The organism is Providencia sp. Me31A (assembly GCF_050487165.1).
Lineage (GTDB): Bacteria > Pseudomonadota > Gammaproteobacteria > Enterobacterales > Enterobacteriaceae > Providencia.
Genome location: NZ_JBKQGZ010000004.1, coordinates 57,672 through 115,342, shown reverse-complemented (window position 1 = coordinate 115,342; position 57,671 = coordinate 57,672). Strand labels below are relative to the sequence as shown.

General features: G+C 37.8%; 51 protein-coding genes, 4 tRNA genes and 1 pseudogene (2 of these 56 cut by a window edge). 40 read left to right on the top strand and 16 right to left on the bottom strand.

All coding sequences use genetic code 11. The features are described 5' to 3' along the window. The 3 genes from ACLPIE_RS04495 to ACLPIE_RS04485 form a co-directional block, all read left to right on the top strand. Positions 1–1,203, top strand: the final stretch of a protein-coding gene (locus tag ACLPIE_RS04495; protein WP_181488324.1) for a coiled-coil domain-containing protein. The gene continues 2,133 nt to the left of window position 1, outside the view; the window shows 1,203 of its 3,336 coding nt (coding positions 2,134–3,336); the start codon falls outside the window, past its left edge; the stop codon is at positions 1,201–1,203. A gap of 48 nt (positions 1,204–1,251) precedes the next feature. Then, entirely contained in the window at positions 1,252–1,617 is a 366-nt protein-coding gene (locus tag ACLPIE_RS04490; RefSeq protein ID WP_166185453.1) for an HK97 gp10 family phage protein, read from the top strand. Positions 1,618–1,928: 311 nt separating this feature from the next. Next, positions 1,929–2,501 carry a hypothetical protein gene (locus ACLPIE_RS04485; protein WP_181488322.1) on the top strand — a complete coding sequence of 191 codons (573 nt, stop codon included), beginning with the start codon at positions 1,929–1,931 and terminating at the stop codon, positions 2,499–2,501. Between the two features lie 513 nt (positions 2,502–3,014). On the opposite strand, the gene ACLPIE_RS04480 is transcribed toward ACLPIE_RS04485, so the two are convergent. After that, positions 3,015–3,434 carry a hypothetical protein gene (locus ACLPIE_RS04480; protein ID WP_181488320.1) on the bottom strand — a complete coding sequence of 140 codons (420 nt, stop codon included), beginning with the start codon at positions 3,432–3,434 and terminating at the stop codon, positions 3,015–3,017. A 1,061-nt stretch (positions 3,435–4,495) separates the two neighbouring features. On the opposite strand from ACLPIE_RS04480, the gene ACLPIE_RS04475 reads away from it, so the two are divergent. From ACLPIE_RS04475 to dpiA, 4 genes are all read left to right on the top strand, one after another. After that, positions 4,496–4,684, top strand: a complete 189-nt coding sequence (locus tag ACLPIE_RS04475) for a hypothetical protein (protein WP_036960459.1) — start codon at positions 4,496–4,498, stop codon at positions 4,682–4,684. Between the two features lie 409 nt (positions 4,685–5,093). Further along, positions 5,094–5,666, top strand: coding sequence for a cytochrome b/b6 domain-containing protein (locus ACLPIE_RS04470; protein ID WP_181488318.1), 573 nt, complete (start codon positions 5,094–5,096; stop codon positions 5,664–5,666). Between the two features lie 687 nt (positions 5,667–6,353). After that, a complete protein-coding gene (locus ACLPIE_RS04465) occupies positions 6,354–6,641 on the top strand; it encodes a hypothetical protein (RefSeq protein WP_430260052.1) in 288 nt (95 codons plus the stop codon). 486 nt (positions 6,642–7,127) lie between these two features. Then, entirely contained in the window at positions 7,128–7,808 is a 681-nt protein-coding gene (gene dpiA, locus ACLPIE_RS04460) for a two-component response regulator DpiA (RefSeq protein WP_430260050.1), read from the top strand. 200 nt (positions 7,809–8,008) lie between these two features. Here the strand turns inward: dpiA and ACLPIE_RS04455 are convergent, their stop codons facing one another. Next, positions 8,009–9,019: an SEL1-like repeat protein gene (locus tag ACLPIE_RS04455; protein WP_430260254.1), complete on the bottom strand. Its 1,011-nt coding sequence runs from the start codon at positions 9,017–9,019 to the stop codon at positions 8,009–8,011. A gap of 1,044 nt (positions 9,020–10,063) precedes the next feature. Between ACLPIE_RS04455 and dtpA the strand changes: the two genes are divergently transcribed. After that, complete coding sequence (gene dtpA / locus ACLPIE_RS04450) at positions 10,064–11,530, top strand: dipeptide/tripeptide permease DtpA (RefSeq protein WP_430260048.1); 1,467 nt, start codon at positions 10,064–10,066, stop codon at positions 11,528–11,530. A 77-nt stretch (positions 11,531–11,607) separates the two neighbouring features. Here the strand turns inward: dtpA and glpX are convergent, their stop codons facing one another. Together glpX and ACLPIE_RS04440 are read right to left on the bottom strand one after the other, a co-directional pair. Then, entirely contained in the window at positions 11,608–12,585 is a 978-nt protein-coding gene (gene glpX / locus ACLPIE_RS04445; protein WP_430260252.1) for a class II fructose-bisphosphatase, read from the bottom strand. A 165-nt stretch (positions 12,586–12,750) separates the two neighbouring features. After that, positions 12,751–13,674 carry an AEC family transporter gene (locus tag ACLPIE_RS04440; RefSeq protein WP_430260046.1) on the bottom strand — a complete coding sequence of 308 codons (924 nt, stop codon included), beginning with the start codon at positions 13,672–13,674 and terminating at the stop codon, positions 12,751–12,753. A gap of 652 nt (positions 13,675–14,326) precedes the next feature. Here ACLPIE_RS04440 and ACLPIE_RS04435 point away from each other — a divergent pair. The 20 genes and pseudogenes from ACLPIE_RS04435 (at position 14,327) to ACLPIE_RS04340 (ending at position 32,818) form a co-directional block, all read left to right on the top strand. Beyond that, on the top strand, positions 14,327–17,221 hold the full coding sequence (locus tag ACLPIE_RS04435) for a DUF2339 domain-containing protein (protein WP_430260044.1): 2,895 nt from the start codon (positions 14,327–14,329) through the stop codon (positions 17,219–17,221). Next, complete coding sequence (locus ACLPIE_RS04430) at positions 17,218–18,705, top strand: DUF3999 family protein (protein WP_430260042.1); 1,488 nt, start codon at positions 17,218–17,220, stop codon at positions 18,703–18,705. The genes ACLPIE_RS04435 and ACLPIE_RS04430 overlap by 4 nt, the downstream gene beginning before the upstream one ends. Positions 18,706–18,872: 167 nt before the next feature. After that, entirely contained in the window at positions 18,873–19,142 is a 270-nt protein-coding gene (locus tag ACLPIE_RS04425) for a hypothetical protein (RefSeq protein WP_430260041.1), read from the top strand. Positions 19,143–19,218: 76 nt separating this feature from the next. Then, a complete protein-coding gene (locus tag ACLPIE_RS04420) occupies positions 19,219–19,518 on the top strand; it encodes a GFA family protein (RefSeq protein ID WP_430260039.1) in 300 nt (99 codons plus the stop codon). Between the two features lie 349 nt (positions 19,519–19,867). Beyond that, positions 19,868–20,275 carry a phosphate-starvation-inducible protein PsiE gene (gene psiE / locus ACLPIE_RS04415; RefSeq protein WP_430260250.1) on the top strand — a complete coding sequence of 136 codons (408 nt, stop codon included), beginning with the start codon at positions 19,868–19,870 and terminating at the stop codon, positions 20,273–20,275. 280 nt (positions 20,276–20,555) lie between these two features. Then, positions 20,556–22,109: an AbgT family transporter gene (locus tag ACLPIE_RS04410; protein WP_430260038.1), complete on the top strand. Its 1,554-nt coding sequence runs from the start codon at positions 20,556–20,558 to the stop codon at positions 22,107–22,109. A 66-nt stretch (positions 22,110–22,175) separates the two neighbouring features. Continuing rightward, positions 22,176–23,408 (top strand): peptidase T, encoded by a 1,233-nt coding sequence (gene pepT, locus ACLPIE_RS04405; RefSeq protein WP_430260036.1) that lies wholly within the window; start codon positions 22,176–22,178, stop codon positions 23,406–23,408. A gap of 257 nt (positions 23,409–23,665) precedes the next feature. After that, entirely contained in the window at positions 23,666–24,355 is a 690-nt protein-coding gene (locus tag ACLPIE_RS04400; protein ID WP_430260034.1) for a LuxR C-terminal-related transcriptional regulator, read from the top strand. Continuing rightward, positions 24,322–26,154 (top strand): excinuclease ABC subunit UvrC, encoded by a 1,833-nt coding sequence (gene uvrC, locus ACLPIE_RS04395; protein ID WP_430260032.1) that lies wholly within the window; start codon positions 24,322–24,324, stop codon positions 26,152–26,154. Before ACLPIE_RS04400 ends, uvrC begins: the two co-directional genes overlap by 34 nt. Before the next feature lie 57 nt (positions 26,155–26,211). Further along, the gene (gene pgsA / locus ACLPIE_RS04390) at positions 26,212–26,760 is read left to right on the top strand and encodes a CDP-diacylglycerol--glycerol-3-phosphate 3-phosphatidyltransferase (RefSeq protein ID WP_430260030.1); all 549 of its coding nucleotides are present in this window, start codon (positions 26,212–26,214) and stop codon (positions 26,758–26,760) included. Positions 26,761–26,925: 165 nt separating this feature from the next. Then, positions 26,926–27,001: transfer RNA gene (locus tag ACLPIE_RS04385), tRNA-Gly, on the top strand. Positions 27,002–27,024: 23 nt separating this feature from the next. Further along, positions 27,025–27,098: transfer RNA gene (locus tag ACLPIE_RS04380), tRNA-Cys, on the top strand. 6 nt (positions 27,099–27,104) lie between these two features. Further along, positions 27,105–27,191, top strand: a tRNA-Leu gene (locus tag ACLPIE_RS04375). A gap of 133 nt (positions 27,192–27,324) precedes the next feature. Further along, positions 27,325–27,411: transfer RNA gene (locus tag ACLPIE_RS04370), tRNA-Leu, on the top strand. A gap of 252 nt (positions 27,412–27,663) precedes the next feature. Continuing rightward, positions 27,664–27,816: an MbeCy gene (locus ACLPIE_RS04365; protein WP_430260028.1), complete on the top strand. Its 153-nt coding sequence runs from the start codon at positions 27,664–27,666 to the stop codon at positions 27,814–27,816. Positions 27,817–27,934: 118 nt separating this feature from the next. Beyond that, a complete protein-coding gene (locus tag ACLPIE_RS04360) occupies positions 27,935–28,495 on the top strand; it encodes a hypothetical protein (protein WP_430260026.1) in 561 nt (186 codons plus the stop codon). A 666-nt stretch (positions 28,496–29,161) separates the two neighbouring features. Further along, entirely contained in the window at positions 29,162–30,361 is a 1,200-nt protein-coding gene (gene fabV, locus ACLPIE_RS04355; RefSeq protein WP_430260024.1) for an enoyl-ACP reductase FabV, read from the top strand. 473 nt (positions 30,362–30,834) lie between these two features. Then, complete coding sequence (locus ACLPIE_RS04350) at positions 30,835–32,040, top strand: nicotinamide mononucleotide deamidase-related protein YfaY (RefSeq protein WP_430260022.1); 1,206 nt, start codon at positions 30,835–30,837, stop codon at positions 32,038–32,040. A gap of 4 nt (positions 32,041–32,044) precedes the next feature. Beyond that, positions 32,045–32,251, top strand: a pseudogene (locus ACLPIE_RS04345) (nucleotidyltransferase domain-containing protein); the annotation flags it as partial. Between the two features lie 12 nt (positions 32,252–32,263). After that, positions 32,264–32,818, top strand: a complete 555-nt coding sequence (locus tag ACLPIE_RS04340) for a nucleotidyltransferase domain-containing protein (RefSeq protein ID WP_430260262.1) — start codon at positions 32,264–32,266, stop codon at positions 32,816–32,818. 2 nt (positions 32,819–32,820) lie between these two features. On the opposite strand, the gene ACLPIE_RS04335 is transcribed toward ACLPIE_RS04340, so the two are convergent. Next, positions 32,821–33,252, bottom strand: coding sequence for a hypothetical protein (locus tag ACLPIE_RS04335; RefSeq protein WP_430260020.1), 432 nt, complete (start codon positions 33,250–33,252; stop codon positions 32,821–32,823). A 139-nt stretch (positions 33,253–33,391) separates the two neighbouring features. After that, positions 33,392–33,817 (bottom strand): universal stress protein, encoded by a 426-nt coding sequence (locus tag ACLPIE_RS04330; protein ID WP_430260018.1) that lies wholly within the window; start codon positions 33,815–33,817, stop codon positions 33,392–33,394. A 300-nt stretch (positions 33,818–34,117) separates the two neighbouring features. Here ACLPIE_RS04330 and ACLPIE_RS04325 point away from each other — a divergent pair, with 300 nt between their 5' ends. Then, entirely contained in the window at positions 34,118–34,324 is a 207-nt protein-coding gene (locus tag ACLPIE_RS04325; RefSeq protein ID WP_430260016.1) for a ParD-like family protein, read from the top strand. Beyond that, positions 34,317–35,087, top strand: a complete 771-nt coding sequence (gene map, locus ACLPIE_RS04320) for a type I methionyl aminopeptidase (RefSeq protein WP_430260014.1) — start codon at positions 34,317–34,319, stop codon at positions 35,085–35,087. The genes ACLPIE_RS04325 and map overlap by 8 nt, the downstream gene beginning before the upstream one ends. A 300-nt stretch (positions 35,088–35,387) precedes the next feature. Here map and ACLPIE_RS04315 read toward each other — a convergent pair whose 3' ends face one another. The 3 genes from ACLPIE_RS04315 to ACLPIE_RS04305 are packed head-to-tail and all read right to left on the bottom strand — an operon-like array spanning position 35,388 to position 37,403. Continuing rightward, positions 35,388–36,644, bottom strand: coding sequence for a PTS ascorbate transporter subunit IIC (locus tag ACLPIE_RS04315; RefSeq protein ID WP_430260012.1), 1,257 nt, complete (start codon positions 36,642–36,644; stop codon positions 35,388–35,390). Between the two features lie 11 nt (positions 36,645–36,655). Next, positions 36,656–36,943, bottom strand: a complete 288-nt coding sequence (locus ACLPIE_RS04310) for a PTS sugar transporter subunit IIB (RefSeq protein WP_430260010.1) — start codon at positions 36,941–36,943, stop codon at positions 36,656–36,658. A 13-nt stretch (positions 36,944–36,956) separates the two neighbouring features. Further along, entirely contained in the window at positions 36,957–37,403 is a 447-nt protein-coding gene (locus tag ACLPIE_RS04305; RefSeq protein WP_430260009.1) for a PTS sugar transporter subunit IIA, read from the bottom strand. A 234-nt stretch (positions 37,404–37,637) separates the two neighbouring features. Here ACLPIE_RS04305 and ACLPIE_RS04300 point away from each other — a divergent pair, with 234 nt between their 5' ends. The 7 genes from ACLPIE_RS04300 (at position 37,638) to ACLPIE_RS04270 (ending at position 46,124) form a co-directional block, all read left to right on the top strand. Next, positions 37,638–38,672, top strand: a complete 1,035-nt coding sequence (locus ACLPIE_RS04300; RefSeq protein ID WP_430260007.1) for a LacI family DNA-binding transcriptional regulator — start codon at positions 37,638–37,640, stop codon at positions 38,670–38,672. Positions 38,673–38,930: 258 nt separating this feature from the next. Then, positions 38,931–39,824, top strand: a complete 894-nt coding sequence (locus tag ACLPIE_RS04295) for an endonuclease/exonuclease/phosphatase family protein (RefSeq protein ID WP_430260005.1) — start codon at positions 38,931–38,933, stop codon at positions 39,822–39,824. Positions 39,825–40,840: 1,016 nt separating this feature from the next. Further along, entirely contained in the window at positions 40,841–42,061 is a 1,221-nt protein-coding gene (gene arcA / locus ACLPIE_RS04290) for an arginine deiminase (protein ID WP_430260003.1), read from the top strand. 9 nt (positions 42,062–42,070) lie between these two features. After that, positions 42,071–42,982 (top strand): carbamate kinase, encoded by a 912-nt coding sequence (arcC, locus tag ACLPIE_RS04285; protein WP_430260001.1) that lies wholly within the window; start codon positions 42,071–42,073, stop codon positions 42,980–42,982. Between the two features lie 59 nt (positions 42,983–43,041). Next, positions 43,042–44,046 carry an ornithine carbamoyltransferase gene (argF, locus tag ACLPIE_RS04280; RefSeq protein ID WP_430259999.1) on the top strand — a complete coding sequence of 335 codons (1,005 nt, stop codon included), beginning with the start codon at positions 43,042–43,044 and terminating at the stop codon, positions 44,044–44,046. Between the two features lie 67 nt (positions 44,047–44,113). Next, on the top strand, positions 44,114–45,583 hold the full coding sequence (locus ACLPIE_RS04275; protein WP_430259997.1) for a basic amino acid/polyamine antiporter: 1,470 nt from the start codon (positions 44,114–44,116) through the stop codon (positions 45,581–45,583). A gap of 49 nt (positions 45,584–45,632) precedes the next feature. Further along, a complete protein-coding gene (locus ACLPIE_RS04270) occupies positions 45,633–46,124 on the top strand; it encodes an arginine repressor (RefSeq protein ID WP_430259996.1) in 492 nt (163 codons plus the stop codon). A gap of 681 nt (positions 46,125–46,805) precedes the next feature. Here the strand turns inward: ACLPIE_RS04270 and ACLPIE_RS04265 are convergent. Further along, positions 46,806–47,096, bottom strand: coding sequence for a hypothetical protein (locus ACLPIE_RS04265; RefSeq protein WP_430259994.1), 291 nt, complete (start codon positions 47,094–47,096; stop codon positions 46,806–46,808). Positions 47,097–48,225: 1,129 nt separating this feature from the next. Here ACLPIE_RS04265 and ACLPIE_RS04260 point away from each other — a divergent pair. Then, positions 48,226–48,549 carry a hypothetical protein gene (locus tag ACLPIE_RS04260; RefSeq protein ID WP_430259993.1) on the top strand — a complete coding sequence of 108 codons (324 nt, stop codon included), beginning with the start codon at positions 48,226–48,228 and terminating at the stop codon, positions 48,547–48,549. 115 nt (positions 48,550–48,664) lie between these two features. Here ACLPIE_RS04260 and ACLPIE_RS04255 read toward each other — a convergent pair whose 3' ends face one another. Next, the gene (locus tag ACLPIE_RS04255; protein ID WP_430259991.1) at positions 48,665–50,293 is read right to left on the bottom strand and encodes an FGGY-family carbohydrate kinase; all 1,629 of its coding nucleotides are present in this window, start codon (positions 50,291–50,293) and stop codon (positions 48,665–48,667) included. Between the two features lie 44 nt (positions 50,294–50,337). After that, complete coding sequence (locus tag ACLPIE_RS04250; RefSeq protein WP_430259989.1) at positions 50,338–51,066, bottom strand: SDR family oxidoreductase; 729 nt, start codon at positions 51,064–51,066, stop codon at positions 50,338–50,340. Between the two features lie 235 nt (positions 51,067–51,301). Between ACLPIE_RS04250 and ACLPIE_RS04245 the strand changes: the two genes are divergently transcribed. Continuing rightward, complete coding sequence (locus tag ACLPIE_RS04245; protein ID WP_430259987.1) at positions 51,302–52,330, top strand: LacI family DNA-binding transcriptional regulator; 1,029 nt, start codon at positions 51,302–51,304, stop codon at positions 52,328–52,330. A gap of 66 nt (positions 52,331–52,396) precedes the next feature. Here ACLPIE_RS04245 and fetB read toward each other — a convergent pair whose 3' ends face one another. Beyond that, positions 52,397–53,176 carry an iron efflux ABC transporter permease subunit FetB gene (gene fetB, locus ACLPIE_RS04240; protein ID WP_430259985.1) on the bottom strand — a complete coding sequence of 260 codons (780 nt, stop codon included), beginning with the start codon at positions 53,174–53,176 and terminating at the stop codon, positions 52,397–52,399. Positions 53,177–53,188: 12 nt separating this feature from the next. After that, a complete protein-coding gene (fetA, locus tag ACLPIE_RS04235; protein ID WP_430259983.1) occupies positions 53,189–53,839 on the bottom strand; it encodes an iron efflux ABC transporter ATP-binding subunit FetA in 651 nt (216 codons plus the stop codon). Positions 53,840–54,336: 497 nt separating this feature from the next. On the opposite strand from fetA, the gene ACLPIE_RS04230 reads away from it, so the two are divergent. Next, the gene (locus tag ACLPIE_RS04230; RefSeq protein WP_430260248.1) at positions 54,337–55,101 is read left to right on the top strand and encodes an SDR family oxidoreductase; all 765 of its coding nucleotides are present in this window, start codon (positions 54,337–54,339) and stop codon (positions 55,099–55,101) included. A gap of 175 nt (positions 55,102–55,276) precedes the next feature. Here the strand turns inward: ACLPIE_RS04230 and tkt are convergent, their stop codons facing one another. After that, positions 55,277–57,292, bottom strand: coding sequence for a transketolase (gene tkt, locus ACLPIE_RS04225; RefSeq protein WP_430259981.1), 2,016 nt, complete (start codon positions 57,290–57,292; stop codon positions 55,277–55,279). 32 nt (positions 57,293–57,324) lie between these two features. Continuing rightward, positions 57,325–57,671, bottom strand: the 3' portion of a protein-coding gene (rpiB, locus tag ACLPIE_RS04220; protein WP_430259979.1) for a ribose 5-phosphate isomerase B. It continues 106 nt past the right edge of the window; only the last 347 of its 453 coding nucleotides appear in the window; the start codon falls outside the window, past its right edge; the stop codon is at positions 57,325–57,327.

Sequence of the window (57,671 nt, the reverse complement as noted above, 5' to 3'; positions counted from 1 at the left end):
CGCGTGAATGATTTTATTGCGGCTCAAGAAGTCACCCCAGAATTAAAACTGGCGCATACCTTTGGTGAGGAAGTTAAAACCCTTAAGCGTTTGTTAGATGAGGGATTCATCAACAAGGAGGATTTTGAGCGCATGGGGCGTGAGGCGATGGTGTCATTTAATCAGGGAATGACCGATATCAAAATCAATGCCTCAGTGAATTACATTGAGGAAAACCGCGCTAAATTTGACCCAATTCAGGCATTGGCTAATGAGCATACTCAGAAGTTGGCCATGATGAAAGAATACAAGGCGCAAGAGTTACAAATACTCAATGAAGCCTATGCAAAACAACAAATTAGCCATGACCAGTTCACCGCATCGAAAGCGGCAACCGATGCGCAATATCAGCTACTCAGAACCGCAGCAGAGAAAGAGTATCAACAGCAGCAGTTAGCGGCACAATGGGAACTAATGAGGCAGCAGAACCTAGGCTATGAAATGTTAGCTTCAGCGGTTGATTCTCTGGCGGGTAATGTTTCAAACGTCATGACAGGGTTAATCACTGGCTCAATGGATGCGTCCGAGGCGTTGCGTTCGTTAGGTAATACGATGCTAAACAGTGTTGTAAACTCCATTGCTCAGGTTGGTGTGGAGATGCTTAAAAACTTCATACTTACTCAAACGATTGGTAAATCTGCGCAAGTAGCAAATGTACTAGCGGCTAAGGTGGGAGGTGCGGCAGCGTTGGCAGCTTGGACACCTGCGGCAATAGCGGCATCTATCGCAACGGGCGGAGCCGCATCAGGGACAGGATTATCAGCCTATCAAGGGGCGCAAGCATCAGGAATGGCTATGTCTGCGCTTAGTTTTGGTGGTGGGCGTGAGCATGGTGGGGTAGTTGATGCGAGTAAATACTATCGTGTCGGTGAAAATGGTAAGCCTGAGATATTCCAAGCGAGTACGGGCAAGCAATACATGATCCCTGGTGACAATGGGCGAGTTATATCAAACAAAGATTTACAGGGCGGCAGTCGATTACCTCCGATCATCAACGTGTACCAGCAAGCCTCAGGCGCAACAGTTGATGTAACCGCAGAACGAGGATTAAACGAGCGTGACGTGGTTAATATCGTTGTCCGTAACATTATCGATGGACGCGAGATAAGCGGAGCAATGGCAACTCACCATAATGCCCCAAGGAAGGCGACAGGCTCTTTGTAATTATGTATAGGGCAGCAATCTGCCCTTTGGTTTTATTGGAGTACAGCAATGATAAAAGTAAAAGTTGTCAGTAAAAAAGGAAACGGTAGCTTTGACCGCTATGTTAGCCATGTTCAGCAAAGAGTGTCTTTAGCTATGCAGCGGTTTCTTATCGACGCTGGAGCACAAGCCGCAGTCTATACGCCTATCGATACCTCGACATTGATTAATAGCCAGTTTCGAACAGTCACCGTTAACGGCACACGAGTAACGGGGCGTATTGGTTATTCCGCCAGCTATGCCGCGTATGTGCATGACCCGAAAGTTAAGCAGAAGTTTAAACGCCCAACGGCTAAAAAAGAGTTCCTGAAAAAAGGTGTTGAGGAAACATTACCCAATTTAGCTAAGTATATTCAGGAAGAATTGAAGCGTTAACTCGGTACTTTCGTGAACAGTACGCGCGCGAGGGGGAAATATGACTTTTCGGGCACGTTAGCAAAGGCAGTTAGATAGTTTTTACACATCGTAGAACAGGAGTTTTTACACACGTTAGACTGAATTATCGGACACGTTAGCGGTTGGTTTTCGGACATCGCAGGAAGAGTATTTTGAGGCCATAAAAAGAGAATATTAATCTTACGTTGAAATAGGCTTATATCTATTGGTATCACAGGGATTGACGAGATAATGAGAATGACAATTTATAAAAAACTCATATTATTTCGGATTAGAAATGGTGAGGCATTATGAGACCACAATCAAGGCACTATACGGACGCATTACCAACTATCGGGCATGGCACTATAGCTGCTATCAGAAAGTTTAAAAACGATGGTGAAGGGTTACAGTGGAATACTAGCGCAGGTAAATTAATCATTGGTAAAAATGGTGATAATTACTTGGTTGTTATAGGCGATAAGCGATTTTCTTTATCACTCGTTACCACTCAAGCGGGTTATGGCGTTCGCTATTGGTATTCATGCCCCTATTGCCGTAAACGTAGAGCCGAGCTTTATTTTAGTCGTAAAGATTTAGCCTGTAGAGCGTGTTGGAATTTCCACTATGCCAGCCAGAGCGAAAACAAGCTTGACCGATTAAGGCGCAAGGTGCGAGTAGGCCGCTTTGCTATTTGGGGCTATAGTTCAGATGTTAGCGATTTAACTAAATATGTTTATAACTTTAGAAAACCCAAAGGTATGAGGTGGGCTACATTCGATAAGTTAGTAGCAGAACAGGCAAGACTAGAGGATTATTACTGGCAGGCGTTTATACCATTTGTCGATAAATTAACGTCGGGTATTAAGATAAGGATAACCTAATATTTTCACGCAGTACCACCTCACGAAACCTCACGCCATTGATATTTTACTACTAGCCAAAACTAGCCTTGCTACTAGAGAAAACTAGAGGTTATTGCGCAAAACGAAACGCGCACTCTAAACAGTTAATTTGAGTTATTGGTAGATAACATACTGATAAGTGGATAATATTTAGTATTAAATGGAATTGCGCATTGATGCCAAAATTGCGCACTAAAACTGCGAACAAAAGTGCGAATTCGCAGTTGGCCATGAAGTGGGAATGTAGCATTAAAGCCGCTTTCTGTCTGGTTTTGTTCAATGATAACCTGTTATCAATTGTTATGGTTCATTGTTGAGAAATGTTAAGGTTGTTCGCATTTTACTACTACATAAAACTACACATTGAACTTAAAAAACTTAGTCATTGCGCGCAGTTTTATGTGTATCGGAATGTATCGGTAAATTGCGCACTAGATGCTAAGAAATGCTAAGGTTTAATGCGCAGTTGAATACCACGTTTTACAGGGGTAATTAGCTACTCAGTTTCCCTGCTATATCCTTGTGACGCTTCCACGCTGAATAAATATCCTTATCCCACGCTTTACCGCCTTTAGTTTGATATCCAGCCTCATTAATTCGTTCAGCGATAATGCGCCCGTTATCTATACCCTCTGATAGCACCAAATTAACCACAGAAACGACAGCAGACTCATTATAGGTATACGGTGGGATATCTGCCTTACCAGCAATTAAAGATGCCACAGAAGATTCTAGGCGTTCCACTAGCGATAACATACGAGCGTCAGGATTACTGTCTGGGCGGTTTAGCTTCTCTTTGATAGCTGAGACTATCCACGATGTTTTATCGCTACCAGAGTTCGATACAGCATCATTAAACAGGGCTTGTAGTTCAGCAGGTAAACGAAAGGCAATAAGATTAGATTTACTCATGATAATAGTCCGTTATTAACTCATTGAGTGCTTATTATATCAGCGTATAACGATGTTATACAGATTAGAAAATGTAAAATTGCTGGTGGATTTAACGAGTAATTGTATAACTTAATATAACAAAGTCAGGGTAACTTACTGTAAAACAAGCAAAGCGTATTATTGCGCCTTGTAACTAACTGAATGCATGACAAAGCTCAAATTTGAGCACAGTCTAATTTTACCAATAGAATCAATCGACTCATTTTTTGAGCCTGTATTTATCAATAGAAACAATGCCCTCAAAATTGAGGAGGGTTAACGATTGTGATTATGTCCACAGTCGGAAAGGGTGACAGTTGAAATGCTACCCTTGATACTGAGGACGGCTTGAAATGAAGCTCTCATATCAAAACCACAAATTAGTGCCTTTAGCCAAAGTAGCTAAGTATTAGCCAGTACAGCTAACCCATACGAAAAACACGGTGTAGTTATATTGATAACAAAAAGAATCACAATAATAACGTACCGAAATGGTACTTAAATAAACCACGGTGGTACTATGGTGTTGCTATAGTGATTGTAAGGTATTCGTTTTGGTATCCACCGAAAAGGCTATATTTTACTGGATACTCTATCCGCTGAATGTTGACAATTGTTGACATCAGAACCAGACAAAACCAGACATGGGAACCTGACAAAACCTGACATGAGAACAAAGTAAATGTTGTTAATTGTTGTGGTCGAAAACTTGTCAAAACTTGTCATCACGCCAAAGAAATTTATAAGCCCCGTCCAAAATCAAATAGGTACGCAGTAGGTACGCGCTTAATTCTAACGATTCGTTATAATTAAATAAAATCATGATGTTGCATAAAAGTACGCAGAATGGTACGCAGCAAAACAAGGGTAATAAGTTTGGACTAGTTTTGACGGATATAACTTGGTTGCTATCTTGACGGTTGCCACTCTGGTTGCCAGCAAAACAGCATGTTTTATGCTAGTGGATTGATGGGCTTTGATTGTTCCAATTCAGCACAATCAAGGTATAGCGATAATCACAACACCTTTGAGGTATAGCCATGTTACAACGTGAAGCAATAGAAGCCGTTATGATGGAGTTAGCCCACCAGCAAGGGCAATCACTCAACGGACGCGATAGGTTAGCGATTAGAACAGGTGTAGCCCAGACAATACAGGCTAAAGAACGTCACAGACGGAGAATGACAGCACCTACCTACCAATGGACGAAGCCAGCACCTAAACGATAATAGGTTGCCTTGAAATCAAGGGCACTTAAGGCGATTGAATAGGACTCCTTAATCTCAAGGAGTCATGAGGCTCTGAAACTGGAGGCTCGTCACTGGCTGGCAATATTCTAATCATGGCCATGAGATAAAAGTAACCACGTTGGTAACCACCAAAAGTAACCACAATGCAAATAAGCATTGCGATACCCACAGGACAATTTTGTCCTCTGAATATTAATTTCATACTGATAATAAAAACATCTCATAACGATAAATGTAATCATCTTAAAAGGATGGTCGTAATTAATTGGTAGATGTGAACTATATTTCATATAAAATATTCTACGCTTAGGACTTAAAGCCATAAACAAGAGTGTTATAAACTATTAAATTGTGTCTGTGAGAAATATTATAAAAAAGGTGAAGCATTGTGAGCATATTAAAATCGATTTGGGATTTTTTTGGGCTTTATCAGACTAAAAAAATAAGAATTTTACATGCGTTAATTCTACTTTTGGTAATATCACAAATCATTGTGAGTAATTGGATGACGGGAACTAAGTCAGTAGTTGTTCCGTTTTTTGACGAGACTTATTTATTCACTTGGATTCATATCGTTTCAGGTTTTGTGCTTTTTTTCTTAACGTTCTTTTTAGTCGTGTTATGTTTTAACCAGCGAGGGTTTAGATATTTTTATCCCTATCTCTGGGGGGACTTTAAGCAAATCAAAGAAGATATAAACTCTCTTTTAGCTAAAAAGCTACCAGACAGCTCACCTAAAGGGCTTGCCGCGACAGTTCAAGGGTTAGGGTTAGGTGCTTTATCAATTGTTATTTTGTCTGGTATTGCATGGTTTATTCTATGGTTACAGCAGTCACCACTTGCTTTAGAGGCTAGAAGTATTCATAAATCACTCACAATTTTAATTGAGATTTATATTTATGGTCACGGTGGTTTAGGGATCATTCATTTTATAATTTGGAATAAAAGTAAAAATAAATAGGTTTGCTTGATACCTGATTGGCAATATGGGTGATTAGTCGCCCATATTCATTAAATGATATTTTGTTGTAATCTGTAGATGCTAATAATTTACCGTGACGCAAATATGCGTTACTTAGTAAATCAATAGGTTATCTACTCTGAACATGAATGACTAAAGCTAAAATAACGGTCCTATTACGGTCCGTATAGCACGATTAAACGGCAAGATTACGGCAAGGTTAAACGGGGATGTTACGGGGAGGGTTAATCCGATAACGGTAAGGTTACGGTAAGGAATCAGGGCGAGATTACGGCGAGGTTTCCACAATGGTTTCCAGTGAAAACGGACTTTAGCAAATGGAAACTAACACTAAGGTTACGCTAAGGTTTCAGGCGGTCAATTTGACCGTTAGTAATGAAAACAATGTATTGCCACCTATTACCATTGGTCACTGAAACGATGACCAATGAGCGTTAATCTGGTTTTGTGACAGAATTAAACGTTATCAATTAGTTATATTTTGATTCCGTCGATTTACGGAATTAAGAATAATCAATAGCTTATAGATACATACGGGATTATCCCGTATCATCATGGATAAATTGACGTTTGGAACACCCCTAGAAATTGGAATTATTACCCAATCTTCCAGAGTCCCATCAGCATTTTATTTTAACCAATAGCTTATATTGTGATGGTATTAAGATGAATAAACTAAAAATGAGAAAAGCAAAATCAATCAGGATCACCACATCAGGAACGGTAATAAGAGCCCCTGAGCGAGTTAAAACAGCCACAGGTAAAGTTATGGCCACAATGACTATTCAGGCTGAGAGTGACAAGCGTAGCCCGTACCCATTAAAGATAGTGGCATTCGATATTAACGCACTTGAGCTTATGACCTGCCAGAAAGGAAACAAAGTAACTGCTACAGGTCGTTACGAATGGTTTAATGGTTATCAGCTAACAGGGGCGCAGATAGTTACTGGTTAGTAAAAGTTAGTATCAACAAGCTGATTTGAAATCGGGAAATCTAAACAGGCTATTTCTCCTCTTTAAACTAACCCACAATTAGTTGCCTACCTTTAACTAACCCGAAAATATCGGGGCAGTTCGAATACATCCACCAGCCTACCTATTCTATTTTGTACACCTCATATTGAGGTGCGCAAATAATCACTGCCGTCATTTAAATCGCACAAGTGTTAATTTTACAGTTCCGTTTGAAACGGAGTCGTGAAAAGACGAGCAGGGTTATTTCTGGTTGGTGTTTCATTATCTGCAATATTGAGTTGTATCATTTCAAATATAGCAATATACGACATGATGGGTTCGCTTTAGAATGACATTTAATGATTTGTATACCGTGTTTTGCTTGTACCTGAGCTTGTACCTAATTTACACCTTAGATTATTATGTGTAATAAAATCAAAGGGATTGATTGATAATCTACATTTATTCCGAAAGTGAAGATATAAAATGATTAAGATAAAAATCCTCATTGTGGAAGATGAGTTACTGCTTGCCGAAATGCATGGTGAGTATATCAAAGCCTATCCGGCATGTGACAAAGTGTGGCTTGCGGGGAATCTAGCAGAAGCTAGAAAAATGATTGAATATATGAAGCCGGATTTGATCTTACTTGATAACTATTTGCCTGACGGTAAAGGAATTGACTTAGTTCATGAATTAATTCAAGAAAGAAATAATGCAGATATTGTTTTTACTACCGCAGCAAGCGATATGGAAACCGTATCGGAAGCTATTCGTCTCGGCGTTTTTGACTATTTAGTCAAACCGATAGCCTATGAACGCCTAGGTCAAACTCTAGATAGGTATATTCAGCGCAAATCTGTTTTACAGACCACAAGCAAAACAAATCAAAGTCAAATTGATGATATGTTTAATACCTATGCACGTGGCGAATCTAAAGAAGAGCTGCCAACAGGGATTGATATCATCACTCTAGAGAAAATTTTGGCGCTATTTACAGATTTAAATACAGAATATACCGCTGAAAGTATCGCAGAAACGATTAAACTAAGCCGAACAACGGCAAGGCGTTACTTAGAGTATTGCTTGTCACAAAATAAAATCGAAGCGGAAATTGAATATGGCAAGGTAGGGCGGCCGCAACGAATATATCGCGGGCGAGCCTAAACCCCCGTCGTATTTGTAACTGTAGGTGTGTTGGCTACGTTCGGACACACTAGTCACATACTGGTATGTGCTCCTAGCGATAACCTTATTTGCCGTCTACCTACAACTCGAACTATTTAGAAGGGTTAGTTTGGATTGTAGGTCTGGTGATAATTTGAGCAAGCACATTAAAGCACTATTTAAAGCACTATATTGCTCAGTTATTTTTTATTTTTCAGGTTATGTTCTAAAATAAGCACTTTTTTCTGAGCGCGTTCATCGCCTTTTGCAGCGGCAAGCTTATACCATCGTAAGGCTTTTTTGTCATCCTGCTCAACCCCCATACCATATTGATAACAGGCACCGCTGGCATATTGAGCATCCGCGCTATTTTGTTGTGCGGCTTTAATAAACCAGTGACAGGCCTTTGATTGATCAGCTTTAATACCGTCACCGCGTGCATAAATGAGTGCCAAATTAAACTGTGCGGAAACCTCACCTTGTTCAGCTGCTTGTGTTAACCACTTTATGGCAGCTTGGGTGTCTTTCTTAGTGCCTTGGCCCGCAAGGTATAGCATGCCTAAACTATTTTGTGCAGGTGAAAAACCTTGCAGTGCAGCACGGGTAAAATAGTCAAAGGCGAGAGGATAGTTCACTTTGTCATACATACCTGTGGCTGATTGATAACCAAGTACATATAGCGCTTGTGGATGGTTCTGTTTCGCAAGTATAAGATAAATTTTTTGTGCCTTTTGCGGGTCTTTAGTGACGGCTTTGCCTTCTTCATACCAATATGCGAGGGTTAACATGGCTGCGGGAAATTGTTGCTCTGCGGCTGCTTTTAACCATTTTTCAGCGTCAGCGGGGTTTTTATCAAGAAGATTTTCAATACCATACAAAGTATATTCAGCCATATTCATCTGGCCGATAGGGTCGCCACTTTCTGCTGCCATTTTCATCCAATGTAGCATCTGTTTTTCGTCTTTTTTGACACCAGAGCCTTGTTGGTACATAAGTGCAAGATTAATCTGTGATTTGGTAAAACCTTGATTCGCAGATGAAAGGTACCATTTTAGTGCGTTATCAAGCTGGTTATTTGATTGATAAAACATGGCCAAGTTGAACTGTGCTTCCGCTTGGCCTTCGTTTGCTAAACTTAGCAATGCTGTTTCATCTAAAGGAGTCGATGGAGTATCTGCAAATGCAAAATTTACCAATAAACTGCTGATCATGAGTAGGGGAAGAAATTTTTGCTTCACTTGGCATCCTTTGCATGGTTTCTAACACATTCAGTATTTAACTTAACTTGAAGTTCTGATACCTGCAAGATTGTACATTACGAATAGCAAATCAAATGGTTAATTATTGCTATACTCGTCATATTTCAAGTTGCTGCGTCCATTTGCGCTAGACACCTATTGATACCGGTGATTAGGGTTCACTCTTTGCATCTTGGATTAATTTGCGTGTAACGTGTTGAGCACAAATGAAATGATAAAAAAATAAAAAAAAGATGAACTTTTTTTGATATCTAGATGTCTTAATTATATCTATATATTGTTTGCTTGCGTAAACATTCATATATTTACCCTCATCATTCATTTCTTTACACGAAGTAATGTAATAATGCAGCTACATAGTGATAGTTTTGATTTAGTAATGATCCTTGAGTAGAATGCATTATGCCCAGTTTGTCACTGGGCTTTTTTTTGCCTGTCATTTGCTGCTTTCCTATAGCCTTTTCAAATAGTTTTATCTCTATAATTGCCGAATGAGTGTCGAGTTTCTTGGCGACGGAACAAGTTCTATTTTTGATTAGTAAAAAAACGTAGCGTGATAATTTCCATTCAGAATAATATTCTTAACATAGCGTATACAACTGGTTAATTAGTGGTCGATAATAATTTTGGTTTTTTAAAAAAAATTGAAGTAAATCACGATAAGATTCAATTGATGCAGTAATTAATACTAGCTAATTCTGTAAATTTGGTGCATAAATAGCATATATTGCGTAGTTGATTATTTGATTATTACGGGGTATATCCTTATCAACGTTGAATAAATAATCAAATATGCTTTAACTCATTGAATTCTATGTTTGAGATCCATAAACAAGTTTACACACAGTCTTGCTTGTTTCGAGGTCAGGGAATGATTCTCCTCCTACCGAAAGTGAATCTTTTCAACGTTGAATTCTTGAGAACATAACAATGCGAGAGCGTACAGAGCGTTCCGTGGTTTTTTTGCATATGTACAGGTTGTACTAGAGGTAACTTGTGTCCACAACAAATAATAAAGAGGAAGTCAGTCTTAACGCGTTTAAGCAACCTCGTTCATTCTATCTCATCTTCTCTATCGAACTTTGGGAACGTTTTGGTTATTACGGCCTTCAGGGGATCTTACCCATTTACCTAAGCCAAGTGCTGGGTATGTCGGAAACCGAATCTATCACACTTTTTTCGGCATTTGCTGCGTTAGTTTATGGCTTTGTTGCTGTTGGTGGTTGGTTAGGGGATAAAATCTTAGGTACTAAGCGAGTTATTGTCCTAGGTACGATAACTTTAATAGCTGGTTATGCATTTGTTGCATTCTCAGGGCATGATGTTTCGATGGTCTATGTGGGTTTAGCGACTATTGCGGTAGGTAATGGCTTATTTAAAGCTAACCCATCATCATTATTATCAACCTGTTATGAGAAAGATGACCCGCGTTTGGACGGTGCATTCACGATGTACTATATGTCTGTTAATATCGGTTCATTCTTCTCTATGATTGCGACGCCATGGTTAGCAAAACACTATGGCTGGGATGTTGCCTTCTCTTTGAGTGTGGTTGGGCTTATCATTACACTGATTAACTTCTATATGTGTAAGAAATGGGTCTCAGCACACGGTTCTAAACCTGACTTTGCACCTGTAGTGCTCTCAAGATTAGTTGCAACAATTGCGGGTGTGGTGGCGTTAATTGCTATTTCAACTTGGTTACTGCATAACCTTGGTATTGCGCGTACTGCATTAGCAATTATTTCATTAGGTATTTTAGTTATCTTTATTAAAGAAACTTTAGCGCTGGAAGGTACAGCTCGCCGCCGAATGATTGTTGCTCTGATCTTGATGCTTGAAGCGATTGTTTTCTTCGTCTTGTATAGCCAAATGCCGACGTCATTAAACTTCTTTGCATTACATAACGTAGAACATGAAGTTTTTGGTTTTGCTATTGAGCCTGCACAATACCAAGCACTGAACCCATTATGGATTATGATTGGTAGTCCAATTTTAGCTGCAATATATAACAAAATGGGTGATAACCTGCCGATGCCGCATAAATTTGCGATTGGGATGTTGCTATGCTCTGCGGCCTTCTTAGTGTTGCCGTTAGGGGCTAAATTCGCGAATGAGGCGGGTATAGTTTCTGTTCAATGGTTGGTTATTTGTTATGGTTTCCAAAGTATTGGTGAGCTAATGATTTCAGGCCTTGGTCTGGCAATGGTCGCTCAATTAGTCCCGCAACGTTTAATGGGCTTTATTATGGGCGCATGGTTCTTAACTAACTCCGCAGCGGCATTTATTGCGGGCTATGTTGCCTCTATGGCGGCCGCACCAGAAGGTGAGTTGACCAGTAAAGTAGAGTCACTTGCAGTATATAGTGATGTATTCTTAAAAATTGGTTTAGTGACAGGGGCTATTGCAATTGTCATGGTATTAACGGCACCATTATTGAACCGTATGACTCTCGAACGCTAATTGCGGAATATGAATTAGCAGGAGTCACAGTAATAAAAAAGGGCTAAATAGCCCTTTTTTATTAGTTTTTCAGATAGTTAATTAAAATGACGATTATTGATGAGTTTTAGCGAGCGATCGCGGCCATTCACTAAAATAGTATTTGAAATACGGCTGTATGCATCCTTTGAAATACCTCCCATTAAAATACTCGGCGTAATAGCGGTAGCCGCAAAGATGACATCTGAGGTATTCACCATCTGATCTAAAGATAAAATATCACCAACATCTAGCCCCATTTTTTGACAGCGTAATGTTTCTTGGACTGCAAGTTGTTTATTTTCCTCACTGTCACCTTTCGCTTTATCTCGTGTAATTAATCGTGCTTGCATGTCACCACCAAGGGCTCGAGCAATTGCTGCACTGATAATACCCTCTGGGGCACCACCTGTTCCATACATCATATCAATAGGATGTTCTGGTAAAATTGTTAGTAGTGATGCAAGCACATCACCGTCAGGAATGGTAATAACATTAGCCCCAAAATTACGAATAGTTTTAATAATGTGCTGATGACGAGGTTTATCGAGTACAGCAATGGAAAGATTAGCTATAGGTTTATTCAGAGAAGAAGAAAGTAATTCTAAGTTCTTCTCTAAAGGGTTTGCTAAATGAACAGCACCTTTAGCAGTAGCACCAACAACTAGTTTTTCCATATACATATCAGGTGCTTGGAGTAGTGTTCCTGTTGGCGCTGCTGCTAATACTGCAATGGCATTGTGCTCATTACAAGCGACCATACGAGTGCCATCAATAGGGTCTACGGCAATATCGAGCCCGATTGAACCAATTTGTGTGCCAACTTGCTCACCGATATAAAGCATAGGCGCATCATCAATTTCGCCTTCACCAATAACGATTTTTCCGTGAAAATCAATTTCATTTAGCCTGTTTCTCATTGCCGTAACAGCGGCATTATCTGCGGCATTCTTATCTTGTTTACCAACCCAGTCAAATGCAGCAACAGCTGCAACTTCGGTGACGGAAGCGATAGCTGAAGCTAACTCATCACTAATTTTCATTTTTTTTTGATATCCCTGATGCATAGTAAGAAAAAATACTTGGTATCTATGATACGTTTTTTGTGATCTATCTTGCAAATAGTTGGTGATTAATTCGACGGGGATGGGGAGCTAGATGGGAAATGGCAGGCAATTAGCCGCCTGCCATTGAGATGAAGTTTAAAGCATTTCGACGATAGCGATCCCACCTATAATCGAAATTAATGCAGCAAGTGTACTTAGCAATACGGTACCCGCTGAGGTTTCAGTATAAGCTTTATTGCTGATAGCTAACGCAGGAACTGCTGTCGCTGTGGGTAAGACACCAATAATAAATGCGGCTTTTAGTAAATCATCTTGCAACCCGAGCGCAAGACCTGTGCCTAAGATCAGAGCCGCTTGGACAAAGTTTTTAATAAAGACATTAAAGATAATTTCTTTGCTAATTGTGAGCTTAATACCTGAAAGCAGTAAGCCAAGAAAGAATAGGGCAACACCACCCGCTGTTTTACCTAACTCGTTGACTGAGTTTTGCAAAATTTCTGGTAATTTAACACCAAAAATCGCTAACAATGCGCCTAAAATAGGTAAGAAAACTAAAGGTTGAGCTATAGCTTTACCTATTGATTTTAAAACACTATGACCTTGTTGTGTTCCGCTGATCATCAATAATGTGAATGGAATAATAATGACAGTATAAATCAGATTTCCTAACACCATCGAAATTAAGCCTGATGAGCCAACAGTGGCAAGTAAGACCGGTGGCCCACAGTATGCCATATCGGGAAAAGACACCGACAGTGCTTGCATTGCCGCATCTTTTTTATTGTGTTTAAAAATAAACTTACCGAAAATAAAGCCGATAATGTATGTAACAATTAAACCTACTGCTAATGCTAACAAATAATCGATATTCAGTAGCACTGATGGAGGCGCTTGTGCGGCTGCCAAAAATAATGCAAATGGTAATGCTATTTTGACAACGAAGTCGGCAAAAGCTTGAGAATATTCTCTTTTAATAAAACCATATTTGCCCGATAACCAACCAACAGCTAGCCCTAGAACAATGGGGCCAAGTGCTGCAAGGATAATGTGGAGTAGCATGAAAATTTCTCCTTGTATTATTCGTGAGATTTTGATTTACAAATAATTGTTATGGATACATCAACATCAAAACGGAATTTTGCTCGTTTTTTGTTTTCCTTAAGCTAGAGAATGAACTTGCTATTCATTTGTAGAGGAGTAAACACGTTATTTTTCCATAAATTAATTGAGAACATACTTTATTTGATGATAAGGCATTATATAAAACACCTATTATCTGTCATTTAACGATGGTGTATTTACGATATAAAAGTATTAAAAGAAATCGTATATATAAATATCACAACCAGATAAAATTACACTAATTATATTTGTTTTTTTTAATAATTATTATAATTATCGAAAATAGATATTCTAAAAAAACAAATAAATGAATATTTCGCTTAATTCATTTTAAAATTAGAGCGTCATTAAAAGATGGTTAGGTATTTTTTTGGTCACACTTAATATGTGAAAAGCGTATTGGTAAGTTGTGATAAAAAGAAGGGAGAGAGTGCGTTTTTATCCAAAATCTGGCCGTGAAAACTATTTTGTAACAGTTTGTTACAGCCTGTTGGCAAGGGGATCAATGCTATCTAAACTAGCATAAAATACAAAAATCTAATTTTTGCCATATACCAACTTGCGAATTTTATTATGAGGAAACCTATTTGTGGATACTTGGATACTAGTAGGGCTCGTATTAGTTTTTTTGTTGTTTTTGACGCCAATTTTAGCTATTATTGCGATTAACCGAACAGGTCGATTACAGTATCAAATTATTGAATTAAATCAAAAGATTACCTCACTTGAAGCTTGTCTTGCACAATACCAAAAAACGTCAATAGTACCTTCGCAGAGTATGACCTCTCAAAATAGTCTACAGAGCGCTCAGGATAAAACAGCTGAATTTGAGGAGAGGCCATTATCGCCAACATCAAAGCAATTTGAGCCAGAAGATTTGTATGAAGCGCCTAAATCTTCCGCAAATGAAAGTAATACTACTTATGGGCGAGCCGAGGATTTACAAAATTCAGAAAATCAAAAGCATCCTATACCAATCCATCTTGAAATACCTTCCGCTGTTTCTCCTGTTAGAAAGGGGATAAACCCTAATCGATTTGATAATAAGCAGACAACACAGGTTAAATCTGAGCAATTTAATTATCTTAATAATAACGGTAAAACTCAGCCAGCTTCTGTTAATAAAAATTCAAATGACAGCGATAAATCGATATTTGGACATTTCTTTAGCTGGCTGATTAAAGGGAATCCAGTTGCAAAAATTGGGGTGTTATTGTTATTCTTCGGAATTGCATATTTATTGAACTACAGTGTACAAAATGAAATTATTTCGCCCCAAATACGTTTAATGTTTAGCGCTGTGGGTTGTTTAGCTTTACTAGGTATCGGCTGGTGGTTACGTAATAAAAAAGAATTATTTAGTCTGATCCTACAGGGGGGGGGTATAGGCTGCTTATACATTACTATTTTTGCCGCTTTTAAATTATATACGATGTTACCTTATGGCATGGCTTTTGCTTTTATGCTTGTAATCTGTGCAGCAAGTATCGCTTTAGCATTATTACAGCGCACAATTAGTTTAGCTATCCTTGCCTCACTTGGCGGTTATTTAGCGCCAATATTGTTGTCTACAGGTGGTGGTAGCCATATTATTTTATTTTCCTATTACCTTATGTTATCCATTGCCATTTTAATTATCAGCATTTGGCAAACATGGCGGCCATTGAATTTAGTTGGCATGGTGATGACATATGGTGTTGCTATTTTATGGGGTTTAGATAATTACCAGCCAGACTATTATTTATCCTGCCAGCTATTTATTATAGTCAACTTAGTCGTATTTAATGTGCTAACACAATTATTTTCTATACGTTTTGAATATACAAAACAACTTGTTGTAGATAATACCTTACTGTTTGCACCGCCATTTATCAGTATTGCGCTTCAGTTTTTTATCTCCGAAGGTAAAGGCTTGTTACCTGCATTTATTTCACTTCTGATTGGTTTATTATACCTAATTGCAGGTTTACAAGTGCATAAGCGTTATAACGAAGCTGGTAAAAATATGGCACTAGCTAATATTATTATCGGTGCAGGCTTTATTACACTTGCGATTCCATTGGCATTGACATTTGATTGGACGTCAATTGTTTGGTCATTAGAGGGACTACTACTTCTTTGGTTTGGTTTACAGCAAAAACAGAAGAAAATGACGATAGTGGGCTCTATATTAATCCTAGTCAGTGCGGTTACGTTACTCAATGGCTACCCTTATTTATATTGGAGCCGTAGCAGCACTTATATGGTGCCTGTACTTTTAGCTGCTTGCTTTATTGCAGGCGGGTTATTTCATATACGACGTAAAGAAGATAGTAATTTCACGCTAATCAGTTACGGCTTTTTGATATTAGGTCTCGTGACTTGGTTCTGTTGGTTGCCTATTTTTACTAATCTTCTATCTTGGAGTCGAGACTCTGAATCATTTATTATCTTAGTCTTAGTGGTCATTTCTGTTTGGCTCTGGCGGCTATATGCTATTCGTATCAATTGGGTTCCATTATTATTTTGTCAATCTTTCCTATGGATTGTGGGGTATTATTATCTTGGTTTAGATTTATTAAATGATCAAAATCCGATGGGACGCGGTGAAGGTTCATTAATCTGGCCAGTTGTATTAGGTAGCTCAATTTTATTTGTTATTCATGCTTATAAGCTTAGAAAGGTATGGATGCAGCGCATTCTTCATAGTGCTAATTTATGGCTTATCTTGGCATTTATTGTAACTCAGGTGAATTGGTTTGTTTCTATTTTACCTTGGGGTATGAATGAACTCGGTTATTTCATGTATGTCATTACTATCGCATTAATGATTTTAGTTCTGTACTGGATACAGCAAAATCAGATGCCACCGATGAAGCGGAATGGGATCACCTATTGGTACGGTATGCTCCCCGTTGCGATTGGGTTAATTGTGCTATCTTGCTATGCAAACCTAGAGGATGGAAAGTTAGCGTTCTGGAATTATATTCCGCTGATCAATCCGTTGGATGAGGCAGGGCTATTCAGTATTGCGGCACTGACTTTATTACGTAAAGGCTTTGCCCAAAAAATACGTAAAATGACGGTGGTCAATTTCTGGATCATGCGTGGTTTACTGTTCGCCATTATTATATTATCCGCTTATTGGTTTAACGGTATTTTAATCCGAGCTACTGCGGATTTTGCGGGACTAACATGGAATTATAACATGTTATATGACTCCCGCTTAGTGCAAACTGTCCTGTCTATTAGTTGGGCATTGGCTGCGCTATGCTGCATTATTATTGCAGCGATTAAAAAAAGTCGGATCTGGTGGTTTATTGGAGCCGGTATTTTTGCCTGTGTTATTGTTAAGTTATTCTTAGTTGATATTTATGGACAAGGTGGTATTTCTCGCGCTATTTCTTTCATTGGTGTTGCATTATTAATACTTATTGTTGGATATTTCTCACCGTTGCCACCAAAAGAAGTAAAAGGAAAAATCGAACAGGAGACACAACCATGAGTCTAACTAAAAATAGAATTCTAGGGAGACTATTTGCTGTCTTCTCTTTAATATTATTATTTTCAAGTGGTATGAATGCAGAAACACCAATAGAAAATACGCCATATAACTTTTACCAAGGAAGTGAAATTAATATCCCTGATACATCAGAGCCGTTTTATTGGCTTGAGCTGCCAGCCTCTGCATATATTAATTCAGCGTATCCTAAAACACTGCAAGATGTTCGTGTATTTAATGGTACTGGTGGTGAAGTGCCATCAGTTCTATTTCATGATGCTGAAAAATCGATTTCCAGTACCAAAGTGTCGTTTACCCCTCAACGTTTGGTCACACAAATAGATAATGTGAGCTCTAATGAAGATGTTCGTAGAGAAAGAATACATTTACTTGTTGAGTCTATTCCAGGAAAAGTGAATCGTATTGAATTACCAAATATGCAGGTAAAAGAGAATAGGTCGTATCAGGCTTATTTATTAACTCGAGATAACAACCAAGCTAAAAATACACCAGTTCAAAAGTTGTCTTTAGATTGGGCCAAGAGTGAAAAGGAATGGCAAGCGAAAGTATCTGTTTTCGCAAGTGATGATAAAAAAAACTGGTTAAAAATAGCAGTAAATCAACCAATTATGAGTTTGAAGCTCGATTCCGAGACCCTCGCTAGTAATGGTATTGAACTGTTAGGTGGAAATTATAGTGCATTAAGTTCACCCTATTTAATGGTTGTTATTGTGAGTGCATCTGGTACGGTTATTCCAGACTTAATTAAAGTTAATGCGGCATCTAATGTATTAAATTCGACTCGGCGCCAAGAATTATTTAATTTCGAAATGACGAATGATGGGATATCAAAAGAACATGTAATATACCAGCTACCCACTATGCAGCCCTTAGGTGAGTTGCAAGTTCGTTTACAACAACCAAATCGAGTTATCCCGTTAAAAATTGAATTTTCATCGGGTAAAAGTGAAAACTGGGAACTGTTAACGAATATCGTTGCTTATAACCAAACAATAGATGGGAAGCAAGTGAGTAATTCCAATATTGCGATTCATGGGGAAATGGTTAGTAAAATAAGAATTTCTGCATTGAAAGGGAGTTGGGATGACCAACCTCCACGCCTTGTTGGCCTTAGGGATGCTTATAATATTATATTTAATGTGCAGGGTTCAACGCCATATATACTAGTATGGGGTAACAAACAGGCTAGTCTTGAAAACTTGACTTATAGCCAATTGGTCGGCGAATCCTACAGTATTGACCAGATTATGGAAAATTATCCAGAAATCTATCCAAATAGCACCGTCCTTGAACTTGGTGGCATAGAAAGGCTTACTGCAACAGTGCCTGTCAGTAATGAACTTAATTGGATGACGATTAGTTTATGGGTATTATTATTTGTTGGCATAATTATTCTATTGTACTTTTGTTGGTACCTTTTGAAAGAGGTAAATTCGTCAAATAAAGATAATTATGATGAGTTATAAAGCCATATATTATTAATATATTAGGGGAGCGTGGCTCCCTTTTTACATTTTTATTTAATTATACAAACCGTGACGTCTTTTTACTGAATTGTGAGAACAATTACTTAATCTTCGTATTCTTTGACAGGGGTTTGCGTTAAAACTGTTGTTATAGATAGGAGATTGTTATGAGAAAATTGTTTTTAACCCGTTTATTTATTGCAACTATTCTGTTTGTGGGATTTTCAATTCTTGCTCAAGCGGCAGATAATACCGTGTTAACAGAAATCGTATTGCACAAAACCGCATCTTATGAATATTCATTGCTAAATACGTCTCAAGATGAAGCTGATATTGAATCCGAGCGTGAAACAAAAGAATTCGATAGCTTGCAATTAAGCAGTATTACCAATGACAAGCGTTTTACAGGCCGACAATTTAGAATACCAACAAAGTAAATGACTTTTGTGATTTAATTATAAAATGGCTATTAATAATTGGATAATGTAGTAAAATAAAGGGTAAGAAAAAATTATGCATATAGGGCAATGTTTATGTGGCGCGGTCAAAGTCACAACATCTAAAGCCGTTGATCAGGTTAGCGTGTGCCATTGTGGAATGTGTCAAAAATGGAATGGCGGTCCAAGCTTCAGTATTGATTGCGATGCTGATTTACAGATTGAAGGCAAAGAGTCAATGACTACGTTTTCTTCATCACAATGGGGAGAACGCGCGTTTTGTAATCAATGTGGGACTCATCTTTATTATCACTTAATTTCACCCTCAAAATATTATGTATCAGCAACATTATTTGAAGGCAGTAAACAGGCATAAATGATCATGCAAATTTATGTCGATAGTAAACCTAAGTACTATAATTTTGTGGAAAAAACACCGATGTTAACCGAGAAGGACATCATGAAAATGATGGGAGTATCATCTGATTAACGGTTAATATTTTTTAAGTAATTTAGATTGTAAATTTAACCGTAAAGCCGATGTTTCCAGCTTTGCAGTTTGGTTCTATCTGTGAAATTAACTTTTCATTTGTCATGCTAACGCCTTAAATTTGATTTACAATTATGGCAATGTTCTCGATGAAATATTAAGGAATAATTAGCAATCATATGTTGTCATTATTGAATGAAACAGGTGTAGCTATGAGGGAAAACAAATGAATAGTATGAAAGGAATGCGTCATGCGAGTAACATTGCATGGGTATTACAGTGGATCTTAAATATTGGGTTACTCGCCTTAGCTGCGGTGCTAGTTTTCTTTCTAGCAAAAGAAACGGTCACTATGGCTTCGTTGATGTTTGGTAGTTCAAAAGGCGCAACAGCTTATGAACTATTGGAAGGTATTGTTATCTACTTCCTATATTTTGAGTTTATCGCATTGATAATTAAATATTTTATGTCAGGATACCACTTCCCGCTGAGGTATTTTATTTATATCGGAATAACTGCAATTATTCGTTTGATTATTGTTGATCATAGTGACCCAATGACCACTTTAGTACACGCAGGAGCGATCCTTGTCCTAGTTATTGCTCTTTATATTGCGAATACGGAAAAATTAAAACGTGAGTAGTACTTATTAAATAAATTTATCTATATATAAAAAAGGAGTATTAATTATTCCTTTTTTATATGCCAATATCATGGTTGGATACTTAAATAACATATTTAAATGTGATTTTATAAATTATGAAAATATTAAATATTTTATCTTTATAAACTTAAATGTTTTTAATGTAATAAGTTGCCTCCGGCTTATCTACGATAACTAATGATAAAAGTGTTTTACTTTTATAAATAGGTTATTTACTGTTATACCGTTTCCATTCTAATAACATAAGTAACTTGTAAATATGACAACTAATACACTTCCTAAGAAAAAAGGGTTTTTAAACCGCGTTGAGCGCATCGGTAATGTTATGCCTGATGTCACTATGTTGTTTGTTTATGCCTTAATAATCTGTTGGTTTTTATCTTATCTACTATCATTCGTGGATTTTAGTTATTACCACCCAATCTCAAAAGAAAAAATCGCTATAATTAATATGTTTCAGTATGAGGAAATAATAATCTTTATTACTGGGGCAGTTAAAAATTTCATTAATTTCCCTCCGCTTGGCATAACGATTGTTGCAACTTTAGGAATTGGTATTGCAGAAAGTAGCGGATTTATTAATACAGCATTGAAGAAAATGTTGTCGTTTATTTCGCCTAAAATGTTAACGCCAACCGTTGTCTTCGTGGGGATTGTCTCTCATATTGCATCTGACTCTGCCTATGTGATCTTGATGCCTGTCGCCGCTATGATGTTCTATGCGAGTGGTCGTCATCCATTGGCAGGGATAGCAGCTGCATTTGCAGGTTTAGCGGGGGGATTTACCGCAAGCTATACTCCTTCGATTATTGATCCCATTATGCAAAGCTTTACGCAGGATGCCGCACAGATGTTAGCGCCTGGATATAGCGTGAATGTTTTGTGTAACTATTTCTTTAGCCTAGGTGGGACATTTGGCGTTATTTTTACGTGTTGGTTTATTACCGAAAAAATCGTTGAACCTTGGTTAAATAAAAACTGCCCAATTATATCGAATGAAGTTGATACTGATTCTGAAAAAGAATTAGGGAAAATTACGACAGCTGAAAATCGTGCTTTTCGTATATCGGGTTTAGTATTAATTGCTTTAGGTATTGGGTTATTTATCTTGCTATGGCCAGAAAATTCGCCATTACGTGGGCCTGATGGCAGTTTGACAAGTCCGAAAGCTCCGATTATGCAAATTGTTGTTCCACTATTGTTTATTTTCTTTGCATTGCCAGGGATTGTGTATGGCTATTTGACGAAATCTTTTACTTCAACAAAAGATGTTGTTAAAGCAATGGAAAATATTACTAAATCATTAATTCCATTTATTGTTTTTGCATTCTTTGCGGCTCAGTTTTTATATTCATTCCAACATTCTAACCTTGGCACACTATTAGCGCTGTCGGGGGCTGAGTTATTACGTACACTGGATATGCCATCAGGAATGACAGTTTTTGGTGTTATTTTATTGACTGCGCTCTTAAATATTATGATCACATCGGCGACATCAAAGTGGGCGATAATGGCACCAGTATTAGTTCCAATGCTAATGGCTGTAGGAATTTCGCCAGAATTAACGCAAGCCGCATTTCGTGTTAGTGACTCAGCGATGAACGTAAGTACACCAATGTTCCCATTTTACCCATTAATTTTAATGTACTGCCAGAAGTACTATAAAAATGCAGGGATAGGCACACTTTGTTCAATGATGATCCCATTCACAGTTGGGTTATTAATTGTTCTAACAAGTACATTATATTTGTTCTGGGCCTTTGATATTCCAATTGGCTTTGACAGTGGTTATACATGGCATCCTGCGAAATAAGCAGGAACAATACCCCGCATGTTTATCATGTGGGGTAGTAATAAGAAGAAATGTAAGGAATGTAAAATGAATGAGTTAGGTAAACAATTAGAGCAGCGTTTTTATCGCTACCTCGCAATTGAAAGCCAAAGTGATGCAGAAAGTACTGTAGTACCAAGTACTGAAGGTCAACGTGAATTAGCAAAACTCTTAGCTAAAGAACTTGAAAGTTATGGGTTGCAAGATGTGTTCATTGACGATCATGCTATCTTGTATGCTATGCGCCCGGGCAATAAAGCAGACGCGCCTAAGATTGGGTTTGTGGCTCATTTAGATACAGTTGATGTTGGTTTGTCTCCTGTGATTAAACCGCAGACGTTGAAGTATGAAGGTAAAGATTTATGTTTGAATACGCAACAAGATATCTGGTTTAAGGCCGCTGAACATCCAGAGGCAGCAGCTTATATTGGTGAAGAAATTATTTTCAGTGATGGAACCAGTGTATTAGGTGCGGATGACAAAGCAGCGATTACGGTTGTAATGGAATTGATGGATAAACTGCAAAATATTGATTTTGATTGCGGTGATATCTATGTTGCTTTCGTTCCAGATGAAGAGATAGGTCTTCGTGGATCGAAAATTATGGATCTTTCTCGTTTTAAAGTTGACTTTGCTTATACCATAGACTGCTGTGCACTTGGGGAAGTGGTTTTTGAAACTTTTAATGCTGCATCTATCGAGGTGTCTATTAAGGGAGTCACGGCACATCCTATGTCAGCAAAAAATGTTCTGTTGAATCCTATTCGTGTTGCTCATGATTTTATTGGTTGTTTTGATCGGTTTGATACGCCTGAACATACTGAACATCGTGAAGGATATTTCTATTTTACTGATTTAGCAGCTAATCCCAATGAAGCTAAAATCAAAATGGCAATCCGCGATTTTGACCGGCCAAGTTTTGAGGCGCGTAAACGTTTTATCGCAGAAAGTGTTGAACTCATTCGAGCGCGCCATCCACGCGCAAATATTGAGTTCAAAATAGACGATGTATATAGCAATATCAGTGACTCAATTGGCGAAGACCGCACTGCGGTAGATATTATCCTTGAGGCATTAAAAATTCATAATATAGAACCAAATATCATCCCAATGCGAGGGGGAACGGATGGTTCAGCATTATCTGCTCGTGGGATTGTGACACCAAATTATTTTACGGGGGCGCATAACTTCCATTCGCGTTTTGAATTTTTACCAATCACTTCATTTGAAAAAAGTTATTTAGTTTCTGAAACAATTTGCCGTTTAGTAGGGCAAAAATAATTTAGTATTTATATTTTATTCTTCGAGCCACTTTCGTTAGTGGCTTTTTTTATTATAAAAATTAAAGTAGCTATAATATCGGATTTATACAAGCGATAGCGCTTGGGTTAGCTTTGAAGTTGCAACTTTATTTTATACCGTTTCAGTTTTATCAAACTTTATCCTAATTGCATAAGATGCCATTGTGCCTTTCGATATGTCGATGTATTGTTAATTCAAAATAATATCCTTGTTAAATATAAATTAATCAAATAGATATGAGCATAAATATAATCATCATTGATGATAATAATATTACCATCCGTGGTTTTGAAGCTGTATTCTCCCGTCATTCACGTTATAAGGTTGTTGCCTCATTTCCATACGTTGAACAAGCTGTTACATGGAATCGAAGCCAAAAAGCGAATATTGTTCTTATTAATAGTAGTAATTGCTATTACGATTCATTAAAAACGATACAAACACTCAGACGAACTCAGCCTGATGTCGGGATTATTATTTATAATGTCAAAGATAATTATTCATTTTTTCTCAAGGCACTGGATATTGGCATTTTTGGTCTATTAAGTGTACATGTCACCGAAGAGGAATTGATTGAGGCCATTCAGATAGTAAATGTAAAGCGCCGAATTATTTCTCCCGATATAGCCCAAGATATGGCTCTGCAACGTCTAAGCTATCATAATCAACTCGATTTATATGATTTATTGTCAGGACGTGAACTTGAAATCATGCTAATGATCACCCAAGGAGTCCCCATTAAACAGGTCGCAGAGAGATTATCCTTAAGCCCGAAAACAGTAAATACCTATCGATACCGAATGTTTGGTAAACTTAATATCTGTAGTGATGTAGAATTAACTCATATAGCTATTAGTTATGGCCTAATTACAGTAAAACAGGGTTTATCCGAGTGGCAGAACAGTTCGAATCAAAAGCCTTCTTAAAAACAGTGACTAACCAACCTGGTGTATACCGTATGTATGACGCTGGGGGAACTGTTATCTATGTAGGTAAAGCGAAAGATCTTAAAAAGCGCTTATCAAGCTATTTTAGAGAAAATGTCAGCAGCCGTAAAACAGAGCAGTTAGTTAAACATATTGCCTCCATTGATGTCACGGTAACTCATACGGAAACTGAAGCATTATTGCTTGAGCATAATTATATAAAATTATACCAGCCACGCTATAACGTATTGCTACGTGATGATAAATCCTATCCATACATCTTTTTAAGCAAAGAAGCTCATCCTCGGATCACTTCTCATCGAGGGGCAAAGCATGCAAAAGGGGAATATTTCGGACCTTTCCCAAGCTCTTATGCGGTCAGACAAACATTGGCGTTAATGCAAAAACTATTTCCCATTCGCCAATGTGAGGATAGTGTGTATAGAAATCGTTCAAGACCTTGCTTGCAGTATCAAATTGGTCGTTGTTTAGCGCCTTGTGTAAAAGGTTTAGTCTCTGATGCTGACTATAGCCAGCAAGTCGAATATGTGCGCCTGTTCTTAACAGGGAAAGACAAACAGGTATTGTCTGGTTTAATTGAACGCATGGAAAAAGCGAGTATAGAATTACGTTTTGAAGATGCGGCTCGTTTTCGAGACCAAATCCAAGCGGTACGTGCGGTAACAGAAGAACAATATGTTTCAGGAGACAGCGATGACCTTGATGTAATTGGTGTTTCGTTTGAGTCTGGTCTAGCTTGTGTCCATGTGTTGTTTATTCGTCAAGGTAAAGTGCTTGGCAGTCGAAGTTATTTTCCTAAAGTGCCATCAGATACACAGCTTGAAGAGGTTGTTCAAACTTTTTTAGGGCAATTTTATTTGCAAGGAAGCGAAAATCGCACGTTACCCGGTGAAATTTTGTTGGACTTTGCACTAACAGAAAAAGATTTATTAGCGCAATCACTATCTGAATTGGCTGGGCGTAAAATCAATATCCAAAGTCAGCCTCGTGGTGCTAGGGCTCGTTATTTGAAATTGGCACGGACTAATGCATCGATTGCACTTTCGACTAAGTTAGCTCAAAACTCGACAATACATCAACGTATGGCTTCGTTAGCCAAAGTGGTTAATTTAGATACGATTGGCCGAATGGAATGTTTTGATATTTCTCATACGATGGGGGAACAAACGGTCGCTTCATGTGTGGTGTTTGATAAATCAGGTCCTGTAAAATCAGAATATCGCCGTTATAACATTACAGGGATCACGCCAGGTGATGATTATGCCGCGATGCACCAAGTTTTAACGCGCCGATACGGTAAGCATATAGATGAAAGCAAAATACCTGACATCATTTTTATTGATGGTGGAAAAGGACAATTAGGGCAAGCGAAGGATGTTTTTGATTCACTAGAGGTTGATTGGGATAAAAATCATCCGCTGCTAATCGGCGTAGCTAAAGGTAGCGACCGTAAAGCGGGGCTTGAGACGTTGTTTTTAAAGCCAGAAGGTGAGGGGTTTTCATTACCACCAGATTCTCCAGCGTTGCATATGATCCAACATATTCGTGATGAATCGCATAATCATGCAATTACAGGGCATCGTCAACGGCGAGCGAAGGTAAAAAATACCAGCGCATTGGAATCAATTGAAGGTGTTGGTCCAAAACGTCGCCAGATGCTGCTAAAATATATGGGTGGATTGCAGTCTTTACGTAATGCAAGCATAGAAGAAATCGCAAAAGTGCCCTCGATCTCATACGCACTGGCAGAAAAGATTTATAATGCATTGAAACAGTGAGTATCTTAGGGCAACATATTAAGAATATCCAACTTGGCCAAAAAGTTAGTGAGCGTGATGAAATTAAATATACCAACATGGTTGACATTATTTCGCGTCATCCTAATACCGTTTTTTGTATTAGCTTTTTATCTCCCTGTCAGTTGGGGACCTTTCGCATGTGCACTGATTTTTGTTATTGCGGCTGTTACCGACTGGTTTGATGGTTTTTTAGCAAGGTTATGGAAACAAACCACGAAATTTGGCGCATTTTTAGATCCTGTCGCTGATAAGGTCATGGTTGCAACTGCACTAGTATTGGTCACTGAAAGTTATGATGTTTGGTATGTGACTTTACCTGCGGCAACGATGATTGCACGTGAAATTATTATTTCATCTTTGCGTGAGTGGATGGCTGAAATAGGTAAACGTAGTAGCGTGGCTGTTTCATGGATTGGCAAATTTAAAACAACTGCTCAAATGATGTCATTAGTTGGGCTATTGTGGCGCCCAACACCATTAATTGAAAACCTTTCAATTGCGTTAATGTATGTTGCTGCTATCTTAACATTTTGGTCAATGTTCCAATATTTAAAAGCTGCGTGGGGCGATTTGAGCGAAGCGTGATCGAAATGATTGAAAAAACAGCGAACGATCCAATTATTTCAATAATTGTATTGACTCGATAGGTGAAATCAGTAGAATGCAACGCATCGAACGGCAACGTGGTTTACAAAAATAAATAAGTAAATCAGCCAGTTTGAAAGCATAAGCTGAAAAGTGAAGCTTTATGCGGGAATAGCTCAGTTGGTAGAGCACGACCTTGCCAAGGTCGGGGTCGCGAGTTCGAGTCTCGTTTCCCGCTCCAAATTTCGAAAGAAAGGCGGATAAGGCGCGTTAGCAAAGCGGTTATGCACCGGATTGCAAATCCGTGTAGCTCGGTTCGACTCCGGGACGCGCCTCCAAATTTAGCCCAGGTGGTGAAATCGGTAGACACAAGGGATTTAAAATCCCTCGGCCTTTAGGCTGTGCGGGTTCAAGTCCCGCCCTGGGCACCATATTAAAATAAACAGATAAATATTTGTTTATTTTTAAGTGAAAGGTCAATATATGAGTGTCTACTTCTATATTGATTGATAGGGTAAATAGGGTAAGTAATATTATCCTTCTCGATAGAGAAAATACAATTTGGCCCAGGTGGTGAAATCGGTAGACACAAGGGATTTAAAATCCCTCGGCCTTTAGGCTGTGCGGGTTCAAGTCCCGCCCTGGGCACCACTTAAACTTAGGTCATCTAAGTTTAACAATAGACCACCATAAGGTGGTTTTTTTGTATCTAACATATTCATAGTATAATTATTGTTGTTTTTTCATTAGAACTTTTCTTATCTCCCCCTTTTAATTTTTTTTGAATAAAACCGTTTTAGGGTTATTATGTAAAATAACACATAATTAGTGTAAAAAACCGTAATTAAGACCGTTCTTTTAGTATTTTATGTCAGTATTCTATCTTTACAAGAGGATCTGACTATGTCTAACATGAAAACAGAAGTTATTGTCATTCGATTAACTAAAGATGAACGAGCACTGTTTGATGCAGTAAAAACAAAACCGCTTTTAGCTGATTGGCTTAAGGAAATTGCCATGAGTGAAGTAAGGCAACAAGAGAATAAACTAAAATAGAAATAAAGTGTTGCTCTACCCTATTAGGCCATTTAGTTTGATAAGAAAAGGTTCATTTTTGGTTAATTGACGGTTTTGGTAGTATCCAATTAGATGGCTTAATAAAGGGTGTTAAGTAATGATAAAAGGAATTTTAACCATACTATTTATTGTATTAGTCACTGGTTGTACTACAAATAAATTAGATGCTCCTTATGGGTTCAAGTGGGGGCAAACACCAGATGATTTAAAAAAGCTGCACTTAAAAGAATTGCAGTGTACTGAATTTCAAGAAGGTGGGGCGCTATGCTCTGTTGCAGGCTCTCCCCATGTTAGTAATCGACTTTTTCTATTAATGTTCTCACGAGAAGAAAATCGTTTAATGTTAATTTCAGCACAGGGAAAAGATAGCCGTAATCAAGAGGTTATATTGGCTGAGTATGATGAAATCAATCAAAAAATGTATAAGCTATATGGTTTACCAAAACAAACTATTGAACGCTATAAGAGGGATACATTTTTTCTAGATAAAATCTCAGATGATGAAACAACGCCATTTAAGCGGGTTTATGAGAAGAATGGGATGCAAATTATGGTTGGTATTGTAAGTAATGCGCACTTTAGAAAAATACATAATAAAAAAGATATTATTTATTCAGTAATGATCATTCATAATTTAATGCCAACTACGCCACAATAAGTGACCTTTACGGGGGGCAGTATTAATTTTACTATTCTTACATAGTCCTGTTAGTTTACTCATATCGTATTATCATTGAAGCGCTCTTTGATTTTAGTTGCATTGATTTCAATAAACTCACCGAATCAAGGTATGATTTGATAATCAAACACGCCAACAAAATGTCATCATTGATGAAGGTGTTAATAAATAGTCGGTTAGTGAAAGCCACTTTACGGGGTTTATTAGGAGAGTACGATAAAAAACATGATTATTTTCACTTCTTTCCATTATTAATTCTACTACTTTCATCGGCAGGGCTAATTATTAAATTTGTGAGAAAATTATTGAAGTTAGAAAAAGCAACGTCAGGTATCAATCATGGAAATCGATATAAATTTCTAAAATAAAAAGAAGATGCGTGAGCTAAATAATAAATATTATGACCTTGTCAGGGGTAACATGAGTAGATAATTATAATCCCTGAGGAAAACCAAGTGAGCTTGACCGTAATTTAAAACCCTTCATAGGCGTAATTGGGGGGGTAAACGACTTAAAATAAGCAAATGATGACGAAATTGATAATAAACTGGTCTGTTCACTCGGTTTATTTTCACAGTAGCTTAAGTAAATGGATAAGATCAGGTATATTAGACTCTGATTGTTAGCTACCAAGAAAAAATTACTATGATTATCAAACCTAAAATTCGTGGTTTTATCTGCACTACAGCTCACCCAGCAGGCTGCGAAGCCAATGTGCGTGAGCAAATCGCTTATGTTAAATCTCGTGGCGAACTGAAAAATGGCCCTAAAAAGGTTTTAGTTATTGGTGCATCTACCGGTTACGGTCTAGCCTCTCGCATTAATGCTGCTTTTGGCAGCGGGGCGGCTACTATCGGCGTATTTTTTGAAAAGCCAGGCAGTGAAAGTAAAACAGGTTCTGCTGGTTGGTATAACTCAGCGGGATTTGACAAAGCCGCAAAAGAAGAAGGCTTGTATGCGAAAAGTATTAATGGTGATGCTTTCTCTGATGAATGCCGTCAAACGGTAATTGACTTAATTAAACAAGATTTAGGTCAAATTGATCTTGTTGTTTATTCATTAGCTTCTCCTGTTCGTAAAATGCCAGAAACGGGTGAAGTGGTTCGTTCTGCATTAAAACCGATTGGTGAGCCGTATAAGTCTGTTGCATTGGATACAAACAAAGACGTGCTCATTGAAGCTGTTGTAGAGCCTGCTAATGAGCAAGAAATTGCTGACACAGTGAAAGTGATGGGTGGCCAAGACTGGGAACTATGGATGAATGCGTTAGACGAAGCTGGTGTCTTAGCTGATAACGCACAATCTGTCGCTTACTCTTATATTGGAACCAATTTAACATGGCCAATTTATTGGCATGGTACATTAGGTAAAGCGAAAGAAGACTTAGACCGTGCAGCTCATGCAATTAATCAAAAATTGCAAGCAAAAGGCGGTGCAGCTTACGTTGCTGTATTGAAATCTGTAGTCACTCAGGCTTCCTCAGCAATCCCTGTAATGCCTTTATATATCTCTATTGTATTTAAAATTATGAAACAAAAAGGGATACATGAAGGTTGTATTGAACAAATTCAACGTTTATTTGCTACTAAGTTGTTTAATGAAGCAGCACCTGAGACTGATGAAAAGCATCGCTTACGTTTAGATGATTGGGAATTGCGCGACGATGTACAAAATACTTGTCGTGAAATTTGGCAGCAGTTGAACGATAACAACATCAATGAATTAACGGATTACCAAGGCTATAAGGCAGAATTCCTGCGTTTATTCGGTTTTGGCTTAGAAGACGTTGATTATGATGCTGATCTAAGTGGTGAAGTTAAATTTGAAGTTACGGAGCTTATTTAATTATCTACAGCTAATTAAATAGTGAAACCCGTGTATAATAAAGTGCCCCCAATATTGGATACCCATTTATGGGGGCTTTATATACTAACCTTGTGGAAAGCGATCCAATTTTCTACAAACTAAGTGAATTTTGGGCTGGTTTGTTTGATACAAAACTACGGTCTAAAATAAGAACATCGTAGGCTCAGTCTAAATACAGGTATAATAAATCACCATCAGTTCGAATGAACTGCATTTCATCTAATTAATGAAGATCGACGAGCACTTATTTCCTGTATATCTTCATCATCAAAGCAATATTCGCGTACTATAAACAAAATACCATTATCTTCGGAAACTACGTTATTTAAGCTTTGTACTATATGTAGATGTAAGAATGTAGATGTAAGGTAGAAGTAACAAATTACTGATTTTAGTCAGTGAGATAATAAGGTAGTTTAATAAGGTGAAATCTTTATAAAAGGGAGTCATAGATGTTAGTTGTTGAAATGTTAAGTACCGGAGATGAAGTCCTACATGGGCAAATAATCGATACAAATGCAGCTTGGCTTGCAGATTATTTTTTTCAGCAAGGGCTCCCTTTAAGTACAAGAACGACGATTGGTGATGATTTAGAAAGCTTAGTTACTACTTTTCTTGAGCGTAGTTTACATGCAGATATTCTGATTGTTAACGGTGGATTAGGGCCAACAAGCGATGATTTAAGTGCTCTAGCGGCAGCAAAAGCGCTAGACGTCCCTCTAGTAGAACATTCGCAATGGATTGAAGTGATGGAGCGTTATTTCATTGCAAGAGGACGAGTGATGCCTGAAACTAACCGAAAGCAGGCATTCTTACCGGAGGGGGCGGAGTTGATAGATAATCCTGTTGGTACTGCCTGTGGTTTTTCCTTAGAGCTTAATAATTGTGTGCTATTTTTTACGCCAGGAGTTCCATCCGAATTTAAAGTGATGGTTAAAGATCAAATACTACCACGAGTGCGTGAGCGTTTTACGTTGCCGGAGCCACCAATTTGTTTACGTTTAACCAGTTTTGGGCGTAGTGAAAGTAGTTTAGCAAAACAATTTGATGGTATGTCGCTACCTGATGGTTGTGTATTAGGTTATCGTTCATCGATGCCCATCATAGAATTAAAGCTTACAGGTCCTGCTTCACAGCGCCAATTGATGGAAAAACACTGGCATAGTATTAAACAAGGTGTTGGTGATAATATGATTTTCGAGGGCACGGAAGGGTTTGCTCAGAAAATTGCTAAACAATTACAAGAGAGAGCTTTGCGAATAGCTGTGAGCGAACAATTTAGTGCTGGCCTCTTAAACTGGACATTACATTCGGCCAAAATTGATGTTTATTTTGGGCAAATTCTTCCACAAGAGCCAGAACAAATGTTGGCGAGTTTATTACAGCAAGCGAGAGATAACGCAGCAGGTCAATCCGTGCAAATAGGACTGGCTATTGGCGATTATAGTAACCAATACATTAGTTTAGCATTATCGACACCAGAGAAAAATTATGCCCAAAAGGTGCACTATTTACCTAATAATCATAGCGAGAAAGAAAAACAAGAGGTGAGTGTTATGTTAATGCTAGACATGCTATCGCGCTGGTTAAATGGCCGTGAAGTTATCGGCTATTATGAATGGTTAGTACAAAGTGAAACGCTAGTTTTTGATAATTGAGCTTATGTCAACTTTAGACTCTAATGGTTGTATTCGTATTATTGAGTATGTCCCGATACAATCAGAATTTCAGGGAATAATAGCGGAAACTGTTAAGCTGCTTGTCCAGTTATTGCAAACGAAATTACACAGTGTATATGTGTATGGAAGTGTTGCTAAGGGAAGGGCGGTTTTTCAGAAATCTGATCTTGACCTTTGTGTCATATTGACATGTGGCATGACCATGGCTGAAGAAAGCAGATTTGCTGAAATGCAAAGGTATTTAGCAGAGCAATTTCATGAGGTCAGTAAAATTGATTTTGATATTGGTGTTTATTCTGATGTGCTTGATGAAGCAAACTTATATAGTTGGGGATATTGGATAAAACATCATTGCCGTTGTATTTATGGGGAAGATCTCGCAACGCAATTTATGCCATTTAGTCCATCAAAAAAAATTGCTAAGGCCGTAAATGGTGATTTTGTTGAGGTGCTAAATGGCTATATTAAGCAAATAGAAAATTGCAGACACTCAAATGAATTAAAATTATTGCAAAGGGCTGCTTCAAGAAAGCTACTCCGCTCGACTGATATTTTGCGTTTAGAAGGTGATAGTGATTGGCCGGAGAGTTTAGACGATTATCTGCGAAAATATACGCAACGTTATCCAGAGCAAAAAAATAGGTTAGATTATTTTTTTGCTCAAAGCTTAAACCCCATTGCTAATGGACCACAGTTTGTTAGTAATTTAAGGTGGTTTATAAATTGGTTAGTTAATGAAAAAAACAAAGCGATTTAGATTTATTTTTCAGTAGACGGTATCGATTCAATAATGTAATTGAAGCTTGAAATTCCTTTTTTACAGGCTTTTTCTTTTAAAATTGATGGTGTTTTATTTATTGTATTTTTTAAGGTTTTCAATTGGTTTGCATAAGTTTCAGCGCCAATAATACTTGGGTTGCTAACTAAATATTCGGTAGCAATATCAACTTCTTGATAAAAATACTCACATGGATTATCACTTGCTTCTATGGCCGTTAACTTTTTTAGCGAGTTGGGAAGCAGTTTCTGCGAATTTTGCGTAACAAGCTCAATATACTCCCCTGATTTTACTTGTTCAATCATGGTCGTGACTTTATTTTTCATATTGAAAAACATAACGGTAGCAATAATTAATGCAACTACAAGAACAACATTTATAGTAATACTGATCCCGAGTAGATACTTTTTCATTATGTCCCTTGAGTGTAAAGGTAATGTGTTAATTGAACCAATTATAAACTAATTTGTAGAACAATAAATGTATCTAGGATTAACACTAAAATATAGGTAACTCGGCTTCGAATTACCTATATGAAAAAGGAAATAGTTATTATCTGACTGTTAGAACAGAAATTTTTGAGTTTTGAATGACCATTGAAGCAGTTGACCCTAAGAAATAAGTCGACATACCAGGGCGGCGTGAGCCAATGACAATTAGGTCAGCGCCTATTTCTTCCGCAACTCTTAAAATCTCTTCTCTTGGTGTTCCCATTAAAACCTGTGCGCTATATTTATCACTGGAAATATTGAATTCTTTGATGATTTCAGCAAGCTTTTTAGTGACATTCTCTTGCTCACTGTCTGCTTTTTCTGCAAAGCCAAAACCCATAGTCGTATAGAATGGGACTGTAGGAATAATTGCTAAAAAATGAATATGTGCTTTCTCATATTCGGCTAAATATTGAATATGGGACATAACTAAATGGGCTAAGCTTTTTTCTGTAATATCAATGGGTACTAAAATTTTATTATACATTAATTTCTCCAGCTATCATTTTTGAGTTCGTGCTGACATTGAGCTTTTCGATATTAAAAGGTTGAGAACAAGTAGAGTAAGAGTCAAATACAGAATAAAATAATACATGCTCCTAAATAATCATAACCTATTAATAATATAAATACTTTGACGAAGCATTCATCTTAAGAAGTTAAACAAAATGCATATTTTTTGTATACATGCGGTTTGTGCTATTACACAACTGATAACTATTATCAATCTCACAAATGTTATATGATCCATATATAGTCTGTATACATAGAGTATGGTGAGGACAGTGTGGGGATTGTGAAAATTTCGGATGAGTTACATGATTATTTGCGTCATGCAAGCCAAGTGATGTCTCGTTCAATTAACTCGCAAGCAGAGTTTTGGATAAAAATTGGAATGCAAGCTGAACTTAATCCAAATAAGACATTTACAATGTTGATTAGTGAGATGCTTGAAAAAGAGTCAATAGAATCAAAAGGGAAAATTCATGAATAATATTACGATTAAAACCGCCGATGAAATTGAACTGATGCGTGAATCAGGACGACTTTTAGCAAGTGTATTCAAAATGTTAGACTCATTCATGGTACCCGGTATTTCCACAATGGAAATTAATAACAAGGTTGAAAGTTATATTGTTAATGAATTACAAGCCCGTCCCGCCAGTAAAGGGCAATATGGCTATCAATATGTGTTAAATACTTCGTTAAATGAAGTTGTTTGTCATGGTGTGCCGAAAGAAGATGAAATCTTAAAAGCAAAAGATATCATTAATGTTGATATCACATTAGAAAAAAATGGTTTCATTGCAGATTCAAGTAAAATGTATGTCATGCCTGAAGCATCTCCTTTGGCACGCAAACTAGTTAAAGATACTTATGCGGCGATGTGGGAAGGGATAAAGCAAGTTAAGCCAGGTGCGACTTTAGGTGATATTGGCTCTGCAATCCAACATTATGCTGAATCTAAAGGATATAGTGTTGTACGTGAATATTGTGGTCATGGCATAGGGCGTGAAATGCATGAAGATCCACAAGTTTTACACTATGGTATTCGCGGAAAAGGTATTGAATTAAAAGAAGGGATGACATTCACAATAGAGCCAATGATTAACCAAGGTGGTATGAAAATTAAAACGAAAAAGGATGGTTGGACGGTGGTCACTCGTGACAAAAAACTGTCTGCTCAGTCTGAACATACCGTATTGGTAACCAAAGATGGTTATGAAGTTCTGACATTGCGTGATGAAGAGAAATAATCCTTCATATTCTACAAAGTAAATAAATGTGCAAGTTTGCCACACTGCAATTTCTATATAGACGTGTAACTTTTAAATGGTAAAGAAGAAAAAATAAACAATAAAATGACTGAGATTAATTAGTAAAATAATTTAGGAATCAATACAGCTATATAATGAAAAACGACCACGCTTATCATATAAATGATAAAATGCCCGATAAAATTCACCGAGCATTTTATGTTTGAAAAGTTGTTAACTTATATAAAGTAGGATAACTATCGCCCCCCCAATGTATGGTTGCGTTGGAGGGGGCATCTATTAACGAACAATAATACCTAATAAAATTCCAATGGCTCCGAAATCAGCGTCACTGAAAGTGGTATTTGCAATTCCAATATCTCCCAATACCGGCAGTAGGAATACAGGTAAGAAAGTAATTAATAAACCTTGAGCAAATGCGCCTAAAATAGCACCTCGGCGCCCACCTGTCGCATTGCCAAATACACCAGCAGCGGCACCCACAAAGAAATGAGGCACGACACCTGGAATAATAACGGTCATGTTAAATGCATACAGGATAAACATACCTAATACACCTGCTGCAAAGCTACTTAGGAAACCAACTAATACTGCGTTTGGTGCATAAGGGAATACTACTGGGCAATCTAGCGCAGGTTTGGCATTTGGTACTAATTTATCAGAAATACCTTTAAATGCTGGAACAATTTCTGCAATAACCATGCGTACACCTTGCAGGATAATATAAACGCCAGCAGCAAATGTGATGGATTGCATTAATGAAAACATGAACCAGTTTTTTCCCCCACTGACTTCACGCACAAAATCACCACCTGCGAATAAGCAAGTAATAATAAAGATAATGAACATGGTGAATGAAATCGCAACAGGGGTATCACGTAGAAATAATAAGCTTTTAGGAACACTCATATCCTCGGTTGAATGTTCTTTATTCCCGAATTTACTACCAATAAAGCCTGCTAATACATAAGAAATGGTTGAAAAGTGGCCAATGGCGACATCATCTGAACCCGTGACTTTTTTCATGTACGGATGAGCGATTGCAGGGAAAAAGACCATGCAGAAACCAACAATTAATGAGCCTACAGTAACAAGCAAAGTTCCTTCCATACCTGCTGTTGCTAAAATTACGGCAACCATCATTGACATGAATAGGGTATGGTGACCTGTTAAGAAAATGAACTTCCAAGGTGTTAAACGGGCAATTAATATATTGATTAGCATCGCAAAGAACATAATCATTGCCATTTCACGGCCGAAGCTCTTTTGGGCAATAGAAACAATAGCTTCGTTATTAGGAACGACACCATTAATGCCAAATGCGTGTTGAAAAATAGCGGAGAAATCACCTAATGAGCTAACAACTAAACCTGCACCTGCCCCTAGAATCACAAAACCCATTATGGTCTTGATGGTACCTTTAATGCATTCTGTTACTGGTTTTTTTTGCGCGATTAGACCGATAAGTGCGATCAAACCGACTAAGATAGCAGGTTCAGATAAAACATCTTGCATCAGAAAACGAAAAAATGACATAGTGCCTCCGCTTACATTGCTCCGAGTTTCTGTAATGCCACACTCAGACGTTCTTTCATTGCTACCTTGTCGATCATATTTTCTAACGCGACAATTTCACCCCCAACTTGTTGGGCAACTAGCTGTTCAGCGATATCCGTCGTACCGACAAAAATATCGCTAACCGTTCCTTTTGCTGACCCTAAATCCACATGATCAACATCCGCGTTGACTTGTAAATCTTTTAAAATGTTTTTGATGCTCATTTCCATCATCAAACTTGTGCCTAAACCATTTCCGCAAACTACAGTGATTTTCATATTATGTTCCTTATTATTTATATTTAGCGATGACTTGAAGAATGCCATCTACGTTTTCTGATTGCATGATGCTGTCTATATCTTCTTGGTTGTCAAAAAGCTCAGCGAGTTTGGCGATTGCCTCAATATGGCTATTACTATCTGTGGCAGCCAGTGTAATGAGTAATTTAATTGGGTCATTGCCTTCTGAGCCAAATTCAACACCTTGTTTAATAACGGTTAATCCTAATGATAGCTGGTTCACTCCGTCTTCAGGGCGTGCATGAGGCATCGCAATTCCGGGGCCTAGTACGTAGTATGGGCCAATTTTTTCGTGTGATTGAATAATTGCGTCAATGTATCTTGGCTCGATGAATTTATTATTAATCAATGGCTGGCAAGCAATTTTTATTGCGTCTTGCCAATTAGAGGCGCTTTCGACGACCTGTATGACATTGGGGGTCAGTAATGTCGTTAACATTCAATTTGCTCCTGGTATGCTAAAAATCATTATTTTTTTCTGTGATTGAGAGCATAGTAGTGATCTATGGTAGCGCTATCTAGTTGAATTATTCATTTTCGTGATAGCGCTATCATTTTGGCTAAATATAACGAACAAATACTAAATCAGTGGACTTGAAAGTTAATTAACATATGGAACTTGTGGTAAGTTATAGGCGTTGAATAACCAGTTTAGGCTAAATAAAAGTATTTCATGCAAAAAACACGAAAAAGAAAAAATACTGGACGAGTTACGTTACAAGATGTCGCTAAATATGCTGGTGTAGGTTCTATGACCGTATCTCGCGCTTTGCGTACACCGGAACTGGTTTCTGATAAGCTTCGTGAGAAAATTAATGAAGCAGTTGAAGAGCTTGGATATATCCCAAATTCAGCTGCGGGTATTTTAGCTTCTGGCCAAAGTCGGATAGTTGCTGTTCTTATTCCTTCTTTACGGGATAATGCGAGCTCAGTATTTCTGCAATCATTACAAGAAGTACTGAATAAAAACCACTATCAGGTTGTTATTGGTAGTCACGACTATCAGCAAAAAAAAGAGTCTGAAGTCTTATCAACCTTATTACAGAGTAACCCAGCCGCCTTGATTATTTTTGGATCAATTAATTCTGAGAGTGTTTATCAATACCTAAAAAATGAGGCTATCCCGATTATTGGCGTTGCAATGGAGTCTAACCACCCGCTGACACTCAATGTTAAAAGTAACTTAGGTGAAGCAGTTAATTTTTTAACGCACTATATGTTACAAAAAGGGTACAAAAAAATAGGTTACATTGGTGCCCAAATGGATAGCAAAATGCAAAGTCAGCTGCTCAGTGGTTGGAATAAGGCAATGTTAAGTTATAACCAAAGTGCAGACCAAAGTATTACAACTCCTTATGTTGCTACAATGGATTTTGGTCGTCAGGCGATTAGTGAAATGTTAACGCGTCAGCCTGAACTTGAGGCTGTAATTTGTAGTCATGAAATGATAGCACTAGGGGTTATTTTTGAGTGCCAGAGACGGCTAATCAAAGTCCCTAAAATGCTAGCTGTTGCCTGTGTTGAAGGCTCTTCCAATTGCGACCATATTTATCCATCTTTGACCTCAGTCCGCATTGATTACAGTAAGATGGCGAGAGAGACAGCAAAAAAACTGTTGAAATGGTTATCGGACGTAGAAAATAATTTTTCTGAACGACAAGAAGAGATGACTTTTCCTTATAAATTTGAAGCAAGACAAAGTGCATAGAATGATACTTATGGCTTATAACTCGGAGTATTACTGAGCTTTTTTGCGCGCAGTCACAAAAGAGTGCGATGACTCACGATTTAGCAAAATAAAAGATTGTTTTTTTGTTTCTCGAAATAAGATTGCTATCTAGGTCACTGCATCATTTCCATTACCTGTTAATGTAGTAAACCGAAAACTAACCAAATACAGTTAAAGGTTAATGGTAAAAACCACATGTTGATTTACTTTGTCATTTGACAATAACAGGGGAACACAATGAAAGTATTGAAAACTGCAATTTCCACAGCCATTTTCATTTCATGCGGTGCTATGGCAACTACAACAGGTTCTGAAATTTTAAAAGTACAAGATGGCGGTACGCCGAATAGAGTTTATACCGCCAATAAACCAACGATTAAAGTTGCTACTTATAATATCGGAAAAAATGAGTTAGCGGCAGATGTGGCTAATTTAGAAAACTTAAATAAAGCTATTGCCAAGATCGATGCCGATGTCATTGTATTGACTGAGATTGATAATAAAACCGCACGTAGTAAAAAAGTTGACCAACTCAAAGAAATAGCGAAAGCCAATAAGATGGACTTCGCCTTTGGTAAAGCCCTCGATTTTGATGGTGGAGAATACGGTGTAGGTATTTTATCTAAGTATAAAATTGAAAAATCGCAGGTGGTTAATTTACCGTCTGGTGATGCGGAACAGCGTGTTGTTTTACTATCACAAATTACTAAACCTGGTTTTGATGCGCCAATTATTATTATGGGAACACACCTTGACTGGCAAAAAGACCCCACTATTCGTATTGGTCAAGTTCGTCATATTTTAGATGCATCTATTGGGGATACTGATACAGGCTTTGACAATATCGCAGCATCAATAAAAATACTAGCGGGCGATTTTAACTCCACTGCGAATGAACAACCTATCCAAGAAATCCGTTATTTGTTTGAACCTGTGACGAAAAAAGGCGTTGATTATCGTAGTTGGCCCGCTGTGAATCCTGCAATTGATATTGACCATATTTTCACATTTAAAGGCCAAGTATGGGAGGTGAAAGATATGCAGATACCGACTGATAATAAAGAGTTTCAGTGGTCAAGTGTCAGTGACCATCTTCCGATTATTGCAAATTTGGAGCTACAGGAACAATAAATAAATTACAATACTGATGGCATGAATAAAAGGCTTCATTTTGAAGACTATGTTATATAGTTTAACAATATGAAATAATTTATTTATGCTATTTCATTGGTGTAAATTTTCTTGCTATTATCCTTAATTGAAATTAGTTATGTCTATACACTTTTTAATTAGCAAATGATATTTGCATTTATATTTATAATATTATTTTCATAAACTATTTATAAATAAACAATCTATTAAATATGGTTTTTATTGTAAGGGTTATAATGCCTAAGTTTAATTATTTATATGTTGAATAGCTGTAGATGGATTTCATTTTAACAGTTCTATAATTTGAAATAAGAGCATTTAGCTCTAAAAATGATATCAGAGAAACAAAGTAGCACCATAAAAAACAAAACCTCTTTATCCCTCCCTGATTTAGTTGTATAGCACATTGAATATATTATCAATTTAACGACCATAACAGCCAATCATTTAAAAACTCTATTTATTCAATAAAGCCATACACATGAATAGTTATTTCTAATTTGAAATTTATTTAGTTGTTTGTTTTGAATAAAAATTCACATGCCAAAAAAAATGTTTATTTAGTTATTTGTTTTTTAAGGGTAACCTAAAAAAACATGACTAAAATCACAAATATTATTATTCGTAATATGCCAGTTTAATGAATATTTATTTGTTTGATTTTATTTTTTTCATTATAAAATTGATGGAAAACTGAATGTCTATATTTTACATGTATATATTGTTATTTGAAACAATGGGTTATTACTCAGTACCATAAAGTAAATTTAAATATAATAAAATAAATAACTAAAAAATCAGGTTGATTATTCATTTTTTAATTTGCTTGAAGTTTAATATTTTTGATATTCATCTATAAAAATGAAAAAGACCTAAAATTATCTTGATTAAATAAACCTTCTTATACTAATAATTTCAGTGTCGAATGTATTAACTCAATGGAGCAATAAGTCTCTTTATAATTTATTGTTCGTTATCTCTATTAAGGATTCACTATGGATAGGCATTATGTCGGCTCTGAAATAGGTCAGCTTCGTAGTGTGATGCTGCATCGCCCCAATTTAAGTTTGAAGAGGCTTACTCCTTCAAATTGTCATGAATTATTATTTGATGATGTTCTTTCTGTTGAACGAGCCGGAGAAGAACATGATGTATTTTCGAGTGTATTACGTACTCAAGGAGTTGAAGTTCTTTTACTTACAGATTTACTGACACAAACATTAGAAATTAATGATGCTAAAAATTGGTTATTAGAAACACAGGTTTCTGGTTATCGTATTGGACCTAAATTTGCTGTTGATTTACATCATTGGTTGCTTGAAATGCCTCATCGCAATTTGGCTCGCTGTCTAAGTGGAGGCTTAACTTATGGTGAAATTCCTAAGTCGATTAAAAATTTAGAGGTTGATACACACTGTGATACAGATTTTATTATAGAACCTCTACCAAATCATTTATTTACTCGCGATACATCTTGTTGGATCTATAACGGCGTATCTATTAACCCGATGGCAAAAGTAGCTCGTCAACGAGAAACTAATAATTTACGAGCCATATATCGTTGGCACCCGATATTCGCGAATGGGGATTTTATTAAATATTATGGTGAGGAAAATATTAACTATGACCATGCCACTCTTGAAGGTGGTGATGTTTTGGTTATTGGTCGTGGCGTCGTATTAATTGGAATGTCTGAACGTACAACCCCCCAAGGTATTGAGTTTCTAGTCGAAGCATTATTTAAACATGAACAAGCAAACAAGGTTATTGTCGTTGAATTACCAAAACATCGTTCGTGTATGCATCTTGATACCGTAATGACTCATCTCGACCTAAACATTTTTTCAGTGTACCCAGAAATCGTTCGCAAGGATATTCAGTGCTGGACGTTAACACCGGATAAAAATGGGGGAGTTAAGCGTGTTTTAGAGACTAGCTTGGTCAATGCAATTGAACAGGCACTAAAAATTGGGGCAATAGAGCTAATTACTACAGGAGGAGATGCATTTGAAGCTGAACGCGAGCAATGGAACGACGCTAATAATGTACTGACTATTCGCCCTGGGGTGGTCATTGGATATGAACGAAATACTTGGACAAACGAAAAATACGATAAAGCAGGTATCACTGTTTTGACCATTCCAGGAGATGAACTTGGGCGTGGTCGTGGCGGTGCCCGTTGCATGAGTTGTCCATTAGAACGAGATGGGATTTAAGGCGGGAATATGAAGAAAAAACCAACATTGGTTGTTGCTTTAGGCGGAAATGCATTACTAAAGCGCGGAGAGCCGTTAGAGGCAGATATTCAGCAAGCGAATATTAAGCTTGCTGCAAAAGTAATAGCCCAGCTAACTAAACAATGGAAAGTCGTTCTTGTTCATGGAAATGGTCCCCAAATTGGCTTACTGGCTTTACAAAATAGTGTCTATGAGCCAGTTAAACCTTATCCACTTGATATTCTTGGTGCTGAAAGTCAGGGCATGATCGGCTATATGTTGCAACAGGCTCTGATGAATGAGTTACCCAAGAAAAAAATTACTGTGCTACTCACGCAAGTTGAAGTTGATCCTAATGATCCTGCAATGGATAACCCTCAAAAATTTATCGGTCCTGTTTATGACAAGCAGCAAGGGGAGTTATTGAGCAGTCAAAAAGGCTGGTCAGTGAAAGCGGATGGGCAATATTTTCGCCGAGTAGTGCCATCACCAGAACCCAAATTCATTCTAGAAGAGGATGCCATCAATACATTGATTGAAAGTGACCATTTGGTTATCTGCAACGGTGGTGGCGGGGTGCCTGTGTTAAAAGGAGCTGATGGTTATCATGGTATTGAAGCTGTTATTGATAAAGATCTCGCTGCGGCTTTGCTTGCTTGTCAGATCAATGCCGACGCATTACTGATTTTGACAGATGCTGATGCGATTTATCGTAATTGGGGAAAGACTAATCAACAAGCAATATCTCAAATATCCCCTCTTGAGCTAAGTAAAATTAGCTTTGATGCAGGTTCAATGGGGCCAAAAGTGGACGGTTGTTGTCGTTTTGTTACCCGTTGTCACGGGGTAGCGGGAATTGGCTCACTAGAAAATGGATTGGAGATACTCGATGGTACGAAAGGTACGTTGATCATTGAATAAAGCCAACTGCCAATGACGGATATTAACTCCATATTAATATTTTATCTGAGATAAATACTATGACGATTAACTTAAAAAACCGCAATTTCTTGAAACTTATTGATTTCAATGCTGCTGAAATTCAATATCTCATTGACCTAGCGAGTGAGCTTAAAACTGCGAAAAAAGCAGGTACTGAACAGAAAAGACTAAAAGGTAAAAATATAGCCCTCATCTTTGAAAAAGACTCAACCCGTACACGGTGTGCTTTTGAGGTTAGTGCCTTTGACCAAGGTGCTAAAGTCACTTATTTAGGACCAAGTGGTTCGCAAATTGGTCATAAAGAGTCAATAAAGGATACCGCTCGTGTTTTAGGTCGAATGTACGATGGAATCGAATATCGCGGTTATGCTCAGCATCTTGTTGAAGAATTAGGATTGTATTCGGGAGTGCCCGTTTGGAATGGATTAACAAATGAATCCCACCCAACCCAGATACTTGCCGACTTTATGACTATGTTAGAGCATGCGCCAAATAAAAAACTGAGTGATTTATCTTTTGCTTACCTCGGTGATGCCAGAAATAACATGGGAAATTCGTTATTGGTGGGAGCCGCTATCATGGGGATGGATATTCGCTTGGTGTCACCTCAAGAATTTAGACCCGATGAGCAAATAGTCGAGCGTTGTATTGCTATAGCTAAAAAAAGTGGTGCTCACATCACTCTGACAGAAGATGTAGTAAGCGGGGTTGCTGGCGTTGATTTTATCTATACAGATGTATGGGTTTCAATGGGAGAACCAAAAGAAAACTGGGCAAAGCGTGTGAGCCTTATGCTGCCATATCAAGTAAATCAAGATGTAATTAATGCAACAGGCAATCCGAATGTTAAGTTTATGCATTGTTTACCTGCCTTTCATAATCAGCACACAACAATCGGTAAAGAGATTGAAGATACTTATGGCCTAAAAGGGTTAGAGGTCACTGAAGATATATTCGAATCAAAATACTCCATTGTATTTGATGAAGCTGAAAACCGGATGCATACCATTAAAGCCGTCATGGTTGCGACGCTCGCCGATTAACTTTATATGTGCGTGTTTATTCATCCAACTGAAATAGTGTTGGGTGGTAAAAAGAGGATTGACTAAAATGGCGGATACAAAACAAAATGATAATACAGTCGTCCCCATGGTTACTGAAAAAAAACTTGGGGTTAATGCGTTAATTGCTTTAGTCATTGGTTCAATGCTGGGAGGAGGGGTATTTAGTTTACCGCAAAACTTTGCATCAGTAGCTTCACCCGGAGCCTTAATTATTGGTTGGGTCATTACTGGTGTTGGTATGCTTTGCTTAGCGTTTATTTACCAAAATCTAAGTATGCGTTGCCCTGATCTTGATGGGGGTATATACAGCTACGCTCGTGCCGGTTTTGGTGATTTTATTGGCTTTCAATCAGCATGGGGGTATTGGCTATCGGTATGGATTGGTAACGTATCCTATCTAGTATTATTATTTAGCGCTATAAGCTTTTTTTTCCCCCTTTTTGGCAATGGCAATAATCTACCATCCATTATAGGTGCATCCATTGTATTGTGGGTTGCTCACTCATTGGTATTATACGGTATTCGAGAAGTTGCATTCATCAATACTATTCTAACAGTGATTAAAGTCGCTATTCTTATCGTGTTTATCGGTGCAGTACTAGTGGCATTTAAAATAGGAGTGTTTACCGCTGATTTTTGGGGACGTATGCTTATGGTTAGTGGTAGCCATTCTGACATATTAAATCAAGTTAAAAGTACTATGTTGGTAACCACATGGGTCTTCATTGGTATTGAAGGAGCAACCGTGGTATCTGCCCGAGCAGCGAAACGAAAAGATATAGGTAAAGCAACGGTAGTTGGCTTGTTGGGCGCACTATCTATTTATATTTTAGTTAGCTTACTGTCTATGGGAGTATTAAGTCAGGCAACATTAGCAGGTCTTAAAAATCCATCTATGGCAGGGGTGCTGGAAAATATCATTGGTCCTTTGGGGGCAAAGTTCGTTTCAGGTAGCGTGGTTATTTCGCTAACAGGGGCGTTATTAGCTTGGACCCTTTTTGCTGCGGAATTGCCTCGTATAGCAGCAAAAGATGGGATATTTCCTCGTATATTCACGAAAATAAATAAAAAGAGTTCACCATCATTTTCATTATGGATTACGAATGGGCTTATTCAATTCTTTCTTATTTTCACTTTAGCGTCTACAGCGGGGTATCAATCAATATTCTCGATGGCAACAGCGGCTATATTACCCCCTTACTTATTTAGTGCAGCTTATGGATTAAAATTAGCCTTGACTGCCGAGCGTTATGGGGATAAAGAACCACGAACAGGGGCACTTATTTGTGGCGTAATTGCTACTCTTTATGGGGTATGGCTATGTTATGCTGCAGGTGATTCAATGCTTCTCAGTTCTTTACTATTTTTGCCTGGTATTTTGGTTTTTTTATGGCAAAAAAAATCCCAGTCTCATTTAATGATGAAAAGTGCTGACTGGGTGGTTGCACTCATGATTTTAGCGGTTTCTTTGTGGACATTAAATCTTTTGCTTAGAGGGGAATTACATATCGTTTAATTTGATTCTAGTGTATTTAGTAAGCGAGAGAATACGAGAGGAAATGACAGTGGATATACTTCATCTATTATCTAAGCATGAACAACGACTCCTTGAAATATGTAAAAATTTAATTGAACATAAGTGTTATCATACTCAAATACAGCTATGTTATGACCTTAGAAAAAATGGATTTAAATCTATCAGTCAATCTACGGTATCTCGTTTACTAAAGCACCTTGGTGCTATAAAAATAGTTAATTCTAAAGGGGAAAAAATTTATATAATTAATTCTGAGGGTTTGCCTAAGCCAAATACTGAGCATCCAATTAGTGAAATGGTGATTAATGTAGAATATAACAGTAACTTTATATTAATTTATACTAATTCAGGTTATGGGAAGGCAATTGCTAAGATATTAGATTATTATGCAATTGCAGATATAATTGGGATTATAGCAAATAGTAATGTGGTGTGGGTGACGCCTAAGGATACCCACAAAATAGAATATATATATCGTTGTATAAGACGTATTTTTTGTGAAAAAAATAATTCTAACTAATTAGAGATTATATTAACGTGAAATTTAAATAAACATATTTCGTTGAAATCAATCTGTTTTTACTGGTAAATGAAAAATACGAGTAATAATCAAAAAATACTGAATATTCAATAGGTTTTTAGATTTTGTATATGATAGTTGGTACTGTGGCAAATACTTCAGGATTTTGAATATTATTGATGAAAGAACACGTGAGTGTCTGAAAATTAATAGAAGATTGTCAAAACAAATTTGCGTGGACAATGGACATGAATTTATTTCAGTAGAATTATGCCTTATTTAGCCTGATAAATTTCAAAAACAGTTTTATCGAACAATTTAATGGTTCATTTTGATGTGAATTTTTTAATACGTATTTGTTTGGCTCATTGAGCCAAGTTTGTGAGTTAGTCTATTTTTTTCTGTAAGATTATAATTAAAATCGGACTCCTTAAAGTTTAAATCCTCTCTTCTAAAACATGTCGTAAACAGGCAGGAAACTCTAATTTGAAGTATCTCAATTAATGGGAAATCGATAAAACCCATTAAAAGAGTTTTTTAGAATGAAAGTGTCTACACGTTGGCCATGCTATAGCGTGTTTAAGCACTTTTATCTATCTTTTAATATATTTTTTATTGGACATGTTGATTATCGATGGATATGAAAGGCCTCATGATGGGGCCTTTTTTACGGCTATCGTTTCATAGCTTTTGAAATAACTTCTGTCGCGCTATATAACGCTGTTCAGCGGCGGTCAAATACTGTTCAATAGTTGAGTAGATATGTTGATGCTGTTCAGCAAGTATAGGATCATGATCTAGTGTACTAGATGTTTGCTGTATTAACTCAATTAGATAGTCATGAACACTATCAAATTGGTTTGCAACATTAGTATAGTAATATTGATAGACATAAGATTCTTGAGAGTGACTTATATCTACGCCGTTCTTGATGTTGTTGGTTGCCAATAATAGTAATTGAATATTTGTCATGGTTTACCCTTTTCATGCGAAAGTCAATGCTACCTGACTTTGAATAATTATTTTGTCAATATTGGTCGGATAATTTTAGGTATTGCATGGGAGGTAAATGCTTATAAGAATATTCTGTAAATTTCGTTACTTGAGATACCTAAAAGTGATTAGAAAGTGATTTTTATCTATTTTAAATAGGGAATAACTATTAATTTATCGTTAAATATTCTTATGGGTTTTTGTTAAATTCTTGTTAAGTGTCTTTTTTTATTCTGTATTGAATAAGAGTTTGTTCTTTTTTAATGTTAAATATGTGTTTATTATCAATGGGTTACTTTCTGTGGGTTTTGAGTGTTTTATATTTTCGCTAAAGAATTATGTAAAATAAGCAAGGCTATTAAGGGACAGCTGTAGTGTTCAAGAAAATAATTATCCTTATCAACTAAAATATTTGATATTTAAACTAATAGATTGAATTTTAAGATATATTATTCTTGAGATTTGCTTTTTTTACTCATTTTAAATAGTGTTTAGTACAAGTAAAAAATGAATTTATATAAAAATCACTCATTTATAGTGTATTTGCACGCATAAATTGAGTTAATTAATAATTAGACATGCTTTTTATTAAACTGAGTTATTTAATCATATATTTTCCCTGTTTAATATTAAGCAGTAATTAACAATTAAGGCTTATTATTGTTTCATTAGAGGTTGATTTGAAACTTTTCTTGTGGGAAAAATACAAATTGAAACAGTTATTCTTTTGAGTATTATTTATATCCTTAACTGAACACTGGTATACTTACACGCTTAATAGGTAAAATGAAGTGTAAATACGAGTAGTGGATGTAAATCTAATTGTATCTATTTGTTTCGATGATTGTTGCTGAAGAAAATGGTAATGTGAAAAATTGAGCTATCTAATAAGGTTATCTTAAGTGGGTATTCACCTACGCTCTTCAATTAATTATTATTTATTTACAATTAACTAAAAATAACTAAATAAGTATTTTTCCAGAAGGTGCAGTTATGCCATTTGGGTAAGTAGCTATATTTTGTATTTATGAGAGCTTGAAATATGAACATTATAAAATTGCTCACAATATTATTGTTAACTGGGGGCTCTTTTATTCTGGGGGTGACGATGAACTATGCTCCAACTCCAGATTTAGTAAAGATGGCACAAAGTAACGTAGAAGATTATCTGTCGTATCCAGAGTCAGCGTCATTTAAAAATGTGAAGTATAATTTCATTCGTCAAACACCTGATAAAGGTGATTTAGGCTATGTCTGTGGTGAAGTATTTCGTATAAAAAATGAAAGGTTGGAAGGGTACAAAAGGTTTATTGTGAAATCGTATAGCAGTAAAGATGGACGAGTTTCAATGTCAATTCCAATGGTTGAGGGAGACTATGATTTGTTACCAAAGGAAGTGGTAAATGATTTATGGGAAAAATATTGTTTCTGATAGTTATGTGATGAAGAATTTTGCACCATCAGCCACACTGTAATAAGTCAAGATTGCTTACTGAGAAAAAGAAGAAAATCACTGAATGACTTTCTTCTTTATTTTTGAGAGATAATTAACCTTTTAATTCCCTTGCGCACTGTTGTAAACGTAAAAATGATGCAAAACGGGTATCGTGTCGCGTTTTGTAATCCTCGTTTGCATGGTAAGTTAAATCGATTGCACTAAATCTTTCCATAGCGTGTGCAACATCTTTACATACGTTTCCAGCCACAGCACCTAGAATAGCAGAGCCTAGTAATACAGGCTCGCTTGCCTGTGTTGATATTACAGGTACGCCACAAGCATCCGCAAGAAGCTGGCGGATCAGAGGGTGCTGACCAGCACCACCACTAACGACAATGTTTTCAATTGTAGCACCTGATTTGGCCTGCGCTTCAATTATTTGCCTCAATCCATAGCCAATCCCACACACACCTGCAATGTAAAAAGAAAGTAAATTCTCTATACTGTTATCCATGGTTAGACCTGCGATGACAGCTCTTGCATGGGGATCGGCAAATGGTGCTCTGTTACCTAAAAACTCAGGAACAACATGTATTTTTTCTGCTAACTCAACAGATTGAGAAGCACTGGCTGCTTTTTCTAAAACTAAATCTGCCAACATAACAGGCAATGGCTTTCCTTGCTCTTTAGCTATGAGTTTAGCTTGTGTACTGGCGGGATGTAGAGAAAGTAATTGATCTATAGCGGCCCCCGCCGCACTTTGACCGCCCTCATTTAGCCACATGCCGGGAACCATTGCACTAAAGTAAGGCCCCCAAACACCGGGTATAAACACAGGTTCTTTTGTGGTTGTCATGGTGCAAGAAGACGTACCAAACACATAAGCCATATTGCTCGTGGCATCGCCGTTGATACCAACAGTACCAATCCCTCCTGCATGGGCATCAATCATCCCTGCAGCAACAGGCGTACCGGCTAATAACCCCATTTGTTGTGCAGCTTGTTCTGTTAGGCCTGAGCCACAGGGGGTACCGGGTTCAACAATTTGCTGGCCAATACGTTCAAAGTTTTCATTAGCCAGCTCGGCTAAACCGATTTGATGGAAATAGTCTGAATCCCAACGTTTTTCATGGGCAAGATATGTCCATTTACAGGTGACTGTGCAAGTAGATCGCGCTAGTGAACCTGTCGATTTCCATGTTAGAAAATCAGCTAAGTCAAAAAATTGCCATGCATTGTCGTAGCTTTGGCGTAAGTTTTCTTTGAGCCATAATATTTTCGGTGTTTCCATTTCTGGGGAAATTTTACCCCCAACATAATTGAGAACAGGATGTTTTAACTGGTTTATACGTTCGGCTTGTTCAGTGGCTCGATGATCCATCCACACAATAATGTTGCGTTCAGCTAAGCCCGATGGGCTAACGGTGACAGGTTGTTTATCATGGCCGATAACAACTAATGAACAGGTGGCGTCAAAGCCAATTCCGACGACTTGCTCTGGCTGAGCGCCAGAGGATGCCATGGATTGTTTTACGCAATAACAAACGGCTTCCCATATTTCATTACTGGATTGCTCGGCAAAGTGTGCACTATCACGAAAAAGTGTGATGTCATGTTTGGCGGATGCTAACATGTTGCCTGACATGTCAAATACACCTGCACGAGCACTTCCCGTACCCACATCGATACCGATAACTACGTTTTCGTTATTTTTTAATTGAGCTGTAGGATTACGCATTGTTCCTCCAAGGTGTTAGCTGCAATAAATTGCAAGATGACAAGTTAGAGATCGACACTGTTAGGTACAATAACCAGATCACGGACTGTGACATTTTTGGGACGAGTTAACATAAACAGCACTGCTTCTGCGACTTCAATAGGCTGCATTAAGCTACCGTTGGCTAAGGCTTCTTCCATTTTTTCTTTTGGCCAATCGTCTAATAATGCAGTAACAACAGGGCCCGGTAATACAGCTCCAACACGCACACCATGCTCAGATACTTGGCGGCGAGTAGAGTGGACGAAAGCTTGAACGGCAAATTTTGACGCGGTGTAAATCGGCTCCCAAATTACAGGAACGACACCTGCAATTGAACTGGTGAACAATACGTCCCCAGATTTTTGAGCAATAAAGTGAGGTAATACGGCACGAACACAACGGAAAGCAGCATTGATGTTTAAATTCAATACGTTATCCCAAACGTCAGGGTCACCTTCAGCGACAGGGCCACCAATATAAGCGCCAGCATTAGCATGGAAAATATCTAAGCGTCCTGCTTTTTGTAAAATAGCATCAAGCATCCCATCGACTTGTTCTGGCTTCATCAAATCGACAACTAATGGGATTGCATTCTCTCCGAGCTCAGCAACTAATTGGTTCAACCTTTCTTCCGCGCGGTCAATCAGCACAACTTTTGCACCAGCTTTGATTAGGGTACGAGCACATTCAAGACCGATACCGGAAGCTGCCCCTGTGATTGCTGCGACTTTGTTTTCAATGGAAATGGCCATAGTTTTACTCCAATCGGATATATTAGCGAAATGTAACAATAAAAAGCGTATGAAATCAATGTAATGACAACGAGTCACAAGAATGGATAGGTGCCTGCATAGGATGGATTGATACTGTTAGTTTTGCATTATATCAATTCATGCTTCATCAATTTCAATATTGCTCAATCGATGTAGCAGTATTGCGACTTTTCGACTTTGGTGTCAAGCTAGTAAAAAATGGAGATATAAATCTGTGACCAAGATCAGACAAAATAAGAAAACAACGATCTATGACCTTGCAGAACTGGCAGGGGTTTCAGCCAGTGCAGTAAGCGCTGTGCTCAACGGTAATTGGCAAAAAAGGCGAATTAGCGCACAACTTGCACAGAAAGTGATCCGTATTGCGAAAGAGCAAAATTATTCGGTGAATAAACAGGCCAGTTTATTACGCAGCAATAAATCGAAAATCATTGGTATGCTAGTGCCAAAATACGATAACCGTTATTTTGGTTCTATCGTTGAACATTTTGAGGAAATGGCTCGTGAAAGGGGGTTGTTTCCGATCATTACGTGTACTCGACGCGACTCTAAATTAGAGATTGAGGCCGCACGAGCAATGCTGTCTTATCAGGTGGATTGGTTGATTTCAACAGGGGCGACGAATCCAGATAAAATCACTGAAATTTGCCAAGCTTCTGGTGTGCCAACCTTAAATTTAGATTTGCCGGGGAAGTTAGCTCCATCGGTGATCTCAGATAATTATCTTGGTGCTAAAACGCTGACTCAGCGAATTTTACGTAAACAAAAAATACAGCAATCTCAGCGTGAGGCGCTGATTTTTATTGGTGGGCGTGAACATGACCATAATACGCATGAACGTATTCGCGGGTTTATTGATGCTCACAATGAGTTGAAAATAACTGTACCAAGGGAAAATATACTCGCATGCGGCTATGCCCCCGAAAAAGCAGAAAAGGCGTTATCTGTTTTTTTTGAGAAACATAACAATGACTCGCAGAAAATTGCGCAATGTGGCCTATTTATCAATTCGACCATCTCATTAGAAGGCGTGATGCGTTGGTTAGGAAATAAAGGATATACGGGGTTAAAGCAGCCAAATTTAGGGTGTTTTGACTGGGACCCTTTTGTTGCATTGTTAGGCAATGATATTGAAATGGTTAAACAAGATGTCCCAACTATGTTAGATCATATCTTTAAATTGATTGATAGCGAGAATAGTCAAGCGCAATTGATAGAAGTTTTACCTGTTGGAATTGGTTAGCTTGCTTGAATTTGCAAAAGAGGGGGCCGCTTGAAGTTAAAATAATTTCCAAGCGGCAACGATAATTTATGATTTATTCAGGGTGGTTACTAATAATTGATGGCGCTGGTTATAAAATTTCATGTAAGTCATGTAACCTGCCAAAATAGTGGAAAGGCTCGCTGTTCCTAATAGCATAAACGTCACCATAATCTGGTACTTAACGGCTTGTAATGGGTCAACGCCGGCAAAAATTAAACCAGACATCATACCGGGAAGGCTAACAATCCCCACCGTTTTTGCAGAATCTACCGTTGGTATCAATGAGGCACGAATACTATCGCGAATAATTGCCGCCGACGCAATTTTAGGTGTGGCTCCTAGACTTAACATTTCTTGAATTTGTTGTTGTTGACTTGCAAAGCGTTGGCCTAAGTTATTAAAGCATAATCCCACGGCAATCATAGCATTACCTGCAATCATGCCTGTAATCGGAATGACTTGCATTGGCGTAAATGCAATGGCATCAGTCAAAATTAGAATGAGAAGAGTGAGAAAAGTACCTGATGTAATTGCAATGAGTGCTGTTAGATAGATTTTCTCGATATATTTACTTCTTTTTTTTGCATTCCACGCCGCATTGACACAAATGAACATCACTAACGCGATAGTGAGCAATTCATGATTAACATTAAAGATATATTTTAAAATATAACCCGCTATCAGTAACTGAATAATCGCTCGGAAGGTACTCCAGATAATATCTTTTTCAAGGGACAGTTTTTCTTTTTGGCTAATGAAAATTGCCACTAGGACTAACAGGATAGAAAATGTCAGTGATTCATTAGAAATAGTTGGTTGATGCACGGTAATATCCTATTATTCAGCTTTATGAACGGGAAGAGTAATAGCTTCATTTGCATGAGATATTTCATCTTGGTCATGAGTCACCCATAACACGCCGATTTTTTTATCAGTCACAAGGTGATGAATAAAGTCATTGACCTTAATTTTATTTTCTTCATCAAGTGCGCTGGTAATTTCATCTAATAGCAAAACTTGTGGTAGAAATTGTAAATTACGAATTAAAGAAATACGCTGTTTTTCTCCTCCAGAAAGCTCATTAATACCTTTTTCCAAGATAGTTTCTGGTAATGTAAAATATTGCAGGTCATTGAGTACCTTATTTTTATCAAATGGTAATTTTCTTATTTGATAAGGGAAAGCTAAGTTGTCATAGACCGTTGAACCAAATAGCGTTGGTGTCTGAGTGCAATAGGATACTTGTTGGCGATAATTTTCTGGTGAAATAGTATTGATGTCCTTTCCTTGAAACGAAATCGTTCCTTGTGTTGGAGCGATCAATGAAGCGACAATTTTTAATAAGGTGCTTTTCCCACAACCGGAAGGCCCCGTGATTAACTTGAAATCACCTGCCTGTAAGTTAATCTGCACATTATTAAGAATTGTTTTCCCATCAATGATATAACCTATGTCCTTCAATTGTAGCAGTAAATGATTTTTTTCCATGTTATCTGAGACCTATTAAGCGAACGGTGCGATAGTGCGAATGATATTCATTTCATTATTTTATCTGATATGAACGCACTAACGTTGTTCCACATCAATTTAGAGATACCTAATATTATGCGCCAGATATTGGGAAATTTACACATGTATCATGACAGGGATGGTCAAATAACGCTCAGATAACGGGTGATATGACTAGCGTGATGTTATATGACGGGAATATACGTTTTTAATGAATATTCGTAATTGGCTATTAGAATAAACAAATAATCAAATTTTTATTTATTATGAACATTTGTTATTTATTATTTTTCTATTGATTTAATATGAGAAGTAGCGCAACTTTTTTAAATGATAATTATAGATATTAAAGCGTAATAATATTATATTGGAAATACGAAACAATTAAATCTCTATCGAATGGTATGATGCTAATTTGCATAATATTATTTTTCTTATACTTATTATTAAATATCACATCATGATGTTAAGGAACTATAATGAATGAATTTAGTGGCTATAACACCAACTTTTCACTTGATGGCAAAGTGGCATTAGTCACTGGTGGTGCGGCAGGCATTGGGCTGGCTATTGCACAATTGTATGTGGAAAAAGGCGCCAAAGTTGCTTTGGTTGATAAGTCAGACAAGGTGATGGATATCGCCAAAGAGTTAAAAAATACGATTGGTATTCAATGTGATATAACCAATGCAGCTTCGGTATCTAAAATGGTTCAACAGGTGATTCAACACTATGGCGCGCTTGATATCGCGGTGAATAGTGCTGGGGTCGTTGCGTTGGCTCCTGCTGAAAATCTAACAGAATCTGATTGGGATTTGACGATGAATGTCAATTTAAAAGGGACGTTTCTTGTTTGCCAAGCAGCGGGTAATGTTATGATTAAACAAGGAAAAGGGAAAATCATTAACATGGCATCACAAGCGGGGGTTATTGCCTTAGACCAACATGCGGCTTATTGTGCTAGCAAGGCGGCTATCATTGGTTTAACGCAAGTTTTAGCCCTTGAGTGGAGCCCTAAAGGTGTTCAAACTAATGCAATTTCGCCTACGATTGTCATGACCGATCTTGGCAAAAAAGCATGGGAAGGGCCAAAAGGTGATGCTATGAAAGAACAAATTCCGGCTAGGCGTTTTGCAGAGCCATCAGAAATTGCGGCCTGTGCACTATTTTTAGCCAGTGAAGCGTCAGATATGATCACGGGACATAATCTAGTAATTGACGGTGGATATAGTATTCAATAATCATTATTAGCTTTAATAAAAAAGCGAATAGATATTAATATTCGCTTTTTTATAGTTTATTTTAATTGGAAATGTATTGATTAAAACGTCAGCTAAAAAATAAGCCAAATAACAATCATATTATTTGGCTTGTAATAAATAATTACAAAGTAGGATAACGAATATTGAATTAATATTAGTTTTCAATATTTTCTTTTAATAATGAAAGTGACATAGTGACTAAGTTATCGACTGTAAAACCAAAGTAGTCAAATAACTGCTCCGCAGGGGCCGACTCACCAAAACTAGTCATTCCCATAATTAACCCGTCAAGCCCAACATATTTTCGCCAATAATCACTGATACTAGCCTCTATCGCAATACGTTGGCGAATCGCATTTGGTAATACGCGTTGTTTATACTCTTCTGGTTGTTTATCAAAAGTGTCAGTTGACGGCATGGAAACGACGTTTATCTTGAAGCCTTGAGCCGTAAGGTCATCCCATGCTTCGATAGCTAAAGTGACTTCAGAGCCTGTTGCAATTAATATTAAATCAGGCTCCGAGCTATTGCTGCGTAAAATATAGCCGCCACGCTGAATATTCGCTAACTGTTCGGGGCTGCGGTGGGGTTGCTGTAAGTTTTGGCGTGATAGTACCAATGCAATTGGCGTTTGCTCCGTTAAGATAGCCTGTTGCCACGCAACAGCCGTTTCCACTTGGCAACAAGGACGCCATACCGAAAGGTTCGGTGTGGCACGCAAAGAAGCAAGTTGTTCAACAGGCTGGTGGGTAGGTCCATCTTCACCTAGCCCAATTGAGTCATGCGTATAAACCAGTACTTGCGGCAATTTCATCAGTGCTGCCATGCGAACTGCATTTTGCGCATATTCACTAAACATTAAGAATGTGGCGGTATAAGGACGAAAGCCACCGTGCAAACAAATACCATTGGCAATCGCTGTCATGCCAAATTCTCGTACACCATAATGAATATAATTTCCCGATGGCTGCTGGTTAATAGGAATAGAACCAGACCAGTGGGTTAAGTTACTTGGGGCTAAATCCGCAGAACCACCAATGAGCTCGGGTAATATAGGGCCAATCACATTCAGTGTGTTTTGTGATGCTTTGCGTGTCGCTATGCTTTCTGGATTATCATTAAGTTGATGGATGTATTCATCCATCACTGAGTTAAATGAATCAGCTAGTTGGTTGGATAAACGTTGATGCAATTGTGTTGCTAACTCAGGGTATTGTTTGGCGTATTCCCTTACTCGCTGTTCCCAACGCAATTGTTGCTCAGCACCACGTTCTATAGCACTCCAAAGTTGATATATGTCTTCAGGGATCTCGAATGGTGGGTATGCCCAACCCAATTGTTGGCGAGTTAAAGCTATCTCTTCTTGCCCAAGTGGGGCTCCATGTGAAGCGGCAGTCCCCGCTTTATTGGGAGAACCATACCCGATTGTGGTGCGGCAAATAATTAATGTTGGTTTAGCCGTTTGTTGGTGTGCTTGTTCGATAGCGGCTTTAATAGCAGGGCGTGAATGGCCATCTATGGAACGGATTACATGCCAGCCATAGGCTTCAAACCTTTTTGCGGTGTTATCGGTAAACCAGCCTTCTGTATCCCCATCGATAGATATACGATTATCATCATAAAAAGCAATCAGTTTATTAAGCTGAAGAGTACCTGCGAGAGAGCAAGCTTCGTGGGAGATCCCTTCCATTAAACAGCCATCACCTAAGAACGTGTAGGTAAAGTGGCTAATAACGGGAAAACCGGTACGATTGAATGTAGCGGCCAATGTTTTCTCGGCAATGGCCATTCCTACTGCGTTGGCAATACCTTGTCCAAGGGGGCCTGTGGTCGTTTCAACCCCGAGTGTATAACCTAGTTCTGGGTGGCCGGGGGTTTTTGAATGCAGTTGTCTAAATTGTTTTAAGTCTTCTATGGAGACATCGTATCCAGTTAAATGAAGTAGGCTATATAACAACATAGAAGCATGACCATTGGATAGCACAAAACGGTCACGATTAGGCCAGTTAGGATCAGCAGGATTATGCTGTAAGTAGTCTCGCCAGAGCACTTCGGCAATATCAGCCATCCCCATCGGGGCTCCGGGGTGGCCCGAATTGGCTTTTTGTACCGCATCGATAGCCAGGAATCGAATGGCATTGGCCAGTTTATTAGGTGTTTGTGTACACATGCAAAGCTCCTGAAAATATTTAGTACGTAAAACTAACGTTCCCCATTTTCATATTCACTAATGCGTGCTACTTTTGGCGCTGAACGACCCCCTTCATAGTGGGAAGCGAGCCACGTATCGACGATGGTTTTCGCCAGCTCAGGGCCAATAACACGAGCGCCGAAGGTAATAATCTGTGCATCATTACTTTTTTGAGCACGTTCTGCCGAGTAGGTATCGTGGCATAGGGCTGCGCGGACCCCCGTTACTTTATTAGCAACAATAGACATACCAATACCTGTTCCACAAATTAAAATCCCACGCTGGTGTTTACCTTGATTGATTGCAGTTGCCACAGCATGGGCAACATCAGGGTACATTTCATCTTCTACCCCTGTAT

Bases quoted from the DNA above. Each gene is read 5' to 3' on its own strand.
- ACLPIE_RS04315 (WP_430260012.1), bottom strand. From the start codon at position 36,644: ATGTCATTTTTTCGTTTTCTGATGCAAGATGTTTTATCTGAACCTGCT.
- ACLPIE_RS04455 (WP_430260254.1), bottom strand. From the start codon at position 9,019: ATGATCAGCAGTTTATTGGTAAATTTTGCATTTGCAGATACTCCATCG.
- ACLPIE_RS04465 (WP_430260052.1), top strand. From the start codon at position 6,354: ATGAATAAACTAAAAATGAGAAAAGCAAAATCAATCAGGATCACCACA.
- dpiA (WP_430260050.1), top strand. From the start codon at position 7,128: ATGATTAAGATAAAAATCCTCATTGTGGAAGATGAGTTACTGCTTGCC.
- pgsA (WP_430260030.1), top strand. From the start codon at position 26,212: ATGAAATTAAATATACCAACATGGTTGACATTATTTCGCGTCATCCTA.
- ACLPIE_RS04410 (WP_430260038.1), top strand. From the start codon at position 20,556: ATGACAACTAATACACTTCCTAAGAAAAAAGGGTTTTTAAACCGCGTT.
- psiE (WP_430260250.1), top strand. From the start codon at position 19,868: ATGAAAGGAATGCGTCATGCGAGTAACATTGCATGGGTATTACAGTGG.
- ACLPIE_RS04430 (WP_430260042.1), top strand. From the start codon at position 17,218: ATGAGTCTAACTAAAAATAGAATTCTAGGGAGACTATTTGCTGTCTTC.
- ACLPIE_RS04485 (WP_181488322.1), top strand. From the start codon at position 1,929: ATGAGACCACAATCAAGGCACTATACGGACGCATTACCAACTATCGGG.
- fetA (WP_430259983.1), bottom strand. From the start codon at position 53,839: ATGGAAAAAAATCATTTACTGCTACAATTGAAGGACATAGGTTATATC.
- ACLPIE_RS04340 (WP_430260262.1), top strand. From the start codon at position 32,264: ATGGCTGAAGAAAGCAGATTTGCTGAAATGCAAAGGTATTTAGCAGAG.
- ACLPIE_RS04255 (WP_430259991.1), bottom strand. From the start codon at position 50,293: ATGCGTAATCCTACAGCTCAATTAAAAAATAACGAAAACGTAGTTATC.
- argF (WP_430259999.1), top strand. From the start codon at position 43,042: ATGACGATTAACTTAAAAAACCGCAATTTCTTGAAACTTATTGATTTC.
- arcA (WP_430260003.1), top strand. From the start codon at position 40,841: ATGGATAGGCATTATGTCGGCTCTGAAATAGGTCAGCTTCGTAGTGTG.
- ACLPIE_RS04365 (WP_430260028.1), top strand. From the start codon at position 27,664: ATGTCTAACATGAAAACAGAAGTTATTGTCATTCGATTAACTAAAGAT.
- tkt (WP_430259981.1), bottom strand. From the start codon at position 57,292: ATGTGTACACAAACACCTAATAAACTGGCCAATGCCATTCGATTCCTG.
- ACLPIE_RS04440 (WP_430260046.1), bottom strand. From the start codon at position 13,674: ATGCTACTCCACATTATCCTTGCAGCACTTGGCCCCATTGTTCTAGGG.
- ACLPIE_RS04360 (WP_430260026.1), top strand. From the start codon at position 27,935: ATGATAAAAGGAATTTTAACCATACTATTTATTGTATTAGTCACTGGT.
- ACLPIE_RS04425 (WP_430260041.1), top strand. From the start codon at position 18,873: ATGAGAAAATTGTTTTTAACCCGTTTATTTATTGCAACTATTCTGTTT.
- ACLPIE_RS04250 (WP_430259989.1), bottom strand. From the start codon at position 51,066: ATGGCCATTTCCATTGAAAACAAAGTCGCAGCAATCACAGGGGCAGCT.
- ACLPIE_RS04300 (WP_430260007.1), top strand. From the start codon at position 37,638: ATGCAAAAAACACGAAAAAGAAAAAATACTGGACGAGTTACGTTACAA.
- ACLPIE_RS04490 (WP_166185453.1), top strand. From the start codon at position 1,252: ATGATAAAAGTAAAAGTTGTCAGTAAAAAAGGAAACGGTAGCTTTGAC.
- ACLPIE_RS04400 (WP_430260034.1), top strand. From the start codon at position 23,666: ATGAGCATAAATATAATCATCATTGATGATAATAATATTACCATCCGT.
- ACLPIE_RS04420 (WP_430260039.1), top strand. From the start codon at position 19,219: ATGCATATAGGGCAATGTTTATGTGGCGCGGTCAAAGTCACAACATCT.
- ACLPIE_RS04305 (WP_430260009.1), bottom strand. From the start codon at position 37,403: ATGTTAACGACATTACTGACCCCCAATGTCATACAGGTCGTCGAAAGC.
- ACLPIE_RS04265 (WP_430259994.1), bottom strand. From the start codon at position 47,096: ATGACAAATATTCAATTACTATTATTGGCAACCAACAACATCAAGAAC.
- map (WP_430260014.1), top strand. From the start codon at position 34,317: ATGAATAATATTACGATTAAAACCGCCGATGAAATTGAACTGATGCGT.
- arcC (WP_430260001.1), top strand. From the start codon at position 42,071: ATGAAGAAAAAACCAACATTGGTTGTTGCTTTAGGCGGAAATGCATTA.
- ACLPIE_RS04260 (WP_430259993.1), top strand. From the start codon at position 48,226: ATGAACTATGCTCCAACTCCAGATTTAGTAAAGATGGCACAAAGTAAC.
- ACLPIE_RS04330 (WP_430260018.1), bottom strand. From the start codon at position 33,817: ATGTATAATAAAATTTTAGTACCCATTGATATTACAGAAAAAAGCTTA.
- ACLPIE_RS04275 (WP_430259997.1), top strand. From the start codon at position 44,114: ATGGCGGATACAAAACAAAATGATAATACAGTCGTCCCCATGGTTACT.
- fabV (WP_430260024.1), top strand. From the start codon at position 29,162: ATGATTATCAAACCTAAAATTCGTGGTTTTATCTGCACTACAGCTCAC.
- ACLPIE_RS04295 (WP_430260005.1), top strand. From the start codon at position 38,931: ATGAAAGTATTGAAAACTGCAATTTCCACAGCCATTTTCATTTCATGC.
- pepT (WP_430260036.1), top strand. From the start codon at position 22,176: ATGAATGAGTTAGGTAAACAATTAGAGCAGCGTTTTTATCGCTACCTC.
- ACLPIE_RS04480 (WP_181488320.1), bottom strand. From the start codon at position 3,434: ATGAGTAAATCTAATCTTATTGCCTTTCGTTTACCTGCTGAACTACAA.
- ACLPIE_RS04475 (WP_036960459.1), top strand. From the start codon at position 4,496: ATGTTACAACGTGAAGCAATAGAAGCCGTTATGATGGAGTTAGCCCAC.
- ACLPIE_RS04335 (WP_430260020.1), bottom strand. From the start codon at position 33,252: ATGAAAAAGTATCTACTCGGGATCAGTATTACTATAAATGTTGTTCTT.
- ACLPIE_RS04310 (WP_430260010.1), bottom strand. From the start codon at position 36,943: ATGAAAATCACTGTAGTTTGCGGAAATGGTTTAGGCACAAGTTTGATG.
- ACLPIE_RS04350 (WP_430260022.1), top strand. From the start codon at position 30,835: ATGTTAGTTGTTGAAATGTTAAGTACCGGAGATGAAGTCCTACATGGG.